The sequence below is a fragment of the Massilia scottii genome (assembly GCF_030846495.1).
Taxonomy (GTDB): Bacteria; Pseudomonadota; Gammaproteobacteria; order Burkholderiales; family Burkholderiaceae_D; genus Telluria_A; species Telluria_A violaceinigra.
In genome coordinates, this window is sequence record NZ_JAVCWM010000036.1 from 1 (window position 1) to 54519 (window position 54519).

59 protein-coding genes (1 of these 59 only partly in view) are annotated in these 54519 nt (G+C 63.4%); 23 read left to right on the forward strand and 36 right to left on the reverse strand.

The genetic code is table 11. The features are described 5' to 3' along the window. Positions 1 to 222 precede the first annotated feature (222 nt). Complete coding sequence (locus RBA41_RS30240) at positions 223 to 510, reverse strand: hypothetical protein (protein ID WP_306628069.1); 288 nt, start codon at positions 508 to 510, stop codon at positions 223 to 225. Between RBA41_RS30240 and RBA41_RS30245 the strand changes: the two genes are divergently transcribed. After that, positions 509 to 985, forward strand: a complete 477-nt coding sequence (locus RBA41_RS30245) for a hypothetical protein (RefSeq protein WP_306628070.1) — start codon at positions 509 to 511, stop codon at positions 983 to 985. The two genes, RBA41_RS30240 and RBA41_RS30245, sit on opposite strands and share 2 nt — an antisense overlap. 382 nt (positions 986 to 1367) lie before the next feature. Here the strand turns inward: RBA41_RS30245 and RBA41_RS30250 are convergent, their stop codons facing one another. The 8 genes from RBA41_RS30250 to RBA41_RS30285 all read right to left on the reverse strand — a co-directional run bounded on the left by RBA41_RS30250 (position 1368) and on the right by RBA41_RS30285 (position 6553). Beyond that, positions 1368 to 1763 (reverse strand): VanZ family protein, encoded by a 396-nt coding sequence (locus RBA41_RS30250; RefSeq protein ID WP_306628071.1) that lies wholly within the window; start codon positions 1761 to 1763, stop codon positions 1368 to 1370. 79 nt (positions 1764 to 1842) lie between these two features. Beyond that, positions 1843 to 2169, reverse strand: coding sequence for a hypothetical protein (locus RBA41_RS30255; protein ID WP_306628072.1), 327 nt, complete (start codon positions 2167 to 2169; stop codon positions 1843 to 1845). Between the two features lie 566 nt (positions 2170 to 2735). After that, complete coding sequence (locus RBA41_RS30260) at positions 2736 to 3158, reverse strand: organic hydroperoxide resistance protein (protein ID WP_306628073.1); 423 nt, start codon at positions 3156 to 3158, stop codon at positions 2736 to 2738. Between the two features lie 132 nt (positions 3159 to 3290). After that, positions 3291 to 3767: a MarR family winged helix-turn-helix transcriptional regulator gene (locus tag RBA41_RS30265; RefSeq protein ID WP_306628074.1), complete on the reverse strand. Its 477-nt coding sequence runs from the start codon at positions 3765 to 3767 to the stop codon at positions 3291 to 3293. Beyond that, a complete protein-coding gene (locus tag RBA41_RS30270; RefSeq protein WP_099874699.1) occupies positions 3764 to 4528 on the reverse strand; it encodes an SDR family NAD(P)-dependent oxidoreductase in 765 nt (254 codons plus the stop codon). Before RBA41_RS30270 ends, RBA41_RS30265 begins: the two co-directional genes overlap by 4 nt. A 75-nt stretch (positions 4529 to 4603) precedes the next feature. Further along, the gene (locus RBA41_RS30275) at positions 4604 to 5131 is read right to left on the reverse strand and encodes a TPM domain-containing protein (protein ID WP_306628075.1); all 528 of its coding nucleotides are present in this window, start codon (positions 5129 to 5131) and stop codon (positions 4604 to 4606) included. Next, on the reverse strand, positions 5131 to 5937 hold the full coding sequence (locus RBA41_RS30280) for a TPM domain-containing protein (protein WP_306628076.1): 807 nt from the start codon (positions 5935 to 5937) through the stop codon (positions 5131 to 5133). The genes RBA41_RS30275 and RBA41_RS30280 overlap by 1 nt, the downstream gene beginning before the upstream one ends. A 4-nt stretch (positions 5938 to 5941) precedes the next feature. Further along, entirely contained in the window at positions 5942 to 6553 is a 612-nt protein-coding gene (locus tag RBA41_RS30285) for a LemA family protein (RefSeq protein WP_306628077.1), read from the reverse strand. A 149-nt stretch (positions 6554 to 6702) separates the two neighbouring features. Between RBA41_RS30285 and pyrF the strand changes: the two genes are divergently transcribed. Beyond that, entirely contained in the window at positions 6703 to 7521 is an 819-nt protein-coding gene (pyrF, locus tag RBA41_RS30290) for an orotidine-5'-phosphate decarboxylase (protein WP_306628078.1), read from the forward strand. Positions 7522 to 7579: 58 nt separating this feature from the next. On the opposite strand, the gene sbcB is transcribed toward pyrF, so the two are convergent. Both sbcB and RBA41_RS30300 read right to left on the reverse strand, forming a co-directional pair. Then, positions 7580 to 9028 carry an exodeoxyribonuclease I gene (gene sbcB / locus RBA41_RS30295; RefSeq protein WP_306628079.1) on the reverse strand — a complete coding sequence of 483 codons (1449 nt, stop codon included), beginning with the start codon at positions 9026 to 9028 and terminating at the stop codon, positions 7580 to 7582. 113 nt (positions 9029 to 9141) lie between these two features. Next, positions 9142 to 10107 (reverse strand): diguanylate cyclase, encoded by a 966-nt coding sequence (locus RBA41_RS30300; RefSeq protein WP_306628080.1) that lies wholly within the window; start codon positions 10105 to 10107, stop codon positions 9142 to 9144. A 96-nt stretch (positions 10108 to 10203) separates the two neighbouring features. Here RBA41_RS30300 and RBA41_RS30305 point away from each other — a divergent pair, with 96 nt between their 5' ends. Then, on the forward strand, positions 10204 to 11010 hold the full coding sequence (locus RBA41_RS30305; protein ID WP_306628081.1) for a helical backbone metal receptor: 807 nt from the start codon (positions 10204 to 10206) through the stop codon (positions 11008 to 11010). Between the two features lie 97 nt (positions 11011 to 11107). On the opposite strand, the gene RBA41_RS30310 is transcribed toward RBA41_RS30305, so the two are convergent. The 3 genes from RBA41_RS30310 to RBA41_RS30320 form a co-directional block, all read right to left on the reverse strand. Further along, positions 11108 to 11473 carry an HPF/RaiA family ribosome-associated protein gene (locus RBA41_RS30310; RefSeq protein ID WP_306628082.1) on the reverse strand — a complete coding sequence of 122 codons (366 nt, stop codon included), beginning with the start codon at positions 11471 to 11473 and terminating at the stop codon, positions 11108 to 11110. A gap of 162 nt (positions 11474 to 11635) precedes the next feature. Next, positions 11636 to 12130, reverse strand: coding sequence for a GNAT family N-acetyltransferase (locus RBA41_RS30315; protein WP_306628083.1), 495 nt, complete (start codon positions 12128 to 12130; stop codon positions 11636 to 11638). After that, entirely contained in the window at positions 12127 to 13398 is a 1272-nt protein-coding gene (locus RBA41_RS30320) for an MFS transporter (protein WP_306628084.1), read from the reverse strand. Before RBA41_RS30320 ends, RBA41_RS30315 begins: the two co-directional genes overlap by 4 nt. Before the next feature lie 121 nt (positions 13399 to 13519). Here RBA41_RS30320 and RBA41_RS30325 point away from each other — a divergent pair, with 121 nt between their 5' ends. Next, a complete protein-coding gene (locus tag RBA41_RS30325) occupies positions 13520 to 14131 on the forward strand; it encodes a lysophospholipid acyltransferase family protein (protein WP_306628085.1) in 612 nt (203 codons plus the stop codon). Between the two features lie 134 nt (positions 14132 to 14265). On the opposite strand, the gene RBA41_RS30330 is transcribed toward RBA41_RS30325, so the two are convergent. The 3 genes from RBA41_RS30330 to RBA41_RS30340 all read right to left on the reverse strand — a co-directional run bounded on the left by RBA41_RS30330 (position 14266) and on the right by RBA41_RS30340 (position 16632). Beyond that, a complete protein-coding gene (locus RBA41_RS30330) occupies positions 14266 to 15045 on the reverse strand; it encodes an alpha/beta fold hydrolase (protein ID WP_306628086.1) in 780 nt (259 codons plus the stop codon). 115 nt (positions 15046 to 15160) lie between these two features. Beyond that, positions 15161 to 15589, reverse strand: a complete 429-nt coding sequence (locus RBA41_RS30335) for a MarR family winged helix-turn-helix transcriptional regulator (protein WP_306628087.1) — start codon at positions 15587 to 15589, stop codon at positions 15161 to 15163. A 20-nt stretch (positions 15590 to 15609) separates the two neighbouring features. After that, on the reverse strand, positions 15610 to 16632 hold the full coding sequence (locus RBA41_RS30340) for a CDP-6-deoxy-delta-3,4-glucoseen reductase (RefSeq protein WP_306628089.1): 1023 nt from the start codon (positions 16630 to 16632) through the stop codon (positions 15610 to 15612). A 204-nt stretch (positions 16633 to 16836) separates the two neighbouring features. Here RBA41_RS30340 and RBA41_RS30345 point away from each other — a divergent pair, with 204 nt between their 5' ends. From RBA41_RS30345 to RBA41_RS30360, 4 genes are all read left to right on the forward strand, one after another. Further along, positions 16837 to 17724 (forward strand): SDR family oxidoreductase, encoded by an 888-nt coding sequence (locus RBA41_RS30345; protein ID WP_306628090.1) that lies wholly within the window; start codon positions 16837 to 16839, stop codon positions 17722 to 17724. A gap of 22 nt (positions 17725 to 17746) precedes the next feature. Then, entirely contained in the window at positions 17747 to 17950 is a 204-nt protein-coding gene (locus tag RBA41_RS30350; protein WP_306628091.1) for a hypothetical protein, read from the forward strand. Positions 17951 to 18073: 123 nt separating this feature from the next. Next, positions 18074 to 18346, forward strand: a complete 273-nt coding sequence (locus tag RBA41_RS30355; RefSeq protein WP_306628092.1) for a hypothetical protein — start codon at positions 18074 to 18076, stop codon at positions 18344 to 18346. 186 nt (positions 18347 to 18532) lie between these two features. After that, on the forward strand, positions 18533 to 18799 hold the full coding sequence (locus RBA41_RS30360) for a hypothetical protein (RefSeq protein ID WP_306628093.1): 267 nt from the start codon (positions 18533 to 18535) through the stop codon (positions 18797 to 18799). Between the two features lie 233 nt (positions 18800 to 19032). Here RBA41_RS30360 and RBA41_RS30365 read toward each other — a convergent pair whose 3' ends face one another. The 3 genes from RBA41_RS30365 to RBA41_RS30375 form a co-directional block, all read right to left on the reverse strand. Continuing rightward, entirely contained in the window at positions 19033 to 20220 is a 1188-nt protein-coding gene (locus RBA41_RS30365; RefSeq protein WP_306628094.1) for a UCP032817 domain-containing protein, read from the reverse strand. Between the two features lie 285 nt (positions 20221 to 20505). Beyond that, complete coding sequence (locus RBA41_RS30370) at positions 20506 to 22317, reverse strand: sensor histidine kinase (RefSeq protein ID WP_306628095.1); 1812 nt, start codon at positions 22315 to 22317, stop codon at positions 20506 to 20508. Positions 22318 to 22548: 231 nt separating this feature from the next. Next, entirely contained in the window at positions 22549 to 24306 is a 1758-nt protein-coding gene (locus tag RBA41_RS30375; protein ID WP_306628096.1) for a glutamine--tRNA ligase/YqeY domain fusion protein, read from the reverse strand. A gap of 210 nt (positions 24307 to 24516) precedes the next feature. Here RBA41_RS30375 and RBA41_RS30380 point away from each other — a divergent pair, with 210 nt between their 5' ends. The 4 genes from RBA41_RS30380 to RBA41_RS30395 all read left to right on the forward strand — a co-directional run bounded on the left by RBA41_RS30380 (position 24517) and on the right by RBA41_RS30395 (position 27061). Further along, the gene (locus RBA41_RS30380; protein WP_099874717.1) at positions 24517 to 24807 is read left to right on the forward strand and encodes a DnaJ domain-containing protein; all 291 of its coding nucleotides are present in this window, start codon (positions 24517 to 24519) and stop codon (positions 24805 to 24807) included. A gap of 78 nt (positions 24808 to 24885) precedes the next feature. Next, complete coding sequence (locus tag RBA41_RS30385) at positions 24886 to 25389, forward strand: hypothetical protein (RefSeq protein ID WP_306628097.1); 504 nt, start codon at positions 24886 to 24888, stop codon at positions 25387 to 25389. 2 nt (positions 25390 to 25391) lie between these two features. Then, positions 25392 to 26171, forward strand: a complete 780-nt coding sequence (locus RBA41_RS30390; RefSeq protein WP_306628098.1) for a hypothetical protein — start codon at positions 25392 to 25394, stop codon at positions 26169 to 26171. A 17-nt stretch (positions 26172 to 26188) separates the two neighbouring features. Further along, positions 26189 to 27061 (forward strand): hypothetical protein, encoded by an 873-nt coding sequence (locus RBA41_RS30395; protein ID WP_306628099.1) that lies wholly within the window; start codon positions 26189 to 26191, stop codon positions 27059 to 27061. An 87-nt stretch (positions 27062 to 27148) separates the two neighbouring features. Here the strand turns inward: RBA41_RS30395 and RBA41_RS30400 are convergent, their stop codons facing one another. Then, a complete protein-coding gene (locus RBA41_RS30400; protein WP_306628100.1) occupies positions 27149 to 28045 on the reverse strand; it encodes a LysR family transcriptional regulator in 897 nt (298 codons plus the stop codon). A gap of 105 nt (positions 28046 to 28150) precedes the next feature. Between RBA41_RS30400 and RBA41_RS30405 the strand changes: the two genes are divergently transcribed. After that, on the forward strand, positions 28151 to 29365 hold the full coding sequence (locus RBA41_RS30405; RefSeq protein WP_306628101.1) for an MFS transporter: 1215 nt from the start codon (positions 28151 to 28153) through the stop codon (positions 29363 to 29365). Between the two features lie 589 nt (positions 29366 to 29954). On the opposite strand, the gene RBA41_RS30410 is transcribed toward RBA41_RS30405, so the two are convergent. The 3 genes from RBA41_RS30410 to RBA41_RS30420 all read right to left on the reverse strand — a co-directional run bounded on the left by RBA41_RS30410 (position 29955) and on the right by RBA41_RS30420 (position 32399). Further along, positions 29955 to 30428, reverse strand: a complete 474-nt coding sequence (locus RBA41_RS30410) for a hypothetical protein (RefSeq protein ID WP_306628102.1) — start codon at positions 30426 to 30428, stop codon at positions 29955 to 29957. Positions 30429 to 30474: 46 nt separating this feature from the next. Continuing rightward, positions 30475 to 30768 carry a hypothetical protein gene (locus RBA41_RS30415; protein WP_306628103.1) on the reverse strand — a complete coding sequence of 98 codons (294 nt, stop codon included), beginning with the start codon at positions 30766 to 30768 and terminating at the stop codon, positions 30475 to 30477. 386 nt (positions 30769 to 31154) lie between these two features. Continuing rightward, positions 31155 to 32399: a CaiB/BaiF CoA transferase family protein gene (locus RBA41_RS30420; RefSeq protein WP_306628104.1), complete on the reverse strand. Its 1245-nt coding sequence runs from the start codon at positions 32397 to 32399 to the stop codon at positions 31155 to 31157. Positions 32400 to 32637: 238 nt separating this feature from the next. Between RBA41_RS30420 and garD the strand changes: the two genes are divergently transcribed. The 3 genes from garD to RBA41_RS30435 are packed head-to-tail and all read left to right on the forward strand — an operon-like array spanning position 32638 to position 35868. Then, positions 32638 to 34188, forward strand: a complete 1551-nt coding sequence (gene garD / locus RBA41_RS30425; protein WP_306628105.1) for a galactarate dehydratase — start codon at positions 32638 to 32640, stop codon at positions 34186 to 34188. Between the two features lie 2 nt (positions 34189 to 34190). Continuing rightward, positions 34191 to 34997: an NAD-dependent epimerase/dehydratase family protein gene (locus RBA41_RS30430; protein WP_306628106.1), complete on the forward strand. Its 807-nt coding sequence runs from the start codon at positions 34191 to 34193 to the stop codon at positions 34995 to 34997. A gap of 16 nt (positions 34998 to 35013) precedes the next feature. After that, on the forward strand, positions 35014 to 35868 hold the full coding sequence (locus RBA41_RS30435; RefSeq protein WP_306628128.1) for an aldose 1-epimerase: 855 nt from the start codon (positions 35014 to 35016) through the stop codon (positions 35866 to 35868). Here RBA41_RS30435 and speD read toward each other — a convergent pair. The 5 genes from speD to RBA41_RS30460 are packed head-to-tail and all read right to left on the reverse strand — an operon-like array spanning position 35865 to position 39350. Beyond that, positions 35865 to 36236, reverse strand: coding sequence for an adenosylmethionine decarboxylase (gene speD / locus RBA41_RS30440; protein ID WP_306628107.1), 372 nt, complete (start codon positions 36234 to 36236; stop codon positions 35865 to 35867). The genes RBA41_RS30435 and speD overlap by 4 nt on opposite strands. 2 nt (positions 36237 to 36238) lie before the next feature. Continuing rightward, the gene (locus tag RBA41_RS30445) at positions 36239 to 36412 is read right to left on the reverse strand and encodes a hypothetical protein (RefSeq protein WP_306628108.1); all 174 of its coding nucleotides are present in this window, start codon (positions 36410 to 36412) and stop codon (positions 36239 to 36241) included. Continuing rightward, complete coding sequence (locus RBA41_RS30450) at positions 36412 to 37869, reverse strand: DUF4178 domain-containing protein (protein WP_306628109.1); 1458 nt, start codon at positions 37867 to 37869, stop codon at positions 36412 to 36414. The genes RBA41_RS30445 and RBA41_RS30450 overlap by 1 nt, the downstream gene beginning before the upstream one ends. A 10-nt stretch (positions 37870 to 37879) precedes the next feature. Then, positions 37880 to 38926: an SPFH domain-containing protein gene (locus tag RBA41_RS30455; RefSeq protein WP_306628110.1), complete on the reverse strand. Its 1047-nt coding sequence runs from the start codon at positions 38924 to 38926 to the stop codon at positions 37880 to 37882. Between the two features lie 37 nt (positions 38927 to 38963). Continuing rightward, a complete protein-coding gene (locus RBA41_RS30460; RefSeq protein ID WP_306628111.1) occupies positions 38964 to 39350 on the reverse strand; it encodes a DUF350 domain-containing protein in 387 nt (128 codons plus the stop codon). A gap of 64 nt (positions 39351 to 39414) precedes the next feature. Between RBA41_RS30460 and RBA41_RS30465 the strand changes: the two genes are divergently transcribed. After that, positions 39415 to 40926, forward strand: coding sequence for a polyamine aminopropyltransferase (locus RBA41_RS30465; protein ID WP_306628112.1), 1512 nt, complete (start codon positions 39415 to 39417; stop codon positions 40924 to 40926). After that, on the forward strand, positions 40926 to 42533 hold the full coding sequence (locus RBA41_RS30470) for an NAD(P)-binding protein (protein ID WP_306628113.1): 1608 nt from the start codon (positions 40926 to 40928) through the stop codon (positions 42531 to 42533). The genes RBA41_RS30465 and RBA41_RS30470 overlap by 1 nt, the downstream gene beginning before the upstream one ends. 1 nt (position 42534) lies before the next feature. Here the strand turns inward: RBA41_RS30470 and RBA41_RS30475 are convergent, their stop codons facing one another. Both RBA41_RS30475 and RBA41_RS30480 read right to left on the reverse strand, forming a co-directional pair. Continuing rightward, complete coding sequence (locus RBA41_RS30475; RefSeq protein WP_306628114.1) at positions 42535 to 43275, reverse strand: substrate-binding periplasmic protein; 741 nt, start codon at positions 43273 to 43275, stop codon at positions 42535 to 42537. A gap of 22 nt (positions 43276 to 43297) precedes the next feature. Beyond that, a complete protein-coding gene (locus RBA41_RS30480; RefSeq protein WP_306628115.1) occupies positions 43298 to 45055 on the reverse strand; it encodes a cation:proton antiporter domain-containing protein in 1758 nt (585 codons plus the stop codon). Positions 45056 to 45408: 353 nt separating this feature from the next. Here RBA41_RS30480 and RBA41_RS30485 point away from each other — a divergent pair, with 353 nt between their 5' ends. Further along, complete coding sequence (locus tag RBA41_RS30485) at positions 45409 to 45891, forward strand: T6SS effector amidase Tae4 family protein (protein WP_306628116.1); 483 nt, start codon at positions 45409 to 45411, stop codon at positions 45889 to 45891. Positions 45892 to 45896: 5 nt separating this feature from the next. Here RBA41_RS30485 and RBA41_RS30490 read toward each other — a convergent pair whose 3' ends face one another. Further along, the gene (locus RBA41_RS30490) at positions 45897 to 48182 is read right to left on the reverse strand and encodes an SDR family oxidoreductase (RefSeq protein WP_306628117.1); all 2286 of its coding nucleotides are present in this window, start codon (positions 48180 to 48182) and stop codon (positions 45897 to 45899) included. Between the two features lie 228 nt (positions 48183 to 48410). On the opposite strand from RBA41_RS30490, the gene RBA41_RS30495 reads away from it, so the two are divergent. Further along, complete coding sequence (locus tag RBA41_RS30495; protein WP_306628118.1) at positions 48411 to 49058, forward strand: DUF642 domain-containing protein; 648 nt, start codon at positions 48411 to 48413, stop codon at positions 49056 to 49058. Positions 49059 to 49202: 144 nt separating this feature from the next. Here RBA41_RS30495 and RBA41_RS30500 read toward each other — a convergent pair whose 3' ends face one another. Next, positions 49203 to 49619: a DUF3597 domain-containing protein gene (locus RBA41_RS30500; RefSeq protein ID WP_306628119.1), complete on the reverse strand. Its 417-nt coding sequence runs from the start codon at positions 49617 to 49619 to the stop codon at positions 49203 to 49205. Between the two features lie 45 nt (positions 49620 to 49664). Further along, positions 49665 to 50183, reverse strand: coding sequence for a hypothetical protein (locus RBA41_RS30505; RefSeq protein ID WP_306628120.1), 519 nt, complete (start codon positions 50181 to 50183; stop codon positions 49665 to 49667). Between the two features lie 212 nt (positions 50184 to 50395). Between RBA41_RS30505 and RBA41_RS30510 the strand changes: the two genes are divergently transcribed. Further along, on the forward strand, positions 50396 to 50746 hold the full coding sequence (locus RBA41_RS30510) for a DUF1294 domain-containing protein (RefSeq protein WP_306628121.1): 351 nt from the start codon (positions 50396 to 50398) through the stop codon (positions 50744 to 50746). 78 nt (positions 50747 to 50824) lie between these two features. Here RBA41_RS30510 and RBA41_RS30515 read toward each other — a convergent pair whose 3' ends face one another. After that, positions 50825 to 51487, reverse strand: coding sequence for a DJ-1/PfpI family protein (locus tag RBA41_RS30515; RefSeq protein WP_306628122.1), 663 nt, complete (start codon positions 51485 to 51487; stop codon positions 50825 to 50827). A 91-nt stretch (positions 51488 to 51578) separates the two neighbouring features. On the opposite strand from RBA41_RS30515, the gene RBA41_RS30520 reads away from it, so the two are divergent. Next, entirely contained in the window at positions 51579 to 52568 is a 990-nt protein-coding gene (locus RBA41_RS30520; protein ID WP_306628123.1) for a GlxA family transcriptional regulator, read from the forward strand. Positions 52569 to 52778: 210 nt separating this feature from the next. Here RBA41_RS30520 and RBA41_RS30525 read toward each other — a convergent pair whose 3' ends face one another. Next, on the reverse strand, positions 52779 to 54071 hold the full coding sequence (locus RBA41_RS30525; RefSeq protein ID WP_306628124.1) for an IS701 family transposase: 1293 nt from the start codon (positions 54069 to 54071) through the stop codon (positions 52779 to 52781). A gap of 446 nt (positions 54072 to 54517) precedes the next feature. Between RBA41_RS30525 and RBA41_RS30530 the strand changes: the two genes are divergently transcribed. After that, positions 54518 to 54519: a 2-nt sliver of an RHS repeat-associated core domain-containing protein gene (locus RBA41_RS30530; protein ID WP_306628125.1), read on the forward strand. 4375 nt of this gene lie beyond the right edge of the window; a 2-nt sliver of its 4377-nt coding sequence is all that appears in the window; its start codon straddles the right edge of the window (only 2 of its three bases are visible, at positions 54518 to 54519); the stop codon falls past the right edge of the window.

Below are 54519 nucleotides of genomic sequence, written 5' to 3' on the forward strand. Positions count from 1 at the left end.
GCAGGTGGGCAACGGCAGGCGGCACTGGCAGGAGACATCGGCAGGTGGCTCACGGCAGGAGGTAACGGTGCGTCGCAATAGTGTGGGGCACCAGCAGGAGACGACGGCATGAGGCACCATTCGGTGGCGACGGCGCCTCTTATTCACGATTCAGTACAAAAGCTAAGCGCGCAACAACGCCAGGCACGATCGCCTGGCCGGTCGCGCGTCGCTTAACAGGCGCTAGCGTTCGATCGCGCCGCCTGACATACGCACGCGGTCGCCGGTCACGAAGGAGGGCGCCCATTCCTGTGTGATGACCTGGGTGGCGCCGTCGTCCATCGTCAGCGTGATCCGGTAGACACGGTCGCCGGTCATGGTGCTGCCGCTGGTGCCCGTGCTGCCAGCGCTGCCAGTGCCGCCAACGGCGCCGCCCGTACTGGCCGCCCCGCTGCCTTGACGCGGCACCACTTCGATTTTGCTCACGGTGCTGTTGGGCGTACCGGTTGGCGCGCTGGCTCCGCTTGCCATGCTGCCACCTGACTGGGCGCCGCTGCTGGTCGCAGCGGAACTTGCCATCCCTGTCGTCGTGCTGCCGGTTCCTGTGCCAGCCATGCTTCCGCTACCCCCGCTGGTACTCGTGCTGCCAGTAGTCTGGCCGCTGCCCGTGCTGCCCGCACCTGTGGCGGCGCCGCTGCTCCCTGTCGTTCTGCCGCCCCCCGTAGAGCCGCTGCTGCTCGTCCCTGCCGTGCCGCTGCTGCCCATGCCGGTGGTGCCGGTACTGGTCCCCGTCGTTCCGCCGCTGTCCGTCGTGCTGCTCCCGCTCGATGGCATGCTGGCGGATGTGTCGCCACTCGTGTCGCTTGTGCCACTGGCTGTGTCGCCGCTCATGCCGGTGGAAGTGCAGGCCGCCAGTCCGAGAGCCAGCAAGCCCGCCAACAGCATGCTTTGTTCGATACGCTTCATGATCAATTCCTTTGGTTGGGTGTTTTCCGTGAGTGCGTGACAATGCCGCGTGCCACTTCGGTAAGAGCAAGGAATCCGCCCGGCGTTCCCATGCATTCTCTGCAATTTGACGCAGATCAAACAATAATTAGATAAGCTTGAATTTTGTGGAGGGGGGAGTCGGCGCAAGACATGCGCATTCAGAGCTTGATACAGCGCAAAAGCCCAACTTCTTGGGCGGGCCATAATTTTCTAATGCAATTTTTTGTGGGCCTGCCATGCCAGCTTCATCACTCTCCAGCCTGATTGTCGACCTTGTCGCTTCGGTGGAAACGACCGTCATCAGCCTGCGTGAGCATCATCTGTCGGGGCAGGCGGTGCATCGCCTCGTGCGCGAGGCGAGTGCCGGGCAATTCGCGGATGCGCCGGCCGGCGCGCCGCGTTTAACGGGATCGTGCCGTTTGAGGCAGGAAGGCCCAGAGCAGGCCGGCCGTGATCAGCGCGGCGTTGCAATCGACCAACCAGTCGCCGACCGCGCCTGAGCGGTACGGCAGGAAACTCTGCACCAGCTCGTCCAGCGCACCCATGACCATCACGGTCAGGACCGACTTGATCGCGCGTTCGCGTGCACTCCCCAAGCTACCTGTGAACAAAAGAAATGTGATGGTGCCGTAGGCCAGCGAGTGCAGGACGATGCCTGACGCCACGGTGCCGATCTCGGCGCGTGCGCCCGGCAAGGAACCCATGATGAGAATGGCAGCGTAGATCGCCAATGCGGTGGCGTAACGCAACTTGCGCAGGCGTTCGTCAAGAACAAGAAGGGAAAGCAGTGCAGGCATGACAGGGTGTGTGGGGAAAACCATCACCTTACCATGCCGGCCGTCGCACATGCACGGCCAGCATGTTGCCTGCGTGACGCTAGATCGTCAACGCCGGCGCACCATTGCTGTAGCGTGCGTCGAAACAGCCCTGGCACTCGGCGCAAAACAGATGGGCAAGGCGCACGGCGCGCTGGCGCAAGACCAGCTTGAGGTGCGTATGACTGCAATTTGGGCAGGTTTCCCTAACCGTGCCGAAGGTGATCAGCTCGACCGGGACATCGTCGGTGTCGAGGTGGTCGACAACAGCGCTGGGATTGAGTTCACTAAGGACGAGCTTGTCGTCGGGACTATGGCGCTGGCGGCGGCTGGCGTGTGCCTGTTGAGAAAGTGGTTCTGATAATGCATCAAGGACATATTCACTCATTCTTATCGCTCCGCTTGGCTGGCCAATGGTTATGAAAAAAGCTCGAGGAACTTCACTATAGATGAATGGGCGGCAGCTTCAAGCTTTTGCGTCATCTTTTTGCCAACCCTGGTCAAAAGAACGGGAAAAAGTGTTGCGCCAAAAAAAAGCCCGCTTGTGGGAGCGGGCTAAACCCAAGATCGGGCCAAGAGATCGTCAATTCGGAGTGGTGTGCCGCCCTCTGGGTCGGCACACCTGGCTGCCAGTCACGCATATCGGGTGCGTGTACAGCAGATGAAACTAGTATAGGCAGGCAATGTGACGCAGCTATGACAATGCGCAACAATTGCGTAGGCGCGATAAATAATGAGAAGAATTCCGAAAGGCAGCACAACCCGGCTGCAAGGGCTCAGGCCATCACGTGTCGTGCACGCAAAAAAAAAGCCCGCTGATGAAAGCGGGCTTCAAACTATTTTCTTGGAGGAAGATAGTGGAGACAGGTGCAATTATGCGGGGTCACGAATTATATGTCTAATTGACATTTTGGATACCGGACATGCGCCTGTCTTATATCTCTATCCTTGCATTCAGACTGCCACGCTCAGGTCGACCTCGATGTTGCCGCGCGTTGCATTCGAGTACGGGCAAACTTCATGCGCCTTGTTCACTGCTGCCTGGGCCGTTGCCTGGTCCATGCCGGGCGTTTTCACGACCAGCTTGACGGTCAGGCCGAAACCGCCCTTGTCGTTCGGGCCCACGCCGACCGATGCGTCGATGCTGGTGTCGGCCGGCACCGGGGTCTTGAGCGCGCCGCTGACCAGTTTCAGGGCCGACAGGAAACATGCCGCATAGCCCGCCGCGAACAGTTGCTCAGGATTGGTACCGTCGCCGCCCGCGCCGCCCAGCGATTTCGGGGTCGACAGTTTAACGTCCAGGACGCTGTCATCGGAAACGGCGCGGCCATCGCGACCACCGGTTGCTGTTGCGTGTGCTGTATAGAGAACTTGCATGGTGACTCCTTGGTTGGGTTGGGGCGGCAACGCTGTGCCGATGGAAGAACTATAGCTAACAATCTAATTGTGTGCAATCTATTTATTCAAATTCTTTTCGAACAAACAGCGGGGCATGCCCCGCCAGCCAACTCAGTCGTGGTCTTCCATGGCCTTGAACAGGTCGTCGCGCACGCTCGACAGTTCGCTGCGCATGCGTCCCAGCGCGGCCAGTTCCTGTCCGCTTGCGCACAGCACCTGTTCCGGAATCGCCTCGGCCTGGGCGCGCAGTGCCTGGCCTTGCTCGGTGAGCACGATGCGCACCTGGCGCTCATCGTGCGGATCGCGGTTGCGCGAGAGCAGGCCATTGCCTTCCAGGCGCTTGAGCAGCGGCGTGAGCGTGCCGGAATCGAGAAACAGGCGCGCGCCGATATCCTTGACCAGGATCGCATCCTGCTCCCACAGCACCAGCATCACCAGGTATTGCGGGTACGTCAGGCCGAGCCGGTCGAGCATCGGCTTGTAGGTCTTGGTCATCGCATGCGAGGCCGAATACAGCGCGAAGCAAAACTGGTTTTCCAGCGCCAGCATGTTGACCGAGGCCGGCAGCGTCTGTTTGGTTTGGCTCATTCCTTCACCGGGACCGTGTAGTTGAGGGCTAGGCGGCCACCGTCGACATACATGGTCTGGCCGGTCATATACGAAGCATCGTCGCTGGCCAGGAACACCACCACGGAGGCGATTTCGTCCGGCTCGCCGCAGCGTCCCAGCGGGGTGCGCGACAGGATCGTCTTGCGCGCTTCCGGGCTGCCCAGCACGGCTTTCTTGGCCAGTTCGGTCAGGATCGTGCCCGGCCCGATGCCGTTGACGCGGATGCCGTAGCCGGCCAAATTGAGCGCCATCACCTTGGTCAGCTGGTTGATGCCGCCCTTGGACACCACATACGGCACCTGGTTGGCGATCGCCACTTCGGAATTAACGCTCGACATATTGATGATGCAGCCGTGCTGCTGGCTCACCATGTGGCGCGCCGCGGCCTGGCCGCACAGGAACATCGACTTCAGATTGATGCGCATGACGCGGTCGAAATCGTCCTCGGTCAGGTCGAGGAAGTCGGCGGCATGCGTCACGCCGGCATTGTTGACCAGCACATCGATGCGGCCGAAGGCGGCCACGGTAGCGGCGATCATGGCATCGACATCGGCTTTCTGGCTGACGTCGGCAGCGAAGAAGCGGGCGTTCTCGCCGAGCGCTTCGGCGGCGGCGGCGCCGTCGGCCTTGATATCGACCAGCATCACGCGCGCGCCTTCTTTCACCAGGCGCTGGGCGCAGGCCAGGCCGATGCCCTGCGTGGCGCCGGTGACGATCGCTACTTTTTGCTCAAGTCTCATGTATTGCTTTCAATGGTGCGGGAATAGCGAATTTTAACCACACAGCGCGCCCGGCGTTGATTTTTTTGCAGTGCATCATAGCACCACGGGGCGGTCCGGCAACTCATTGGCGCGCGCCCCGTTGGCGGGAAAGTGCTGGCTGAGCAAGGTGTTGACTTGCTCCAATGCAGCGAGGGTGGCGGCGTGGAATTCACCGTGCGCAAAGCCCTGCGTCATTGTCGCGCACACCCGGTTCCAGACGATATTGTCGATCTTGCGCCCGACGTTGCGGTCGGTCACGATCTCGACCTTGTGCTCGGCCAGGTTCACGTAGATCAGCACGCCGCAATTGTCTTCGGTATCCCAGATGCCGTATTCCGCGAACAGGGCAATGGCGCGCTCGCGCATGCCCATGCCGGCCCACAAGGCATCGAACGGCAAGCTGTTCTCGACGATCAGGCGCAGCTCGCTGCGGTGGGTTTGCTCGCCGGCCGTGATGGCCTTGCCGATCGCATCCAGCGTTTCCGGTGGAAACGCGCGCCGGCCTTTCGCCGCCGTGCTGCGCCAGTGGCGCCAGATGCGCGCGAGGCGTGCACCCATCGATGGTGTAGGGGAGTGACTCATTACCAATCTCCCGAGGCGCCGCCGCCGTCAAAACTGCCGCCGCCGCCGGAAAACCCGCCGCCGGAAAAACCACCGCCGTCACCGCCGCCGCGCCCGAGGCCGCCGAGTGCGCTGCCGATGATGAAGCCGGTGGCGCCGCTGCTCCAGCCACCCCGCCCAAGACGCGAACGGCGCGGGCGGAAAATGGAGAACAGGAGAAAGGCCCCGAACAGGATCAGCGGGACCGTCATATTGTCTTCGTTCGACGCATTCGACTGTTGCTGCTGCGGCGGCGCAGGGAACTGTTCCGCGTTCAGCAAGGTCGCAATCGCGCCCACGCCGGCCACCAGGCCGTCATAAAACTGCTTCTGCTGGAAATGCGGTGCGATCACGTCTTGCAGGATGCGTTTCGATTGTGCATCGGTCAGCACGCCCTGCACGCCGCGCCCGGCTTCGATGCGCAGGCGCCGCAGGGCGGGCGGATTGTCGGGCGCGACCACCAGCAGCACGCCATCATCGACGCCCTTGCGTCCCAGCTTCCAGGCATCGCTGACGCGGATGCTGTACTGCTCGATCTGTTCCGGCGCCGTGCTCTTGACCAGCAAGACCGCGATCTGGCTGCCGGTCTTGCTTTCGTACTCGGTGAGCACGGTTTCCAGCTTGGCGCGCTGTTCCGCGCTCAGCATGCCGGCCTGGTCGGTGACATGGCTGCCCAGGGTCGGCACCGGCACCAATTGCGCGTGCGCCGCGCCGCCCAGGCCAAGGCCGAGGCCGAGGCCAAGGCCGAGTGCCAGGACCAGCGTCGATAAGAATCGCAGCCAGCGCATCTGCTTACTTGCCAAAATTGACGGTCGGGGCGGTCGAAATCGCTTTTTCGTTCTCGACGGTGAACGATGGCTTGACTTCATAGCCGAACATCATCGCCGTCAGGTTGGTCGGGAACTTGCGGACCTGAACGTTGTATTCCTGCACCGTGACGATGTAACGCTGGCGCGCGACGGTAATGCGGTTCTCGGTGCCTTCCAGCTGCGACTGCAGGTCGCGGAAGCTGGCATCGGCCTTCAGGTCCGGATATTTCTCCGCCACCACCATCAGGCGCGACAAGGCGCCCGACAGCTCGCCCTGCACCTGCTGGAATTTCTTGAACGCTTCCGGATTGTTCAGCACCTCGGGCGTGATCTGGAAACTGGTGGCCGCGGCGCGTGCGCGCGTGACCGACTCCAGCGTTTCCTTTTCGTGGTTGGCATAGCCCTTGACCGTGTTGACCAGATTCGGAATCAGATCGGCGCGGCGCTGGTACTGGTTGACGACTTCGCCCCAGGCGGCCTTGCTGGCCTCGTCCTTGGTCTGGAACTCGTTGTAGCCGCAGCCGGACAGGAGCGTCCCTGTGAGTGTCAGGGTCAGCAGCACCCGTGCGCAGCGTGCGAATGCAGTGTTTGTCATGGTATTTCCGTCCGTAGCAAGTTGTCGAATGGTCAAAAATATACCCTAAATGCCAACACGATGACTTTTCAAACGTGCGTGGTGCCGCGCGGGGAGGGGCATGGGACGCGCTACAATGACGGGTTTGTAATCGACTACGAGGCTGTCCTGTGAACTTTATCAACAAGCTGTCCGCCGCCTGGACCACCAACAATTCCCTGCTGTGCGTGGGCCTCGACCCCGATCTCGCCCGTTTCCCGGCGCAACTGGCCAGCGAGCCCGACGCGATTTTCCTGTTCTGCAAGGAGATCATCGATGCCACGGCGGATCTGGCGTGTTCGTTCAAGCCGCAGATCGCCTACTTTGCCGCGCTCGGCGCCGAAGGCCAGCTCGAACGCATCTGCGCGTACGCGCGCCAGCATTATCCGCACATTCCCCTGATTCTCGACGCCAAGCGCGGCGACATCGGCGCCACCGCGCGCCAGTACGCGCGCGAGGCGTTCGACCGCTACGGGGCTGATGCGGTGACGGTCAACCCGTACATGGGTTTCGATTCGGTCGAGCCGTACATGGAGTGGACCGACCGCGGCGCCATCGTGCTGTGCCGCACCTCGAATCCGGGCGGATCGGATCTGCAGTTCCTGATGGCCGACGGCAAGCCCTTGTATCAGCACGTGGCGCGCATGGTGGCCGACAAGTGGAACAGGAACGGACAGTGCGCGCTGGTGGTGGGTGCGACCTTTCCGGAGGAACTGGCGCAGGTGCGTGCGATCGTGGGCGAGATGCCGCTGCTGGTGCCGGGTGTCGGCGCGCAGGGCGGGGATGTGGAAGCGACCGTGAAGTCCGGCCGCACGGCCAGCGGCGCCGGCATGATGATCAATTCCTCGCGCGCGATTTTGTATGCCACGCCGCAGGGGAGTGAGGATTTCGCCGCAGCGGCGCGCAGGGTGGCGCTGGAGACGCGCGACGCGATTAATTTGTATCGCTAGCTCGTCGTTCCTGGCAATGGCAGGAACGACGAGCTAGTAGCCGGAACCCGGGGGGCGGCTAATACCTGCTCGGCGCAATCGCCTCCGCGTAATCGTACAAGGTCCCCAAAATCTCCTCCGCGCGCTCGTCGGCATCTTCCGACAGCGTATCGATCTCGGCAAACAACTGCTCGATCGTTCTCGCCCCGCCTTGCCCGTCGAACAGCTTGGCGGCGCGGTGCTCTTCCCACTGCTGCGCTTCGGCTTCGCTCAGCAACGCAGGGAAATTGCGCGCGCGGTAGCGGAACACCAGTTCCACCAGCCGCTGATCCTCGAACGACGGCCGGGCCTTGGCCAGCTTCTCGGGCGTCTCGGCACGCAGCGACTCCAGCTTGCGCCGGTCGCCATTGCCGATGAACCCGCCATACAGGTCCTCATCCACATCGACCGCTTCCTGCGCACCCGGACGCTGATACACCTGCGCCCACAAGGCTCCCATGTCCGGCCCGGCCGCCGCCACGGCCGCGAAGGCGCGTCCCTGCTCGATATCGATGCCCCACTTTTCCGCCATCGCCGCGCTCAGGGTCTTGAGATTGCCCACCAGCATCGGCGACTTGTTCAGGTGGATGCTCTTGATCGGCAAGCGCGTCACGCCTTCCGGCAAATCGGCCGAACGCGTGAACATGCGCAGGCGGATCGTTTCCGCATCGAGGCCGAACAGCTCGGCCGGGTCGTGGCTGCAATCCCACACCAGCACTTCATTCTTGTTGGTCGGATGGGTCGCCAGCGGCCACACCAGCCCGATGCAGCCGCGCTCGGTCGGGAACATGCCCGACACGTGCAGGAATGGCTGGCGCTGGGCCGCCGCCAGGTGCATGCCCATTTCCGACGCGACCTTGTCTTTCTTGTGCAGCGCCAGGCAAAAGTCGAACAGCTTGGGCTGCCTGTCGCGGATCAGGCGCGCCAGGGCGATGGTGGCACGCACGTCCGACAGCGCATCGTGCGCCGTCTCGTGCAGCAAACCGTTGGCCTTGGCCAGGTGTTCCAGCTTGAAACTCGGCTTGCCGTCTTCGCGCAGCGGCCATTCGATGCCTTCCGGGCGCAGCGCGTACGTCATGCGCACCACGTCGAGCAAGTCCCAGCGCCCGCAATTGTGCTGCCACTCGCGCGCGTACGGATCGATCAGGTTGCGCCAGAACAGGAAGCGCGTGATTTCGTCGTCGAAGCGAATCGTGTTGTAGCCGACCCCGATCGTGCCCGCCTGGCTGAAGGCTGCCTCGATGGTGGCCGCGAACTGGTGCTCGGGCACGCCCAGTTCAAGGCATTGCTGCGGCGTGATGCCGGTGATCAGGCACGACTGCGGGTCCGGCAGAAAATCCGGCGCCGGCTGGCAGTACAGCATGATTGGCGCGCCGACTTCATTAAGATTGGCATCGGTGCGGATCGCTGCGAACTGCGCAGGACGGTCGCGGCGCGGCTGGGCGCCGAAGGTTTCGTAGTCGTGCCAGAGAAAGGTATGGGTGGTCATGGAACTTCGATCAATAAGTAGCAGCCCGGCGGCGTGCGCTCTCCGGGGCGGACCCATATGGTACACAGATTGGCGCCGCGCCGGGGCCTGGATTGAGCGCGCGGCGCCGTACTTCAGCGCGCGACGCGGTTGCGTCCGCCTTCTTTGGCGCGGTACATGGCCGCGTCTGCCGCGGCGATCAGCGCGCTGTCGTCCATGCCCGCTTCGAGCAAGGCCACCCCGAACGAGGCCGTGATGTGCGGCAGCGGAATGCGCATGTCGCGGAAAATCGGCGCCTCGCGCATGCGCGAGCACAGCCGCTCGGCCACCATCAGCGCCAGCGGTTCCGGCGTTTCGGGCAGGATCACCATCAATTCCTCGCCGCCGTAGCGCAGCGCAAAATCGGACGGGCGCAGCGCCGTCGAAATCACGTCGGCCGCCGCGCGCAGGGCATCGTCGCCGGCCAGGTGGCCGTGGGTATCGTTGAACCGCTTGAAATGATCCAGGTCGAGCATCACCAGCGCCAGCGGCGTGCCGGCACGGTGCGCGGTGGCGATCAGCTTGGGCAGCATGTCGTTCATCCAGGCCCGGTTGTACATGCCGGTCAGGCCATCGTTCATCGATAGCTGGCGGTAGAACTCGCCCAGCTTCTGGCGCCGCCGCAGCAGCGCATTGGCGGCGCGGATGCGGAACGAGAGCAGGCGCAGCAGGTTGCGCGCCAGGCCGTTCGACTGGTCGATCAGCTTCCACACCAGTTCGCCTTCGATGAGCAGCAGTTCCGATTCTTCCAGCGCGCTGATCGAGGCCAGGTTGGCCGCTTCGTCCAGCACCGACTGCTCGCCCACGCTCTCGCCCGGCAGGATCTTGCTGACCGTGCCGTCGGCCATGCCGTTGCGGGTGTCGGCCTCGACCGCCAGCGCGCCGCGCAGCAGGATGTACAGGCGCGCACGGTTGCTATCCTCGACCCTGGCCCCGGGCGCGAGCCGCACCACGGCGCAGTCGGCCAGCGCCTGCGCGATCTGCTCGTCGTCGATGTCGCGGAACAAATGCAAGTCCCGGATGGTGTAACTTGATGCAGCGAAGGTGCCGATCTGTTCCAAAATAGTTTCTCCGGTCAGGTGTGCGCTGCTATAACCATTGGCATTTGCATCATATCAGTGTTCCAATAGCGTCATTCGAATTGAACCATCCACGACATGCACTTCATTGACGCCCTTGGCACCCCGCATCAGCCCGACCCGGCGGCACGCATCGTGTCGCTGGTGCCGTCGATTACCGAACTGCTGTGCGAGCTCGGCCTGGCCGGGCAAGTGGTCGGGCGCACCGGCTTTTGCATCCATCCGGCCGCCCAGGTCGCCGCCATTGCCAAGATTGGCGGCACCAAGGACGTCAACCTGGAAAAAATCCGCAAGCTCGCGCCCACCCATCTGGTGGTCAACATCGACGAGAACGAAAAGCCGACCGTCGAAGCGCTGGCCGAATTCGTGCCGAATATCGTCGTCACCCATCCGGTGGCGCCGCGCGACAACCTGGCGCTGGCACGGCTGATGGGCGGGGTTTTTGGCGCCGACGCCAGGGCCGCGGCCTGGTGCGCCGCCTTCGAGGCAGAATACGCGGCGCTGCAGGCGCTGCCCAAGGGGCGGCCGGCGACAGTGCTGTACTGCATCTGGCAAGACCCGTGGATGAGCGTCTCGGCGGACACCTACATCGCCCGCATGATGGCCGAGATCGGCTGGAGCGTGCCGCAAGTGGGCGACGCCTCGGATAGCGCGGTGCGCTACCCACGCTTCAACTGGTCCGATGAACTGGTGGCGCGCATCGACGGCGTGCTGCTGTCGACCGAACCCTACCGCTTCACGGACGTCCACGCGGACGCGCTGGAAAAACAGATCGGCAAGCCGGTGCATGTGATCGATGGTGAAATGATGTCGTGGTACGGCAGCCGTTCGCTGGCCGGTGTGCGCTACTTGCGCGCGTTGGCACAGTCGGCGTCGATGTTCTGATCGTGCGCCAGCAAGACAGGCTGGCTGCCTTGCTGGAGTTGCCTCAGGCCAGCCTGCCGCGGGGGCAGGGCGCTGGCCCTGGCGTGTTACCTGGCGATTACTCGTTGACTTCGTCCGGCTCGGGCACCAGTTTCGGTGTCGCGTGCAGCTGCTTGTCGTGCAGGCGGCCCAGGGCGCTGTCGATAGCGCGCTTGAGTTTGTCCGCCGCGCCGGTGATGGCCTGGTGCAGGTGCACCGAGTGGTCGCTCACGGCGATCGGCTGGTAGCCGGTCACGCGCGCTTCGAGCAGGCAGCGGTTGCCGCCGTCGGAGGATTTCTGGCTGTTATCGTCGCTGAGGTGGACTTCAACACGGGTAATGTGTTCGCTAAAACGCTGAACGGCGGCGGAGACCACGGATTGCACATGATCGTCGAGGCCCTGATGACGTTCGATCGTTTTATCGGTATTGATGTTGATTTGCATAAGCTCACTCCCGGCTGTTCATAAAGGTACTGGCACAACCCCGGTCTTATTGCGTGTGCGGCCTGCGCGCGTTGCTGCGCAGCGCCTGGGTTGGCACAACGTTAAGCACACGGCTTTATATTACACCTTTGTTTGATATTGCTCAGTGCAAATGAAATCGGGTCATGCCGCCTGCCAGCGCAGGGCGTCGGCGTGGGTGTCGGCGCGCTCGATCGCGAAGCCCAATCCCAGGTACAGGCGGCGTGCCCGCGGGTTGCCGCGGTGGACGGACAAGGTCAGCGGCAGATGACGCTCGGCCGCGAACTGCTGCAGCGCGCGCAGCACGGCGCTGCCGGTACCGCGCCCGCGTGCCTGCGGCAGCAGGGCGATATCGACCAGGCGCAGCGCGTCGCGGCCATGGTCGACCACGATGCGCGCCACCGGCTCGCCGGCCTCCTGCAAAATCAGATGGACGGCATCCGGAAAGCGCGTGCGGTAATCGGCCGCCTGCAGGCGCTGCTGCATCGCGATCAGCGACGCCGCCAGGGTCGGGTCGGCGCGCCCGGTGCCGAGCAAATCCTGGCGCGTGGACGCGTACAGGCGCGCCAGGAAAGGCGCGTCGTCCTCCACCGGGGCCCTCGCACCGAATGCCCGCAGATGGGCCGCCAGCACGCTCACGCGCCGGCCTTGCCGTCGCGCAGCGCCGTCGCTTCCTTCTCGTGATGAGGAAAACGGTCCATGCGCGAGAGCACCGGAAACTTGAAGATCCAGATCGCCGTGACCGCCAGGGTGGCGGCGCCGCCGAACAGGATGGCGCGCGTCAGCCCGAACCAGCCGGCGGTCAGGCCCGACTCGAATTCGCCGAGCTCGTTGGACGCGCCGATGAACACCGCATTGACCGCGCTCACGCGGCCGCGGATGTCATCGGGCGTTTCGAACTGCACCAGCAGATGGCGCACGTACACGCTGACCATGTCGCCGGCGCCGAGCAGGAACAGGGCGCCCAGCGCGACCGGGAAACTGGCGCTCCAGCCCAGCGCCAGGGTGGCCGCGCCGAACACGGCCACGCCGCCGAACATCCACGCGCCGACGCGGCGGCGGATCGGATAAAACGCCAGCGCTACCGAGCACAGCGCGGCGCCGACGCCGGGCGCGGTGCGCAGCAAACCCAGTCCCACCGCATCGACCTGCAGCACATCGTGCGCGTAGGCCGGCAGCAGCGCGGTGGCGCCGCCGAACAGCACCGCGAACAGATCGAGCGAAATGGCGCCCAGCATGATCGGGCGCGACCACACGAAGCGCAAGCCTTCCAGCACCGTGTGCCAGGTGGCCGGCTCCTTGTTGACGATCTGGGGCGCGCTGTGCGTCATCGACATCAGGATCACCGACAGCACCAGCAGCGTGGCGGCCGCCAGATACACCGTCGCCGGCCCCGAGATGTACAGCAAGCCGCCGAGCACCGGACCGGCGATCACGGCCACGTGAAACGCCGACGAACCCAGTGCCACCGCCTGGCTGAAATTTTCATCGGGCACCATATTGCGCAGCACCGCCTGGGTGGCCGGCATCATGAACGCGCGCGCGCTGCCGAACAGCACCAGGATGGCAAACACCGGCCACACCACCGACACCCCGCTTGCCGTAAAGGCCAGCAACATCAGGCCGCACAGCAACTGTGTGAGCAGGCACAGGATAATGATCCGGCGGCGGTCGTAGCGGTCGGCCGTATGGCCGGCGAGCAAAATCAACACCAGGAAAGGCGCGAACTGGGCCAGGCCGATCAGGCCGAGGTCGAACAGGCTGCCCGTCATCTGATACACCTGCCAGCCGATGGCCACGCTCTGCATCTGTACCGCCAGGGTTCCCAGCACGCGCGCGGCGAGGTAAAAAGAGAAATTTCGGTGGCGCAAAACGCTGAAACCGTTGGACGGCGACATCACAGACATAGGAACTTTCGGGACTGGCTACGCGGGTAGGGTAAAATGATTCTTTCCGGAATCAGCATTGTATTGTGCCCGATGTTTCCCGACCCTGCTGGCTGTGCCGCTTCCTTGCCGTTATCGTTTTATGCAGAACACCATATTTGAAACACCTGTCGTCAACACCTTGATGAGAGGATTTTCGCTCCTGACGCTGCGGCTGATGGGGTGGCGTACCGACGGGCTGACACCGGAGCAGATTGCCGGCTATTCCCGGTACGTGCTCATTGCCGCGCCACACACGAGCAACTGGGATTTCCCGATCACGCTGATGGTGTGTTTCGCCTTGCGTTTGCGGGTGTACTGGATGGCCAAGTCGAGCCTGTTTATATGGCCGATCGGGTGGCTGTCGCGCTGGCTGGGCGGCATCCCGATCGACCGCAGCGCGTCGAACAACACGGTGCAGAACACGATCGACGCGTTTGCCAAGCGCGAGCGGCTGGCGGTGATTGTCGCGCCGGAAGGAACGCGCGGCAAGGTCACGCATTGGAAGACCGGTTTTTACCACATTGCGCACGGCGCCAACGTCCCGATCGCGCTTGCCTTCCTCGACTTCAAGCGCAAGACGGGCGGCATTGGCTGCATGTTCCACACCACCGGCGACATCACGGTCGACATGGTTGAAATCCAGCGTTTCTACAGCGGCGTGACCGGCAAAAACAGCGACCAGTTCGACGCTTCCGCAGTCAAGCGTAAATAGTTTCCTAACCGGGGTCAGACCTCCGAATCGAAACATTTTTATTGCTAATCGGAGGTCTGACCCCTGCTAATCGGAGGTCTGACCCCGGTTAGGAAATATTTCTAGTCGGAGGTCTGACCCCGGTTGAGCAACGGTTAGCGTTTGGCGGCGGCGAGGATGACGTCGGCCACTTGCTTCGGCTGCGACAGCATCGGTACGTGGCTCGCTTGCACCGTGGTCGTGACGGCGTTGATTTTCTTGGCCAGCGCTTGCTGCAGACCCGGGTCGATCATGCGGTCTTTGGCGGCAACGATGTAGTAGCTCGGCTTGCTCTTCCATGCCGCCACCGTCACTTTTTCTTCAAACGCCTTGCCGAAAATCGGCCCTTGCGTCGCCGCCATCAGCTTGGTGTCGGCCGCCGGCAAGTCTTGCGCGAAATTCGCCGCGACCGACGCCGCCGGCAAATACAGGTAGCCCGACGCATCAGCCTGGATGCTGGCGATGCCGGCCGGTACCGGGTAGCCCTTGCCCAGCTCGCCCGAGTTCTGGCCTTCCGATGGCGCAAACGCGGCCACGTACACCAGCGCCCTGATCTTGTCGCTCACGCCCGCCTGGGTGATCACCGTGCCGCCCCACGAATGGCCAACCAGCACCACCTTGCCGCTCTGCGCGTCAATCACGCGCTGCGCGGCACCGACATCGTCGCCGAGCGAGGTCAGCGGATTTTGTACGGATACCACTTTCAAGCCCTTCGCCTGCAGCAGCGGAATGACCTTGTTCCAGGCCGAGCCGTCGGCGAAGGCGCCGTGGATCAGCACCACCGTGGTATCGCTGTCCTTGCCCTGGACTTGGGCAGCAGCCTGGACGGGCAGCGCGGCAGCGCCGGCAATCAGGGCGGATGCAATCAGGGCGGCGCGCAGGGGAGTCGTGTTCATGGGTTTTCCTTTCGGTGGATGCGGGTTGTGGGTGGAATTACTTAGCGCGCTAAGTAATGTGCAGCCAATATAGCGCACTAATCGTTAGCGCGCAATCTAATTTTCGAGGAATTTTTCAGCGGCTCAGGCGCTGGTTGAGCTTGTCGATGCCGGCGGCCATCTGTTCCAGCTCCTGGTAGCTGATGGCGCACGCGCTGCCAATGGCCTGATTGACGCGCACCGCCGCTTCGCGCAGCGCGTTGCCGGCCGCGGTCAGGGTCAGCACGCGGTTGCGCTCATCTTTGGGATCGCGCGCGCGCACCAGGTAGCCCTCGGCCTCCAGGCGCTTGACGAGCGGGGTGATCGAGCCGGAATCCTGCTGCAGCCGCTCGGCAAGGTCCTTGATGCCCAACCCTTCCTGTTCCCACAGCACCACCATCACCAGATATTGCGGATAGGTCAGGCGCAGCTCGGCCAGCAACGGCTTGTAGAGCTGCGTCATCTTCAGCGAGGTCGAATACAGCTTGAAGCACAGGTGCTGGTCGAGGACGAGAGGGGCGGTCAAGGCAGTTCTCCCGGTGCCGGCTAGGCCAGGTCGGCTTCGCTGGTGAAGGCGTCGGCGTAGAATTCGTCGGCCGGCAAACGGCATTGCTCGACATACTCGCGCCGCGCAGCCTCGACCACTACCGGGGCGCCGCAGGCATACACCTGATGGCCGGACAGGTCGGGCAGGTCGTGCATCACCGCGGCGTGCACGTAGCCGGTACGCCCGGTCCAGTGGTCTTCCGGGTAGGCGTGCGACACCACCGGCACGTAGCGGAAGTCGGGCAGGGTGGCGGCCCATTGTTCGCACAGCGCGTTCATGTACAGGTCGCCCGGGCGGCGTCCGCCCCAGTACAGGCTGACCGGACGGGTGGAGCCGAGGTGGATCAGGTGCTCGACCAGCGCCTTGACCGGGGCAAACCCGGTGCCCGAGGCCAGCAGCACGATCGGCTTGTCGGCATCTTCGCGCAGGTAAAACGTGCCGAACGGGCCTTCGAAGCGCAGGATGTCGCGTTCCTGCATGGTGTTGAACACATGCTCGGTGAACAGTCCGCCCGCCATGTAGCGGATGTGAAATGTCAGCGGACCGGCCAGGCTGGGCGCGCTGGCCATGCTGTAGCTGCGCCGCTTGCCGTCGCGCAGCATGAATTCGATGTACTGCCCGGCGCGGTAGGCCAGCACTTCATTGGCCGGCAGCTGCAAGGTGATGATGGCCACATCCGGCGCGACTTTGTCGATGCTGGACACGCGCGATGGCATCTTGCGCACCGGATAATCGGTGCTGCCGCCCACTTCGCGTGCTTCGATGACCAGGTCGGCCGAGGTGGTGGCGCAGCAGAACAGCGAGAAGCCGGCCGCTTTTTCTTCTTCGCTCAGGGCGCGCTGCTGGTGCGCCTTGTGCGCGACCGTGCCGGAGACGACCTTGCCCTTGCAGGAACCGCAGGCGCCGTTCTTGCAGCCGTAGGGCAGGCCGATGCCGGCGCGGATCGCCGCCGCCAGCACGGTTTCGTCCGCTTCGCAGGCAAACTGGTGGCCGCTCGGCTGGACAGTAATCTGAAACGTCATAGTGTCATCGTCATCCATTGGAACTACATGATCGGTGTTGATCGCGCCGGTACTGTCGCGAGGAACGGGTTGCTGGTATTTTACATGCTCCGGCGCACTCGCCGGGTGCGGCGGGGCCGCCGCCAACCCCGACGGCGAGCCCTGCCGGCGCCACGGTTATCTTGTATATTGTCCGGCTACGCCATTGACGACAAACAATTTCACATGACCACCACTTCCCCCTTCAAACGGCCGCGCCTGCTCATTCTCGGCTGCGGCGATGTCGGCATGCGCCTGTTGCCGCTGGTGCGCGCGCGCTTTCGCGTGTTCGCCGTCACCAGCAACGCCGAGCGCTGCGCCGAGCTGCGCGCGGCCGGCGCGGTCCCCATCATCGCCGACCTCGACCGGCCAGCGAGCCTGAAACGCCTGGCCGGCCTGGCGGACTGGGTGGTGCACATGGCGCCGCCGCAGACGGAAGGCACGCTCGACCGCCGTACCCGCAAGCTGTGCGCGGTGCTGCCGGCCGGCGCGCGCATGGTCTACATCAGCACCACCGGCGTCTACGGCGACTGCGGCGGCGCCCTGATCGATGAAACGCGCACCGTGGCGCCGCGCAATGCGCGCGCGCTGCGCCGGGTCGACGCGGAACGGGTGCTGCGCGCCTGGGCCAGCCGCAGCGGCGCGCGCCTGGCGATCCTGCGCGTGCCCGGCATCTATGCGCGCGACCGTTTGCCGCTGCGCCGCCTGGAGCAGGGCACCCCCGCGCTGCTGGCGTCCGAGGATGTGTTTACCAATCATATCCACGCCGACGACCTGGCGCGCATCGTGGCGCTGGCCTTGTACAGGACATTGCCCGGCCGTATCTATCACGCGGTCGACGATACGCATATGAAAATGGCCGATTATTTCGATACCGTGGCCGATGCCTTCGGGATGGCGCGTCCGCCTCGCGTTGCGCGATCGCAACTAGTTGCTGAAGTATCGCCTATGTTGCTGTCGTTCATGTCCGAGTCGCGGCGCATGAGCAACGAGCGCATCAAGCGCGAGCTGGGGGTGCGCCTGCGTTATCCGCACGTTGCGCCGGCGGTGGCGGCGATGGCGCTGGTAAAATGACGGTCCTCACTAAGGAAGCACGATGACCTACGAAGAATATCTTGATGAAGTAACCACCCTGATCACGGAAAAGTACAACCTGAGCGATGCCGCCGCGATCAAGCTGGTCGTGAAGGCGCAGGACGCCGATTTTTTCGTCGAACATGACGAGAAGGAAGCCATGCGCACGGTCGACCGCGCGCATCAGGATGCCAAAAGCCTGTATCTGGCAAGCCAGAAGAAATAGGGCAGAAACCGGATTGTCAATGGGCGCAGACTTGCGCTCGTTTGACCGCCATCAAGTTCTGGCGTCTGCGGGGCCGTATCGTGTGCAGTGTCGTCTCTCAACTGCTGACTTGTGCCAACTGCCATGCCACATCGGATCATCCAGCCAACCAAAGAACAGGTGCGCGCCTACATGGCAAGGCGTGAAGGCGCGCGCCGTCCGCCGCCGCCGCCCGAAGAGATCCGCCGCCAGCTTGGCTGGCGCCTCGTCCCCACCGATAGTGAGCGCTTGCTCGTTCAATTCTATCTGATTCCCACCAATTACAGCCATTTGGCCACCCAGGTGGCGCTGGACTGGCTGTTTGCCCCTGTCCGGCGCGCCGCCCGCCGCACCAAATCTCACCAAATATTGCCTTAAGCACAAATTTAATTGAGTCTGAGTTCTACTGGTTGAGCGAATGTCAACACTTAGGTGTATGATGCACGCCTATGCTATGGCAGCCGCATATTCGGTCTGTTTTTGGCATTACCGCTTACTTAATTGACTGTAAAGACAGCGCACTGGCAAATATGCCACGGTGCGAATTTGGAAAGATATAAGAACATGACCAATCGCAGATTTCCGGAAGCTCCCACCTACGATCCGAACAAAGTGCTCGATGCCATCATTGAACGCTTGCAGCTCAAAAACGACGCAGCCCTGTCGCGCGCGCTTGAAGTGGCGCCGCCCGTGATCAGCAAAATCCGCCATCGCACCTTGCCGATTGGCGCGACGATCCTGCTGCGCATGCATGAAATCAGCGATTTCAGCATCCGCGAATTGCGCGCGATGATGGGCGTGCCGGCGGTGAGCATCACTATCAACGCCTGAGGCGGCCCAAAGGAAAAGGGGCACCGTGTGCCCCTTGATTTGAACTCCGGCGCCCCGTTCAGAGGCGCTTGAGCAGCCTGCCCGGCACGCCTTGCCAGTGCGATGCTGCTCCTTGCGGTACTGCGGCACATGCTGTTGCGATCGCATTCGTCGCCGCGCCGCGGGGCGGGGATTGCGGTCCCGCCGGCGCGCGGATGATTGCCCACTGCCGGTCATGCGTCGCGCTGAAGCACTCAGACTGCCTGTCGCGCGCCTTGGGCGATCGCTTGCAGCAGTTCGCGCGTGGCTGCGCTCACCACCAGTGTATCGCTGTCATCCGGTTCGCTCATTTTTGTGCACCATGCCGCCTGGGGCGTGGCGGACGTCACCTTCGTACACCATGCCGCACTGACTGACGTTGCGCTGGTCCTCGTGCACCATGCCGACTTGGCTGCTTCCGTATTGGTCCTCGTGCACCATGCCGACTTGGCGTCGCTGGACACGGTGCGTGTGCACCATGCCGATTTGGCGCTGCCGGCACTGGTCCTCGTGCACCACGCGGCCTTGGTTTCAGCCGACACCGTGCGTGTGCACCAGGCCGACTTGGCTGCCCCCGCACTGGTCCTCGTGCACCACGCCGACTTCGCTTCTTCGGTAGTGGTCCTCGTGCACCATGCCGACTTGGCGTCGGTGGACACGGTGCGCGTGCACCATGCGGATTTGGCGCTGCCGGCACTGGTCCTCGTGCACCACGCGGCCTTGGTTTCAGCCGACACCGTGCGTGTGCACCATGCGGCCCTGGTTTCAGCTGACACCGTGCGTGTGCACCAGGCGGATTTGGCATGGTCCTCCGACACCCGTGTGCACCACGCCGACTTCACTTCTTCTGTGGTGGCGCGTGTGCACCATGCCGACTGCGCAGCGGCTGCTTCCATTGGGGCGGCGGCTTCGGTGGTGCGCGTGCACCATGCCGACTGCGCGGCGGCTTCCACCGGCGCGGCGGCTTCCACCGGCGCGGCCGCTTCAGCGGTGCGGGTGCACCAGGCCGCGGCGCGCTGGCCGTAAGGCTCGTCGAACGTGCTTTCATACAGGTCACGCATTTTGTTGCCGCAATCCTGCAGGTACTGCGTATCTTCCGCTTCGCCGCTCATGCCCACATACGGATAGTGGTGCAGGAAGTAGCCGAACGCGTGCTCGCAATCCTTCGCGTACTTCATCGTGTCCAGAATATGGTAGTGCCAGAAGATGTCGACTTCAATCATCGGTGCGGTTTCGTCTTCCGGGAACATCTTCATCAGATACAGAAAGCGTCGATACTCCACTTCCACCGCATCGGCTTTTTCCTGCGACCAGCCTTCGCCGGAATCGGCATGGGTAAGCTTGAATTTGATTGGATCCAGATCGAGTTCCGAAATTGCGTTGATTGCGTCGTTGTTCATCATGATTAAGCCTCTTTTTTAGAGTGTGATTGGTTTATGACTACATCCCTGTTTGAATCTGCGGATACTGCGGCTGCTGCAAAACAACTGACTCTTTCATTTCTTCCGGTAAATCAATTTCCCTATTGCATTGATTTCCCTTACCGTTTGAGAATGTTGCGCCGGTCCAAACCCAGCTTGTTGACTTATCTCAATGATTATTTGAGGCAATTCCTAGTGCATCGCGGATGCACTGACTGTGCCGCAGGTCATTCAGGAGGATTCTGTTTAGGACAATGCCCGTCGTCATCAGACAAACGCTGCATGCGATTCACTTTTGCCGGCCACTGCCCCGGACGGGCCGCCGCGCGAAGGTTCGTTGTGCAAGGGCACGCTGACGCACACCGTGGTGCCGTCGCCGCCGTTGCTGGAAATGGAGAACGAACCGCCGAGGATGCTGATCCGCTCTTCGATGCCGACCAGGCCGAACGAGCCGACCTTGGCCCGTTCGCTGGCCTGCAGGCCGATGCCGTTGTCGGTCACCGTCATCGACAGGCGATTGCCGTTGAGCTTGAGTTCAACCCGGACCCTGGTCGCTTGCGCATGGCGCACGATATTGCTCAGCGATTCCTGCAGGATGCGGAAAAAGGCCGTGGCGGCGTGGTCGCTGAGCGCCACTTCCTTCGGTTCATCGATCAGTTCGCAGGCGATGCCGGTACGGCGCTTGAATTCGGCGATCTGCCACTCCACCGCCGCCGACAAGCCCAGGTCCAGCACGTTCGGACGCAGGTCGTTGATGATCTGGCGCACGCTCTTGATGGTGGCGTCGATTTGCTGCAGGGTGGAGCGGGCGCGCGCATGCAGGCGCGGATGGCGCTCGCGCGTGCGCGAACTGAGCATGTCCGCTTCGATGCGCAGCGCCAGCAGGTTTTGCCCGAGGTCGTCATGGATTTCGCGCGCGATGCGCTTGCGCTCGCCTTCCTTGATCTGGTCGGCATGGGCCGCCAGGCGGCGCAGGTTCTGGTGCGACAGCTGCAGCTTGGCCTGGCTGTCGCGCAGTTCGCGCGTCATGCCCTTGGCCATCTTGATCGCGCGCCGGCGCGACGAGGTCAGCGCATGGAACAGGGCGTATAGCAGCATCGAGCTGACCGAACCGGCCATCATCGCCAGCCATGGCGCGAATTCCTCGAAGCCCGTGTACAGCTCGGTGGCGGCCACGCTGAAGGTGGCATCCCACTGGCGCCCGTTGAAGTCGATCGGCAAGGTGGCGCTGAAGCGGGCCGGCGCCAGCAGAGACGGCAGCGCGGTCTCGCCGGCGCCGCCGGTGTCGAACAGCACGCGCCCGCGCCGCATGTCGGGCCCCATGGCATTGTCGACCAGCATCATGCGCACATTCCTGATCGGTACGTCGTCGATCACGCCCTGCACCAGTTTCTGCACGCTGAACGCGATGCCGACCGTGCCGATGTAGGCCGCGCGCCGCTGCGCCACCGTGGTGGTCGGCGCCAGCGGACGGTACACCGGCAGGCGCATGCCCAGTCCGGTGCGGTTCGGTCCCGAGATGAAGGCGATCGGCAAGCCGGAGGTGAACAGCCTGCCCGTATCGCGCAGATTGGCCAGCGTGTCGATGATCAGCGGATTGGCGAACATGTCGTAGCCCAGCGTCGCGGCCCAGCGTTCTTCCGGCTCGACGAAGGTGACCACGGTGTAGGAAGGGCGGCGGCCGGGCGGCATGATGGTGAAGTCTTCCAGCAGCGAGCCATCGGCCGCGCGTTCGCTGCGCATGCGCTGCAGATAGGCATCGCGGTCGGCATCGAGCAGCAACTGGGCGAAATTGATGTTCTCGATGGCGGGAAAGTTCTGCGCCAGACCCAGTCCGCGTACGTAGCCGTGGAACTGGCGGCGCGTGAGCGGCTCGCTGATCTGGAATACGCTGACCGTGCCGCGCAGCACGTCGGTATACGATTTGATGCGGGCGCTGATCGTATTGCGGGCATTGTGCGCCAGGCCCGCGAAACGGGTGCGCGAGTCCGCTTCAATAGAATTGGCGGTCGCAAAGTAAAGCACCATGCCGACCGCCAGCGAGAAGGGCAAGCCGACCCACAGGGCGGGACGTGCCATAGAGAATGTTTTTAGAGTTGTCTTCAAAGTAAGCATTGCGCGTTGCATTCCTCTCGGTAGCCGCAAATGGCGATGCATTGTTTGATCTACATTAACCGGAAGTTAGTTGTCAGAATACCTATTGATGCTGATAGGTATGGATATCGGAAAAGTCTGAATATTGCTTAAATCCCGCCGCGGCAGTCACCGGGACGGGATTCGGGGGGCGAAAATGTCGCGTTTAGGCAACGTTTATTTGACCCAGCTATCTTTCAGAGTGGTAACTCTGTTAAATACCGGCTTGCCTGGCGTGGAGTCGATGCGGTCGGCGACGAAGTAGCCATGGCGCTCGAACTGGAAGCGCTGGTCCGCTTCGGCCGCGCTCATGCCCGGCTCCAGGTAGGCGGTGACCACCTCCAGCGCATTGGGATTGAGGAATGGCTTCCAGTCGCGTCCGCCCGCATCCGGCTGCGGCTCGGTGAACAGGCGGTCGTACAGGCGCACTTCGGACGCCAAAGCGGTGGCGGCGCTGACCCAGTGAATGTTACCTTTGACCTTGTATGTGTTCGACCCTTCGGTGCCCGATTTGCTGTCTTCAAAATACTTAACGTGCACGGCGGTAACGTTGCCGTCAGCATCTTTGTCGTAGCCGGTACACTCGGTAACATAGCCGTGGCGCAAGCGCACCCGGCTGCCGGGGGCGTCGCCGATCGGCGGGAAGTACCGGAAGTAACCCTTGCTCGGCACTTCCATGAAGTCATCCTGCTCGATCCACAGTTCGCGCGTGATCGGGAAGGTGCGCAGGCCGCGCTCCGGAAAGTGCGGGTGCACGGGCGAGCTGCATTCGACCGACTCGCCTTCCGGGAAGTTGTCGATGATCAATTTCAGCGGACGCAGCACGGCGGTGGCGCGCGGCGCTTTCGGGTCGAGGTCGTCGCGCAGGCAGCCTTCCAGCGTGCTCATGTCGATCCAGCCGTCGGCCTTCGAGACGCCGATGCGCTCGCAGAACAGCTGGATCGCTTCCGGCGTGTAGCCGCGCCGGCGCAGGCCGACGATGGTCGGCATGCGCGGATCGTCCCAGCCCGTGACGATGCCTTCGTCGACCATCTCGCGCAGCTTGCGCTTGCTGGTGACGACGTAGGTCAGGTTCAGGCGCGCGAATTCGTACTGGCGCGGCACCGGCTGCTTGAAGAAACCGCCTTCGGCCAGGGTCGCCAGCAGCCAGTCGTAGAACGGGCGGTGGTCCTGGAATTCGAGCGTGCAAACCGAATGGGTGATGTTTTCCAGCGCGTCCGAAATCGGGTGCGTGAAGTCGTACATCGGATAGATGCACCAGGCGTCGCCCGTGCGGTGATGGTGCGCATGGCGGATCCGGTAGATGGCCGGGTCGCGGTTGGTCATGTTGGGCGAGGCCATCGAATCGGCGGCCATCTTGATGCGCAGGATGTGCTCGCCGTCCTTGTACTTGCCGGCTTTCATGTCGCGGAACATCGCCAGCGATTCTTCCGGGGTGCGCTCGCGGAACGGCGAATTGACGCCGGGCGTGCCGAAGTTGCCGCGGTTTTTCTTGATGTCGTCGGCGCTCTGGCTGTCGACGTAGGCGTAGCCGGCCGTGATCAGGTATTCGGCCATCAGGTACAGGCGCTCGAAATAGTCGCTCGCGTAGTACAGGTGGCTCTCGCCGTTCTGTTCCCAGCTGAAGCCGAGCCATTTGACGCTGTCGATGATGGTGTCGACGTATTCCTGTTCTTCCTTGGCCGGATTGGTATCGTCGAAGCGCAGGTTGCAGCGGCCCTGGTAGTCGCGCGCCAGGCCGAAGTTTACGCAGATCGACTTGGCGTGGCCGATGTGCAGGTAGCCGTTCGGCTCCGGCGGGAAGCGGGTAATTACTGGCGGCAAGCCCTCGCGCACGTGGGTGCCGGCGGCCAGGTCGTTCTCGACGATGGCGCGCAGGAAGTTCGGCGACGGGGCATTCGCAGCCGGCGCCGCAGTGTTTTTTTCGTTGCTCATGGAGAGATGCTTTGCGAATGATAAGGTTGTGTCATTTTAACGCAATGTGTGTGGACAGATTGCGCCAATGTGCGTGTGCACAATGGCCTAAGGTGTTTGTCCATCTTGTCCGCGCCTGGCCCGCGCCCGCCCGCCGCACCGCCGATCCGCCCGGCCGACGCCGTTCTATAGGATAATCTCGCTTTATAGTTTCGGCAGCAGGAGTTTCCCGTGGACAATTTATACACCATCCTCGGCGTGGCGCCGAATGCGACCGACGACGAGATCAAGAAGGTTTACCGCTCGCTGGCGATGCGATTCCATCCGGACCGCAACGACGCCCCCGGTGCGGAAGTGCGTTTCAAGAGCATCACCAAGGCTTACGAAATCCTGTCCGACCCGGCCAAGCGCGAGGAATACAACCAGAGCGTCAACCACCGCATCATCATCGATGCCGAGGAAGAGGCATTTGCCTTGTGGCGTTCGCTGTTCAGCCTGAACGGCGTGACCTTGCCGGCGTAAGCGCCGCCCCCAACTCCGCGCCAACATCCACGCGCAGTTCACCAGCGCAGTCATACGCACTACCAACAGGATCAGAAAATGAGAAAAGTACATCCCGAATTTGCCTACCAGTCGCGCGAACTCGGCGGCCAGATCGACGGCATTTTGGGCGACCCGCCGAACCGCAAGAACTACGACCTGATGGTCGGCGCGCTCGTGAGCGAATACGCCAGTGGCGGCGGCATCGAAGACGTCAACATGATGAGCTTCGCGCTGGTCGATCACATCACCTTCAGCAATCCCAAGGGTTTGCTGGCGGAAGCGGGCGAGTACGAAGGCGGCAGCCCGGAAAAAGTGTTCGCCATGGCCGCCTGCGAAGGCGACGCCGAAGCCATGTACAGCGCCATGACCGACAAGCACCCGGATCTGGCGCGCCAGGCCATCATCACCGCTTTCCTGTTCAAGCACCCGCGCCTGTGGGACGAGGACGACGAATCGCTCGAACAGCTCTCGCGCGACGATGACGGCGACGACCGTTACGACGACGAAGATGAAGGCGTCACCGACGACTTCGCCCAGATGTTCGACAAGGAAGGAGATTGAGCATGAGCGACAACAGCAATCTGCCCGCGTTATCGAAACAGATCAGTGAACTGGTACTTGCCGGTTCGCTGGCGCATGCCGAGCATGCGTTTTCCGAGGCGGTCGAGCAGCATGGCGACCTGGCCGTGGTCGAGGTGCTCGCCTCGCTCGCCCCTCAGGTGACGGCCTTGCACCTGTCCGGTTTTGACGGTGGCAAGACCTCGCTGGCCACCTTGCTGGTGCCGCCCAAGGCGTGGGCCGACAGCCTGGCGTTTTTCGCCGCCACCTGGTCGGACGACATGATCGAAGACGACCCTGAGCGCGTCGCCGAGACCCTGTTCGCGCACGTGCACGGCATCGTCTTTTCGGCCGACGACCCGGAGCGCCGCCAGGAGTTGCTGGCCGAAGCCTCGGCCACCGACCACGGCGCGACCGTGTTCGCGATCCTGTTCTCGATGGCGCCCAAAGAGATGCTGGAACTGGCCGGCGAAGTGCTGGCCAAGGGCCCGTACATCACCAGCCAGACCTCGTCCGACAGCGACGTGGCGCCCCTGGCGATCGAACTGGCCAAGGCCAGCGAAGATGGCTGGGACCGTGCCTTGTTCGAGCTGTTCCCCGACTTCCGCCACAGCGGCGACATCGCCGACGCCGAGTACAACGACGACCCGGACGAAGAGCAGAAATTCCTGCAGCGTTCGACCAAGGAATTGCTGTACCGCTTGCGCAAGCAGGTGCCATCCTCACGCAGCAACGTGCCCAAGCGCGGCGTGCGCAAGAGCATCGGCACGGGAATCTTCTCGTGATGGAGGCGGCGCAGACTATGCTGCCCGCCATCGTCGTCGAACGCCTGCCGCGGCTGGTGCGCGCGATCCGTTGCCTGGCGGTGCGCGAGATCGGCGACGAGTCGGTGATCCTGGCCGACGAACTGGCCGGCATCACCGCCATGGTGGCCGAAAAGTTCACCAACGACCGCACCGCCGAAGGCATCCAGAAAGCCTTGCTGCTGACGGTGGGCTGCGTGTCGCTGGGGCTGGAGCATGAACTGATGCACGAAGGTGACGAAGCGGCGCTCGATTTCCTCATCGAGCACGGGGCCGAGCACGCGTTCCAGGCGGGTTATCGCATGGTGCGCGACCTGGCCGCCTTGCCCGAGGATTCGCTGGTGGGCGAATACGACCAGGACCCGGTGTACGCGCAGCGGCGCCTGAAGGATTTGTTCGTCGATATCTGCAGCGCCGATCCGCACCAGAACTGGGCCGGGTACGAGAAGTTCGAGGTCCAGTACAAGCAGCGCAAGGCGGTGCAGGCAATCGTGCGCGCGGCCGGCTGGCTGCGGCGCCACCATTACGCGGGGCCGATCAACGACGCCGATCTGAACGCGGAAGGCGTGATTGCGGTAGCGATCATTTTCGCGATCGAAGGCGGAGGACGGATCGTGGCGCGCACGGGGCAGGCCGATTTCGAGCGCCTGGTGAAATCGGTACGCAAGAACAAGCCCGATTATGAAGAGGGCTGGGCGGCGCTGATGAAGCAGGTGCCGGCGCAGCACCAGCCGGTGATCGCGGAGCGGATTGCGTCGTATCGGACCAGCTGCACCGTGATCCAGAAAATCCGCACGCGCACGGCGATGAAGACCTTGTTTGCGGAGTTCGAGAACTATGCGGGGTCGGAGCTGGATGCGGATTACGGTTGACGGCTAATCTTCGCTAGTCTCAATACCGTCGTTTCTGGCAATGCCAGGAAGTCGTTTCTGGCAATGCCAGGAAGGACGGAGTGGAGGTTAACTCAAAAGAGCCGCCTCCGTCGCCAGCGCCAAAAACGCCTGCACCAGCGGCGCATGCTCGCCCTTCCGCTGCGCCAGCAGCAAAGTCGTCGTCGCCGCCGGATCGAGCAGCGGCCGGTAACACACCCCATCCATCCTGATCCTCTCGAACGACCCTGGCAGCACCGACACCCCGCACCCCGCCGCCACCAGCCCGATGATGGTCGACGCTTCCCCCGCCGTCTGCTCCACCCTCGGCACGAAGCCCGCATCCCTGCACAGCCTGAAAATCTGCGGATAAATCCCCGTCCCCGCGCTATGCGGATACATCACGAACGGCAGTTCGGCCATCTCGCTGAGCGCAATCGCCTTTTTGCGCGCCAGGGCCAGGCCGGTCGGCAGCACCGCCACCAGCGGGTCTTCGCGCAGCGCCGTCAGGCCGATGTTCTCGGGGAGGCCGTTCTCGGGCGGGCGCACGAATCCCAAATCGAGCGCGCGCCGTGCCAGCGCATCGAGCTGCGGCACGGTGGCCATTTCGTGCAAGGTCAACGTCACTGCCGGATACTGCTGGCGGTAGCGGTTGATCACGTTCGCAAACAGGGGCGTGAGCGGCGTCGAGAACGTGAACCCGATGCGCAGTTCGCCCGCCTCGCCGCGCTCGGCCCGGCGCGCGGTGGCCGTGGCCTGCTCCGACAAGGCCACGATGCGGCGCGCATCGTCGAGGAACAAGCGGCCGGCTTCGGTCAGCCTGACCCAGCGCTTGGTACGCTCGAACAGCTGCGCGCCGACATCCGCTTCCAGCATCTGGATGGCGTGGCTGAGCGGTGGCTGGCCGATGTGCAGGCGCTCGGCCGCGCGCGTGAAATGCAGTTCCTCGGCCACGGCGATGAAGTAGCGGAGCTGGCGAAATTCCATGTTTGTAATCGATTCAATGTATGAGAGACGACTTAAATATATATTGGACAGTATAAAAGCGCAAACCTAAGATGGCTCCAGTTTATTCACTTCGGGTTGCTCATCATGTCTTCCAGCGTCGTCACCGCCGGTTCTCCCGCCTTCAAACGGATCAACCGCGCCATGCTGTGCGGCGGCTTTTCCGCCTTCGCGCTGCTGTATTCGGTGCAGCCGCTCATGCCCCTGCTGGCGCACCAGTTCGCGCTCACGCCAGCCCAGAGCAGCTGGTCGCTGTCGATCGCCACCTTGGCGCTGGCGGTGTCGCTGGTGATCAGCGGCGCGCTGTCGGACCGCATCGGGCGCAAGAAGCTGATGACCTTCGCGCTGGTGGGCGCCGCCGTTTGCACGGTGCTGACCGCGCTGGCCCAGAACTACGCCCAGTTGCTGGTGCTGCGCGCCTTGCTCGGGTTTTCGCTGGGCGGCATGCCGGCCGTCGCCATGGCTTACCTGAGCGAGGAGATCGAGGGACCGTCGCTCGGCCTGTCGATGGGCCTCTACATCAGCGGCACGGCACTGGGCGGCATGGCGGGGAGGGTGATCGCCTCGGTCGCCAGCGACCACTACTCGTGGCGCCTGGCGCTGGGGCTGATGGGCGCAGCCGGCCTGTATGCGGCATGGGAGTTCGCCCGCAGTTTGCCGGAGTCGCGCAATTTCAGGGGCGGCAAGCCTGGCCTGCGGGGGCTGATGGACGGCGCCCGCACACATCTGCGCGACGATGGCATGCCGTGGCTGTTTGGGCTCGGCTTTCTGGTAATGGGCGTGTTCGTGAGCCTGTATAACTACATCGGCTACCGCATGCTGGCCGCGCCATTCAATATGAGCCAGAGCGCGGTGGGGGCGCTGTCGGTGCTGTATCTGATCGGGATGTTCAGTTCCGTGTGGGCGGGCCGGCTGGCCGACCGCATCGGACGGCGCAATGTGCTGTGGATGGTGATGGTGATCATGCTGGCCGGGCTGGTTCTCACCCTGTCCAGCCATCTGGTGCTGATCCTGGCGGGTATGAGCTTGTTCACGTTCGGGTTTTTCGGCACCCATTCGGTGACCAGCAGCTGGGTGGGACGGCGGGCGAGGGCGCCGCAAGCGCTGGCGTCGGCCATGTACCTGTTCTTCTACTATATCGGGTCGAGCGTGATCGGGTCGGTGTCCGGATTGGTGTGGAGTGCCGCCGGATGGAATGGGGTGGTGGGGCTGCTGGCGCTGGCGCTCGGATTGGCTCTGGCGATTGCATTGCGTTTGCGCGGGCTGGCGCCGATTGAGGCGGTCAACTTGAAGGTCGCGTAAGCGCGTCGTTCCCTGCGCGGGATCGACGGTTGGGGTAATTTTTGTGGTACCTCACACGCAATCCGACACGGGGCATATGGTGATCGACAGCTCCCGCCCCAAAGCGGACCTTTATGCGCGCTCTACTCTGCGCTTTCCAATGGATAAAGTGGAGATATGTCTGCTGGACGGTTTGTTAGCTGAAGGTCACTGAAACCCGTCAATCGATAATTTTCCAACCACACATGTCGGCAAGTATCGCAGCCAACCCAAACAATAATCGAACCATTTTCTGGGGATGACGGCGGTGCTCGATCAAGCTCACCGCTTCCACAAACCGGGCAGGATGCCCCTTTAGCTTCAGCGTAAAGTTCCGAAGCTTTTGCAGTTGCAGGTAAATTCATATCGATCCGGGACGAGCGTTGATTGATAGGTAGCTCTACAGTCGAAAGCTTACCAGATGCCCGCTTTTGGCTGGGTGCTGTCGATTGTACTCGACCGAGGAGGCGTCTAGGAGTCCGGCTGCCGCCGCCCCAAAGCGGCTCTCCAACTTTTCCGGAATCGGACACTCAAAGCCGGGGCTAATGCCTGCCACGGAAGCAGCCGGGGACTACTTGTCCCAAGCATTACCTTCTTCTCCTGTATGGAGATCGATGCGGACGCCAGAATAGTAGCCTTCCGCATATGCGGGCGGTGCGTTAGTGCCGAATCCAGCCTCCTGCCAGCGCTCGTACAGCCACCGCTCCCAGGCAAGCGCCTCAATATCTGCAGCCTCGCGAGTATCCGGAAGAAGCTGCTCCACCTTGACTTGAACCGTCTCAATGTCCGGCAGGCTAAAATCTTCTAGAAGATATTCGAAGCCACCAGGGGCGCCGACGGCGTCCACTTGACAGTTTTCGGCGTCCATGTAATAGACCATGATCGGGAATTCACCCGGGAAGCCAGCCCTCAGCTCGAATGAGATGTGCGACAGCGAGTGGTCGTAAGGCCGCCCTTGAATGTCCCGCAGCCGTTCGATCACGCGCCCGGCGTACGGGGCGAGAACTTCGTCCAACAATTGTCTGAAACGTAAAAAGTCGCTCATTTGCCTTTTCCTAGGGGAAGGCCCCCTCCTGGCCGAGACCGGCGGTTTAAGATTCGCCGTCCGACGAAATTGGCAACGTACGCCGCTCGAGCTCACCGTTCTGGTGCAGGTCTCGAAGGACGGAGTCAATGATCTCTACACTCAGCTCACTTACCACGATCATATGTAATTCTCCCAAATGAACTCTCGCCGTACTTCCATCGACAAGATCGCCCACTCGATTCAGTAGCTCCGGAGTTGCGAAGAACAGCCAACGCTTGCCAGTTGGGAATGCGATGGTGACCTCGACGGAGGTTTGCAACGGGAGTTCCATCAGGTCATCAATGGTGTACTGAAACATAGAATTCTTGAGTTACGTGGAATGACGGCTTCTGGCCGGTCCCTGCCGATTGTACTCGACGGTAGCGGCGCGGCTGTAGATGTGGGCAGGATGCCTTCCCGTTGCGGACGCGCAGACTTCTGCTCAGATGCCCGGTTCGACGAAACCACGTGATAGATGTTTAGTTCGGTGCAAGTGCTCTCGCTACATCCTGGACGAGTTGTAGATATTGGGCCAGATCTTCTCCGGTCGCATCAGGATTCTTAAGCACCATTTCAAGTAACCCAGTTTTCTGGAAATCCCAAATCCGTCGCCAGCAGAATAAGGTCTTTGACCTCCTTCAACCGGCGACGGCACTAACGCATCTGACTGCTTCTGTCAGCTCAAGTCTGAACTACGACAGGTGATTAAATCGCGCCTTTCGCCCTCAGTGCCGCAATCTCTTCCCCGCTACGTCCCAGCAGATCGCGCAGCACTTCATCGGTATGCTGCCCCAGCATCGGCGGCGGCAAATCGGCCTGCGCGGGCGTGAGCGAGAGCTTCATCGGGCTGCGCACCAGCTTCACCTTGCCCGCCGCCGGGTGATCCATCTCGATCGCCACGCCGCGCGCTTTCACCTGCTCGTTCTCGAACACTTCACCGACATCGTTAATCGGCCCGCACGGCACGCCGACCGCTTCGAGCTGCGCAATCCACTCGTCCCGCGTGCGCGTCTTGACCATCTCCGCCAGCAGCGGCACCAGCACGTCGCGGTGCTGCACGCGCAGCGGATTGGTGAGAAAGCGCGGGTCCGCCCCCAAATCGGGCCGTCCGCCCGCTTCCACGAACTTCTGATACTGCCCGTCGTTCCCGGTCGCGACGATGATATGCCCATCGGCGCACGCAAACGTCTGATACGGCACGATGTTGGCATGCGCATTGCCCCAGCGCTTGGGCGCCTTGCCGCTGTTAAGGTAATTGCTGCCCACATTGGCCAGCATGGCCACCTGCGTGTCGAGCAGCGCCATGTCGATGTACTGGCCTTGCCCGGTGCGGTCGCGGTGCGTGAGCGCGGCCAGCACCGCCACCGTGGCGTACATGCCGGTCATCAGATCGGTCAGCGCCACGCCAGCCTTTTGCGGGCCGCCGCCGGGCAGGTCGTCGCGCTCGCCCGTCACCGACATCAGGCCGCCCATGCCCTGGATCAGGAAGTCGTAGCCGGCACGGTGCGCATACGGCCCGTCCTGGCCAAACCCGGTCACCGAGCAGTAGACCAGGTCCGGCTTGATCTCTTTCAGGCTGTCGTAATCGAGGCCGTAGCGTTTCAGCTGGCCGACCTTGTAGTTTTCCAGCACCACGTCGGCCTCGCGCGCGAGGTCGCGGATCAGCGCCTGGCCCTCGGGCGTGGCAATATCGACCGTGACGGAACGCTTGCCGCGGTTCGCGGTCAGGAAGTAGGCCGCCTCGCTGGTGTTGTTGCCGTCGGCGTCGCGCGCGTACGGCGGGCCCCAGGCGCGGGTGTCGTCGCCCACGCCGGGACGTTCGATCTTGATTACATCGGCGCCGAGATCGGCCAGGTTCTGGGAGCACCAGGGACCGGCCAGCACGCGCGACAAATCGAGTACGCGGATGTGGCCGAGCGCCTTGGGCATGCCGGAAAATGCTTGAGTCATTGTGTCTGCCTTGTTGCAAATCAGGCAGCAATTATATCGGCTCAAGCCCCTCTGCGGCCAAGCGTGGAACGCGGCCGGACCGCCCTGGCCATTTTTGGCGGAAAAGTTAAATTGGTCAGACCAATAACTCGAATTGGACTAGCCGATTTTAAAGTTTGCTGGCATACTTACCAAAACCGACCGCAAGACGCCCGCATTTCCCGGGCTCATGCGGGTGCGGGCAGACAAGGCTACCAAAATGACGACACCGGAAAAAACACCGCTCCATATCCGCATGCACGCGGGCGACAATGTCGCCATCGTGGTCAATGACGGCGGCTTGCCGGCGGGGACGGTGTTTCCCGACGGGCTGGTGCTGGTCGACGCCGTGCCGCAGGGTCATAAAGTGGCCCTGACCGACTTCGCCGAAGGCGATGCGGTCATCCGCTACAACGTCACCATCGGTTTCGCCGCGCGCGCGCTGCCGAAAGGAAGCTGGATATCGGAAGCGGTGCTGCGCATGCCGGCCGCGCGCGAACTCGAAGGGCTGCCGATCGCCACCCGTGCCGCACCGGTCATGGCGCCGCTCGAAGGCTATACCTTCCAGGGCTTCAGGAACGCCGACGGCTCGGTCGGCACGCGCAATATCCTGGCCATCACCACCACCGTGCAATGCGTCTCCGGCGTGGTCGAACATGCGGTCAAGCGCATCAAGAGCGAACTGCTGCCGCGCTACCCGAACGTGGACGACGTGGTCGGCCTCGAACATACCTACGGCTGCGGCGTGGCGATCGATGCGCCGGGCGCCGAGATCCCGATCCGCACGCTGCGCAACATCACCCAGAACCCGAACTTCGGCGGCCAGGCGATGGTGGTCAGCCTGGGTTGCGAAAAGCTGCAGCCGGCGCGCCTGTTCCCGAAAGGCTCGATCCCGATCCTCGCCGGCGCCGATCCGGCGCACGTGTGCCTGCAGGACGAGGGCCACGTGGGCTTCCAGTCGATGATCGACTCGATCATGCGCACCGCCGAGGTCCAGCTGACAGTACTTAATCTGCGCCAGCGCGAAACCTGCCCCGCGTCGGACCTGGTGGTGGGCGTGCAGTGCGGCGGCAGCGATGCGTTTTCGGGCGTGACGGCCAATCCGGCGGTGGGCTACGCGACCGACCTGCTGGTGCGCGCCGGCGCCACCGTGATGTTCTCGGAAGTGACGGAAGTGCGCGACGGGATCGACCAGCTGACTTCGCGCGCCGCCAATGCCGACGTGGCCGACGCCATGATCCGCGAAATGGCCTGGTACGACGCATACCTGACGCGCGGCGGCGTCGACCGCAGCGCCAACACCACGCCGGGCAACAAGAAGGGCGGGCTGTCGAACATCGTCGAAAAGGCGATGGGATCGATCGTCAAGTCGGGATCGTCCGCGATCACCGGCGTGCTCTCGCCCGGCGAGAAACTCAAACAGAAAGGGCTGATCTACGCAGCCACCCCCGCCAGTGACTTCATCTGCGGTACATTGCAGCTGGCCGCGGGGATGAATATCCACGTGTTCACCACGGGCCGTGGCACGCCGTACGGCCTGGCCGAATGCCCGGTGATCAAGGTCGCCACGCGCAACGACCTGGCGCGCCGCTGGCACGACCTGATGGACGTGAACGCGGGCCGCATCGCCAGTGGCGAAGCGAGCATCGAAGACGTCGGCTGGGAGTTGTTCAAGCTGATGCTCGATGTCGCCAGCGGCAGCAAGACCTGGGCCGAACACTGGAAGCTGCACAATGCCCTGACCCTTTTCAATCCTGCACCGGTGACCTGATTATGAGCAAACCATTCAAACGTATTCTGCTGACCGGCGCCGCCGGCGGCCTCGGACGCCTGCTGCGCGATCGCATCAAGCCATGGGCTGACATCGTCCGCCTGTCCGACCTGGCCGATGTCGGCCCGGCCGGCGAAGGCGAAGAAGTGGTCCAGTGCGACCTGGCCGACAAAGCCGCCGTGCTGGCGCTGATGGACGGCGTGGACGCGGTACTGCACTTCGGCGGCATGTCGACCGAAGCGCCGTTCGACGCGATCATGCAAGCCAATATTCTCGGCATGGCCAATCTGTACGAAGCGATCCACAAGTGCGGCGTCAAGCGCGTGGTGTTCGCCAGCTCGAACCACACGATGGGCTTCTACAAGACCACCGACCTGGTCGACGCCGACATGCCGCCGCGCCCTGATGGCATGTACGGCGTCAGCAAGGTGTTCGGCGAATCGCTGTCGCGCTACTACTACGACCGCTTCGGCATCGAAACCGTATGCCTGCGCATCGGCTCCTGCTTCCCCGAGCCGGCCGACCCGCGCATGATGATCACCTACCTGAGCGCCGACGACCTGGTCGAAGCGCTGCGCTGTTCGCTGTTTGCCGCGCGCGTGGGCCACACCATCGCCTTCGGCGTGTCGGACAACAAGGCCAAATGGTGGGACGACCGCAAATCGCGCCACCTCGGATTCGTGGCCAAGGACAGCTCGACCCGGTTCGAGCACAAGTTCCCGGACAACGGCAACTACGCGCCGGCCGACGACATCACCATCACCTTCCAGGGTGGCGGGTTTCTTTTGACCGGGCCGCAATATAACTAGCCTGCCGTCGCTGGTTCTGCGTAACGCGCAGCTCTCCGCCGAAATCCTTCCGGGTTTCGGCGGCGCTTTGTCGCGCCTGGACTGGATAGGTGGCGGCACGCCGGTTCCGGTGCTGCGGCCTTACGCCGGCGGCGATGCGGCGCCCCGTCCTAATCAATTGGCGTGCTTTCCGCTGGTGCCGTGGTCGAACCGGATGGCGGGTGGCTTTTCATGCGGCGGCCAGCGTTACGACATCGCGCCGAACCGCGAAGGCGACCCGTTTCCGATTCATGGCGAGGGCTGGCAGCGGCCGTGGACGGTGGCGTTCCAGTCGGCCAGCCAGGTGCTGCTGATGCTGGAGCGCCGCGATGGCGTGCCATTCTCGTATCGTGCCTCGCTCGAATACGCCTTGCGCGGCAATGCGCTGGTGGTGACCTTGGAGGTGACCAATACCGGTGCGCTGGCGCTGCCGTTCGGTCTGGGTTTGCATCCGTGGATGCCGCGCAGTCCTGGCACGACCTTGCAGGCGGCGGCGCGCAGCGTGTGGATGGCCGGTGCGGACAAGCTGCCTTCGCATGCGGAAGCGATTCCGCAGGCGTGGTCGTTCGACCGTGCGCGCGCGCTACCCGTCGGGGTGATCGACAATGTGTTCGAGGGCTGGGACGGGCAGGCGCGCATTCACTGGCCCGAGAGTGGCTTGAACCTGACGATCGCCGCTGACAGCGGGTATTACATCGTGTATGCGCCGGCTGGTGGGGATTTTTTCTGCTTCGAGCCGGTGGACCACCTGATCAACGCGCATAACATGGCCGGTGGGCCGGCGAGGCATGGCTTGACGATGCTGGCACCGGGGCAAAGGCTGCGGCGGATGTTCAGTTTTGCGGTGACTTAACCCGCCGCGATTTGCGCAACACCGCGCTCGATGGTTTGCACCACGCGCGACGTCGGCTTCAACGCCAGCTCGATTACCTGCAACGCCAGCTGCGGCTGCGCCTCTCCGCACATAAAGATATCGGCCGCCGCGAACCCGTACTCCGGCCACGTATGAATCGACATATGCGACTCGGCCAGCAGCAACACGCCGGTCACCCCCATCGCTTCGCCGAAACTATGAAAATGGCTATGCAAGATGCGCGCACCTGCCGCCTCGGCACCGGCGCGCAGCAGCGCGTCGATCTCCGCGCTCACCGTCAGCAGGCGCGCATCGACCCCATAAAAATCGGCCAGCAGATGCACCCCGGCCGGACGATGCGCGCCCATGCTCACTTATGACCTCCGCCCGAGCTGCCGCCATAGCTGCCGCTGCCGGAACTCCAGCTGCTGCCGCCGCTGCTTCGGCCGCCCCAGTTGGAGGAGGAATCGAACATATTGCCCCAGCTGACGAAGGTCGCAAAAAGCGTCACGCAGATTGCGCCGATAAATTTTTTGGTATTCATTATTTGTCGCCGTCGTCGAACGTCATGCCGCAGATGAAGATCATGGCGACAAACAGGGTGAACGCGGTCTCCCCGAAGTTAAATATCAGCGGAATAAAATTCAATCCCAGCAGCCACCAGAAGAATTTTTGCAGAGTGCCCGATACCTTCGGCGCAATCTCGGAATCGGTCAACCCCTCGACCGTCTTCGGCGCCACCCCGAACCAGGTCTTGATCTGGTCGGATGCGAGCCGGGTCGAGCGCGACCAGGTCATTTCTTCGCGCGTCGTTTCAGCCGCCAGCGTTCCGGAGGTGTTTTCGTACTCGGTGACGAACACCTGGTCGCCCACGCTCACGCGCCAGTTGAACGCACCCGCCGCCGCCACCACCGTCGCCAGGTAGCTGTCGCTCTTTCCATAATCCAGATTGTCGGCCCGGGCCACGTCGCCGGCAGCCGGATTCCACACCGGCCAGCGGTGCATCACCTGGGCCTGGAACCAGCCGGCGTTGGTTTCGACGAGCCAGAAAAATCCGCGGCGCGCGGAAAACAGCAGGTATTCGGTCCATTTGCTGGCCCCAGCGCCGCTGGTCGTGCGCACCATGGCGCCGATGACGGTGTGCTGGCTGCCCCGGATGTTGGCGGTGGCGCCCAGTTCGATGGTGGTGTGCATGGCCGCCATCTTGGTGCCCGCCGCCAGCACGCTCGCCTGCGGGCCGGAGGCGTCCAGCTGCGCCTTGCAGGAAGGGCAGATCAGGGTCGCGGTAATGCCGGGCAGGTACTTGATCGCGCTGCCGCACGACGGGCAGTCGAGCGCATCGACCTTGCCGCGAAAGCGGCCCGCGCCGGCCTTGACCTGGTCGTCGTCGCGCAGCAGCTGGCAGCGCATCTCGTCGAGCGTGACGGCCACGCCGGAGTACATCAGCGGCACTTCGCCGTCGGTGTAGTCGAGCGTCACGAAGGCCGCGTCATTGCGCAAATCCGCGACGCGGATGCGCCAGCCTTCGCCTACGCGGAACGGCAACTCGCCCTGGCCGGCGATGCACTCGGCGGTGCGAATCTCGGCCGGCAGAAAGTTCTCGCCGTTGATGCGCACCGGCTGCGCGATCCTGAGAGTCTCAAAAGCGGGCAGCGCCTCCTGGACCTTGCGCTCGCCGGTCATGGTGAACTGGCCGGACGAGTCGCCCAGCCAGCCGTTGCCGCCGTCGCCGTACAGCACATACCATTCGTTCCACATGCCCTGCGCGTAGCGCAGCTGGATGCGCCCGACTACCGTGAAATTGCGTCCACCGAGCATGCCGCAGGTGCCGATCTGGATCGGTGAATAATCTTCCAGCACCGACGACATGGTGCCCAGGTTCTTGACCGATTCGGCATCCTTGAGCAGCGTGGCGCGACAAAACTCGCACACCGCCATGACGGCGGCGTGCGATCTGAAACGGACTTCGGCGCCGCAGCTTGGGCAGGAGACAATGTGCATGTGCCGCGGCTTAGCCGATCAGTTTTTTGAGCAGCTCCGTCTTGGTGCTGTTGTAATCGTCTTCCGAAATCAAGCCCTTGTCGAGCAATCCCTTGAGTTTGAGCAGGCGCTCCTCGATCGGATCGAGTTCCGGCACGGCCGGCTGCAAGGGCGCGGTCGGCGCCGGCGGCACCTGCGGGATCATCGAGCCGCTCATGCCCTGTGCCATGGCGTGGCCCAGCATCGCGCCGGCCCCCAGGCCCGCGCCGATGCCGGCCAGGCCGCCTTCGTTCTGGGCCGCCAGCGGGATGCTGCTGGCAACCTGGAACTGGGTGAAGCCGCTCATCTTCTCACCCGACAGGCCGCCCTTCATGCCGGCCGAAATGCGCTCGTCGAGCGCGGCCTGCAGTTCTTCCGGCAGGCTGACGCTGGCGACGTTGAATTCATCGAGCCCCACGCCGTAGCGTGCAAAGGCGGCGTACAGGTCGCCCTTGACCTGCTGCGCCATCAGCGCCTGGTTGGCGGCCATGTCGAGAAAAGCGACTTTGGCGGTGCCGAGCGAGGTGGCCATGGTGGCCAGCAGGATGCCGCGCAGCTGGTCTTCGACGTCGTCGCGGGTGTAGACGTCGCGCGTGCCGCTGATTTCGGTGAAGAAGAGGCGCGGGTCGGCAACGCGGTACGAGTACATGCCGAAGGCGCGCACGCGGATCATGTCGAAGTCGGCGTCGCGGATCGTGATCGGCTGCGGCGTGCCCCATTTGCGGCCGGTCTGCACGCGCGTGCTGAAGAAGTACACGTCCGACTTGAACGGCGAATCGAAGAACTTGTCCCAGTTTTTCAGGTTGGTCAGCACCGGCAGGGTGTTGGTGGTGAGCTTGTGGGTGCCGGGACCGAAGACGTCGGCGATCTTGCCTTCGTTGACGAACAGCGCCATCTGCGACTCGCGCACATTGAGAATGGCGCCGTTCTGGATTTCGAAGTCCTGCATCGGAAAGCGCCACGCCAGCACGCCGTCGTTCTCTTCGTTCCATTGCAGGACGTCGATAAACTGCTTCTTGATGAATGAGCCAAGGGACATGTCGTTCTCCGGTAGGAATGCGTTCAATGAGGGCGGGTCAGGACAGGGCGCCGGCGTTGACCAGGCCGATCGACACCGAAATGGCGCCCAGCAGGCCGCCGAAGGCGGAGTTGTCGGCCTCGATCTGGTCCTTCGACATTTTCAGCAGGCGCGTGGCGATGTTAAACGCCAATACCTGGACCAGCATCGCGCCAGCCGCCCATTCGAGGAACTGGTAGTAGTCGCGGGTATGCAGCAGGGCCGAGGTGATCGTCAGCGCAAAGCCGATCAGCGCGCCGCCCAGCGATAATGCAGCCGCGTGGTTGCCGCCGCGGATCAGCGCCACTTCATTGAAAGGGGTCAGGCGCGTATAAATGACAAAAAACGCCATTACCATGGCAACCGCTGTTGCAAGGTGGAGCAGATAGTTTAGGATGGCGGGCACGAGATTTCCCCATGAAGATGGTCAGGATGGCGGCGAACGACGATCTTAGAACAAAAGATACTACATGACCAAACGAATTTTGATACTTTCCGTCTTCGTGGTGGCCTCCTGCGGGCTGGCCTACGAACTCATTGCCGGCGCTTTGTCCAGCTATCTGCTGGGCGATTCGATCCTCCAGTTCTCCACCATCATCGGCTGCTACCTGTTCGCCATGGGGGTCGGCGCGCACTTCTCGAAGTACGTCGCCGAAGAGGATGTGCTGTCGCGTTTCATCGACATCGAGCTGGCCGTGGGCCTGATCGGCGGGGTCTCGGCGGCGCTGCTGTTCATGACGTTTTCGTGGATGACGGCGCCGTTTCGCACCCTGTTGTACGTGCTGGTGTTCATGATCGGCGCGCTGGTGGGCATGGAAGTGCCGCTCGTGATGCGCGCGCTGAACGCGCGCGACACCGCTTTCAATGATTTGGTGAGCCGCGTGCTGACCTTCGATTATCTTGGCGCGCTGGCCGTGTCGCTGCTGTTCCCGCTGGTGCTGGCACCTTACGTGGGGCTGGTGCGCACCGGCTTTTTGTTCGGGATGCTCAACGTCGGCGTGGGTTTCTGGACCATCTATGTGTTCCGCGCCGAACTGACCAACATCGGCGGGCGCGTGCTGCGCGCCACGCTCGTCATGGTCGCGCTGGTGACGGGTTTCTCCCTGTCGGACCGCATGGTGCAGTGGGGCGAACATGGCCTGTTCGGCGACGAAATCGTGTACTCCACCACCACCCCGTACCAGCGCCTGGTGATCACGCGCTGGAAGGACGACCTGCGCCTGTACATCAACGGCAACCTGCAGTTTTCCTCGCGCGACGAGTACCGCTACCACGAAGCGCTGGTGCATCCGGCGCTGCAAGCCTTGCCGTGGGCGCGCAGCGTGCTGGTACTGGGCGGCGGCGACGGCCTGGCGCTGCGCGAAGTGCTGCGTTACCCGAACATCAAACAGGTTACCGTGGTCGACCTGGACCCTGCCATGACGCAGGCGTTCACCACCCGTCCGGAGCTGGTCAAGCTCAATGGCGGGTCGTTCTCGGACCCGCGCGTGAAAGTGGTCAACGCCGACGCCGCGATCTGGCTGCAGAACACGCGCGAGATGTTCGACGCGGCCATCATCGACTTTCCCGATCCGTCCAGCTTCGCGCTCGGCAAACTGTACTCGGTACCGTTTTACGGCATGGTGAAAAAGCACGTGGCGGCCAAGGGGCTGGTGGTGGTGCAATCGACGTCGCCATTCTTTGCTCCGCACGCCTACTGGACCATCGAGGCGACCTTGCGCGAGGTCGGCATGCGTACCTATCCCTTCCATGCGTACGTGCCGTCGTTCGGCGAGTGGGGCTTCATCATGGCGTCGCCCGAGCAGGAGTATGTGCCGCCCACCAGCTACCGGCTGCCGATGCGCTACCTGAACGAAGCGACTACGCGCGAAATGTTCGCCTTCCCGCCCGACATGCAGCGCCTGGAGATGCCGCCGAACCGGCTCAATACGCAGTCGCTGGTGCACGAGTTCGAGCAGGACTGGCGCAGGGTGATCCGCTGATGGACCGGCGCTCGTTCCTGGCATTGGCCGGCGGGGTGGGGGCGGCGGCGGTGAGCGCGGCCGGCTTCCAGCGCTGGCTCGAGATCACGCCCACCGTGCATTATCCGGGCCGCACCGAGGGCCACTTTTTGCGCGAGCGCGGCAAGCTGCCGGCGCCGGGCGAAGTGATCGACACCGACATCATGATCCTCGGCTCCGGCATCGCCGGCCTCACGGCGGCGTGGAAGCTGGAGCGTGAAGGACAGCGCAATGTGCTGATGATCGACGGTCCGCAGCCGTTCGGGAACGCCGCCGGCGGCCATTTCGGCGAGCTGGCCTATCCGACCGGCGGCCACTATCTGCCGCTGCCGTCGCCGGAGTCGGTGCATGTGCGCGAAATCCTGTTCGACCTTGGCATCATCGAGCGCGATCCGTACGGTGAAAAACCCTACTACGACGAGCGTTACGTCCTGCACGGCCCCGAAGAGCGGCTGCTGTTCAACGGCCAATGGCAGGAAGGCTTCATTCCGACCGACGGCGTATCGGCGCAGGAGCTGGCCGAGCATAAGCGCTTTTTCGCGGAGGTCGAACGCCTGCGCAAGCTGCGCGGGGCCGACGGGAAGCGTGCGTTCGTCTTCCCTACCGTGACCTCGTCGCTCGACCCGGTGTTCGATGCGCTCGACCGCATCACGCTCAAGGACTGGCTGGACCAGCAGGGCTACCGCTCGTCCACCCTGCACTGGTATCTGAACTACTGCTGCCGCGACGATTACGGCACCCGCTACGACAAGGTCTCGGCCTGGGCCGGGCTGCATTACTACTGCAGCCGCTGGGGACAGGCGGCCAACGCCGGCAACGGCGCCTGGCTGACCTGGCCGGGCGGGATGCAGGTGGTGGCCGATAAACTGGCCGCGGCGTCAGGCGTGCGGCGCCGGGCCGGCACCGCGGTCTCGCTCAAGCGCACGGAGTCCGGCGTGGAAGCGCTGTGCTTTACATTGGAGGGCGGCGTGGCGCGCAGTTACCTGGTGCGCTCGCGCAAGGCGGTGTGCGCGATGCCGCTGTACGTGGCCGCCCGCGTGGTCGAGGATATGGCCGCCTACGGCTTCGATGCGAAGCGCCACACGCCGTCATACGCGCCGTGGATGGTGGCCAATTTCCTCATGAAGGACTTCCCGCGCGAGCTGCCGCACGCGCCGCTGGCGTGGGATAACGTGGTGTACCAGGAGCCGGGGCTGGGCTATGTGGTCTCGACCCACCAGGATATCCGCGTGGCGCCGCCGGCCAAGACCGTGTTCAGCGCCTACGTGGCGCTGTCGGACCGCACGCCCGACGCGGCGCGCAAGTGGATGATGACGGCCAGCGGCGACGAGCTGGTGGCGCTGGCCAGCGCCGACCTGAAAAGCGCCTACGGCTGGAAGTTCGCGGCCTGCGTGGAGCGGGTCGACATTACCCTGCGCGGCCACGCGATGGCGGTGCCGCTGCCGGGCTTTCGCAGCAATGCGGGCCTGAAGGCCTTGCGCGAAGCCGACGGGCCGATCGTGTTCGCGCACGCCGACCTGTCGGGCTTTTCGGTGTTCGAGGAAGCGGCGTGGTGGGGCGTGCAGGCCGCGCTCAAGGTGCTCAGGTAATTTACTGGTAGGTGGCGACGATGCGCTGCCAGGCCGGATCGTCCTTGAGTTTTTTGAGCACCGGCGCGATTTTGCGGAAGGCGGCGGCGTGGCTGTGCGGCGCCAGCATGCGCCGCTCGGTGGGCGGGCTGGCCAGGGTGGCCAGATGCAGTTTGGACGCCATGCCGTGCGCGCGCATGAAGTAGCGCGCCATCGATTCGGCCACGATCACGCAATCGAGGCGCCCCAGCAGCACCTTTTCCAGGTTTTTCTCGTCGCTCGGGCCTTCGCTGCGCAGCATGCGCGCGCTGGCCAGCCAGGCGTCGATACCGGGATAGACGTAGCCGAGGGTGACGCCGACCGAGGCGCCGACCAGGCCCGCCGGTGCGTCCGGGCTGACCGGTTTTACCGCCAGCGACACCAGCGCGTAACGGTCGGAGGCGAACGGCGCCGACCACAGATACTTTTTCTGCTCCACGTCGTCGAACCATTCGGGCATCATGCCGATGACCATGCCGTCGATGCTGCCGTCTTCGAGCTTGACCTGGAGGCGCTTGCGCGGCATGAACTGCAGCTTGAAAGTGAGCTTGCCCAGCTTGCGCTGGTTCAGGTAGCCGATCAGGTCCGGGTACATGCCGCGCCCGTCACCGAGCATCAGCGGCGCGAAATTGGCGCTGGTGTAGACGGTGACCACTTCGGCAGCGGCGGGTTGTGCTGCCAGCAGCGCGCACAGGACCGACAGGCGCAGGACCAGGTTTTTCATGAAGTGATTATCGCATCCCGTTTCATTGATGAGTACGGATTTCGGCGTCGAGCGTTGCCAGGAACAGGTCGCGTTCACTGTCGACGATGCGGTCGACCCGTTCTTCGTCCATGCCGAGCGTTTCGAGCACGAAGGCGGACAGCTGCAGGCTGGCCTCCAGCGTTTCGGGCACCACGATGGTGGCGCCGGCGCGTTTCAGGGCGCGCGCATGCTGTTCGTCGCGCGAGCGCACCAGCAGCGGCACGTGGGGAAATTCGCGCCGGATGCCGCGCACCGCGTGCAGGGCCGACGCGGGATGGTCCATCGTCAGCACGATCGCCGGCGCCTCGCCCGCATTCACGTGGCGCAGCAGCTCGGCGCGCGCGGCATTGCCGAAGTAGACCGGCAAGCCTTCGCCATGCATTTTGGTGGCCAGGCGCGCGTCGTTCTCGAAGGCGATGTAGGCGATGCCTTCGGCCGTGAGCAGCTTGGCCAGTTGCTGGCCCACGCGCCCGAAGCCGGCGATGATGATGTGGCCGCGCGCGGCGCTCAGCGCGGCCTGGTCGGGCGTGGCGGTCTGGCCGTCGTCGCGCGGCTCCCAGCGCGTGCCGATCTCGCGCCCCAGGCGCGCCAGCATGGGTGTGATGAACAGGGACAGGCCCACGGCCAGCATCACGCGCGCGCCGAGGTCGGCGTCGACCAGTTTGCTGGCGGTGGCGTAGCCGATCACGATGAAGGCGAATTCGCCGCCCTGGCCGAGCAGCAGGCCGCCTTCGACCGCGCGCCCCCAGCTGAGCCCACCGATGCGGAACAGCACGGCGATGACGAAGGCCTTGATGGCGATCAGCCCCAATACGGCGCCGGCCAGCCACAGCGGCGCGTCGATGATCTGGCGCGCGTCCATGCCCATGCCGACCGTCATGAAGAACAAGCCCATCAGCAAGCCCTTGAAGGGCTCGACCATGAGTTCGACCTCATGCTTGAATTCGGTTTCGGCCAGCAGCAGGCCGGCGATCAGGGCGCCGAGCGCCATCGACAGGCCCGCCGCCGCGCTCAGGCCGGCGATGCCCAGGGTCGTGAGCAGCACCAGCGCCATGAACACGTCGGGCTGGCGGTGGCGCGTGAAGATGCGAAACAGGGGATGGACGAGGCGCCCGCCGACCAGGTAGATCAGCGCGATGGCGGCCGCCGCCTTGACCATGGTGATGGCCACCAGCGAGACGATGCCGTCGCTTTCGCCCTTGGCCATGACGCCGATCAGGATCAGCAGCGGCACCACCGCCAGGTCCTGCAGCATGAGGATGGAAAAACCGGCCTGGCCGAGCGGGGTGTCGGTGCTGTGCTGTTCGTTCATCAGCTGGATGACCACGGCGGTGGACGAGAGCGAGAGCACGATGCCGAGGATGACGGCGCTTTCCGCGCGGTAGCCCAGCAGGTAGATGACGGCGCCGAGGAGGGCCGCGCTGATGCAGACCTGGGCCGTGCCGGCGCCGAACACCCAGCGCCGCAGCGCCCACAGGCGGGCGGCCGACAGTTCCAGTCCGATCATGAACATCAGGAACATGACGCCCAGTTCGGCCAGCGCGACCACGCCTTCGGCGCGCGGGAAGGTGAGATAGGCCAGCCACGGATGGGTGTCCGCGAACAGGCCCAGGCCGAACGGGCCGAGCAGGGCGCCCACGGCCAGGAAACCGAGCACCTGGTTGATGCGCAGGCGCTGCAGGGTCGGAATCAGGATGCCCGCAAGCGAGAGGAACAGGAGGATTTCCCTCAGGAAGGGGAAGGCGTGTTGCTCTTGCACGGGGTGGGGCCTGTCGGGTTGTTGATCGCTCTTGCCATTCTATAACAGTGGGGTGGGGTGGCGGGGACTGGTGGTGCTGCTGGACAGTATGTTTGATGTTAATGACTGAGCTGGAAACCTGGGCACCCGCCTGCGCGGGTGCGACGGGGCTGGGGGCTGGCGGGGCTGACGACGCTAGCGGGGCTGGCGGGGCTGATAAGGCTGGCGGGGTTGGGGCGGATTGAAACAGCGAGCTGAGCGGCATTGAGACCGTGAGGGTCTGGCTGGCGATGCGCTTCGCTTGCGGCGGCGCAAACGGCATGCTGTATCCGTGGGGCAATATGACTGACCTGCCGCCTCATCGGAGTTCCAGCATGAAGCCCTCGTTTTTCAGCGTGCGCGAGAACTATCCCACCCGCGCGAGCGTCGACCGCACTGCCCTGTACAAGGCGATCGGCTGGGATGCCCTGGTCGGCGTGACTGCCTATCAGAATACCTGCGCCACCCGGGTCAGCCTGGCCCTGGTGCGCTCCGGCATGCGCATTCCCGGCCGGCTGGCCATCCTCAAAGGGGAGCACAAGGGCAGCCTCATCGAGCCCGGCCACGCCCGCCTGTCGATCCTGTTGCAACGCCGCAATCTGCTCGGCCTGCCGGAAGTTCACCGCGGCGGGCAGGCGCGCCAGGCCATCGGCAGGCGCAGCGGCATCGTGTCGTTCTGGCGCATCCAGGATGGCAGCGGGCCCGACGAAGGACATATCGATATCGTCTTCCCCGACCCGCACACGGCCGACGGCCCGGCCTGCGGAAGCCAGTGCTACTGGCAAGCGGGCGAAGTGTGGTTCTGGCCGCTCATTTAAGATGGTCAGCTGGCTTGCTGGCGCCTCCCGGCGTTGGCTTGCTGGCGCGTGTCGGTGCAATGGATCGCCTGTTCCAGCTCCACGCTCTCGCCGCGCATCTGCAAAAAGCGTCCGATCGCATTGTCCAGGCCCGGCAGCAGGATGCCGCGCTCGGTGTGCAGCGCGCTGTAGGCCGGGCGCGCGGCGATGTAGCGGCAGTCGGCGCTCGATTGTGCTTCGAGCCGGCTGGCGTCCACCCCGGCCTGTCCCGCCGCCATGCTCGCCAGTTCCACCCAGGTAAGCGGATGGCCGTTGGTCAGGTGCCATACCCCGCGTTCCTTGTCGATGGCAAGATCGAGGCAGGTGTTGACCAGGTCGGGCACGTAGGTTGGCGTGACCGTGATGTCGCTGGCGGCGGCGAACGGCGCGCCGCTTTCGAGGCTGGCCAGCGCCTGGGTGACGAAGTTGTAGCTGTCCCAGGGGCCGAAGAAGGAACTGGTGCGCACCACCAGCGCACCCGGGTGCCGGTCGAGCACGGTGAGCTCGGCGGCCGCCTTGCTTTTGCCGTAGATGTTGATCGGGGCCACGGGGTCGCTTTCCACATAGGGACACTGCCGCCTCCCGTCGAATACCAGGTCGCTGGAGAAGGTGGTCAGGTGCACCTGGTGGCGCGCGCAGGCGGCGGCCAGGACCGCTGGACCGGCGACGTTTTCGCGAAAGCAGCGTTCCACATCGTTTTCGGCCTCGTCCACCCGCACGTAGCCGCTGGCGTTGATGACGGCCCAGGGCTGGTAGCGCTGCATGGCTTGCTCCACCGAAACAGGGTCGGCAATGTCCATGTCCTGGCGGCTGAGCAGGCGATAGGCCAGGTTGCGGTGCTCGCAGATGCGGGCGAAGGCGCGCCCCAGCGTGCCGGTGGCGCCGGTGATCAGGATGGGCGCCGAGGCCGTGCCGACCAGGCTGTGGCCGTCGGCCGTGATGGAAGTGAGCGCTTCGGGCGTGGAGATTGGCGGGCACAGGCAGCGCCCGGCGCGGCGCCACCAGCCCTGGCCGCGCAGCACGGGGTGCGAGGGCGCGCGGCCGCTGCCCAGTTCGCGCATCATGGCCGCCAGCGCGGTGGGGCGCGGAAGCGGCGAGCGCACGTCGAACGGACCCGGCTCGTAGTAGCCGCGGCATTGCGTGACCAGGCTGTTCCAGTCGAACGAGCCGAGCAGCGCCCAGACAGTGACGGCGCGCAGGTCGATGCCGTTGCGCCGGGCTTGCTGCCCCGCTTCCCACACTTCGAGCAGCCAGCGCAACTGGTCTTCGCGGTTGGCGTCGATATGCGCTTCGGTGACCGCCAGCGGGATGCGGTAGCGGTCCCAGATTTCTTGCAGCAACGGCCCGATGCCGGGCGTGGGCGTGGCCAGGGCGCGCGCGGTTTCGATATCGGCGCAGGGCACGCCGTTGGCATGGCCGCGAAAGTGCGCCGGGTAGCGCTCGGCCCGGTGGTCGAGCCAGCGTTCGCTGGTCACGTAGTAATTGACGCCGATGAGGTCGGGCGGACAGGGATTGTCGCGGAACCAGAGCAGTTCGGCCGGCTGGGCCCCGTGGCCCGTCATGTAGCCCCACAGCGGATGCTCCGGCCCGACTTTGCCGCAAAGTAAGTCCCAGGCCAGCCAGCGCCGTTCGTTGTAGAACGCGGCGCAGCGGGCCATGTCGGGCGTGCCGTAGGTTTTGCCAAGGTCGTCCGTCTGGACCAGGCGCGCGCGCGGATTGACGCGCCGGATGGCGCGCATGGCCAGCACGGTTGCGCGGCACTGGATCAGCAGCGCCTGCAGGAAGGTGCGGTCGTCGCGCCCATGCGGATACCAGAGGCCGTACAAGCCGCTGAAGCGCGCGGTGGTCAGCGGCTCGTTGACGGGCGTGTAGGCGTCGATCCAGGGGTAGCGCGCGGCCACGGCGCCGGCGTATTCCGCCAGCCGCGTGGCGAAAGCGGGGTCGGTCAGGCAGGTGTCGCGCGGGCCGCTGCCGTGGTGTACCAGCCCGGCAATGGGACTGATGCCGGCTTCGCGCAAGGCGCTCAGGCGTTCGTCGGCCCAGGACCAGTCGGCGCTGGCCAGGCCGCCCGGTGCCACGCGCTCCCACAGCAGCGGGTAGCGGATGGTGCTGATTCCCAGGGAACTGAAGCGTGCGACATCGTCGGCGCGGCCGTGATGGCCATTTCTTTCTATCTGGCTGAAGTAATTGTCTCCCACGCGATTGACCGTACATTCGAGCCCGCCCCACAGGGCAAGCGGCTGGTGTGCTGCGTCGCTGTCGATTGATGGCATAAGTTCACTCGTAATATTTAAGCAATTTTAGAAATTAGATACCGGGCAGCGCCGAAAAGTTCAGTTTGTCTTTCGGTTTGCGCAAGTCGATGGCAAAAAACAACGAGAAATTGCTAGCAAAGAGGAAATTTTTGTTAGCTGAGTACAAAGATGATATGGATCAATGATATGATCCGCTATCAATTACGTAACAATACTTTCGTTTTAGTAATCACTATTAGGATTTAAATGAAATCATCAGTACTCCTGAGCGGCTTGTTTGCCGCCGCCCTGTTCGCCAGTGGCGCAGCACGCGCCGACCTCGTGGTCAACGGCAGCTTTGAAGTCAACAAAACCGCAAGTTCGTGGCAGCATTTCAATGCCGTGACCGGCTGGAATTCCAGCAACGGCATTTTTGAAATTCAAAAGGGCGCCAAGCAGGGCGGCGCCGCCGGTTTCAATCCGTACGCAGCCAGTGGCCGCCAGTACCTGGAACTGAACAGCACCGGCCTGAGCTCGGTATGGCAGATGATCGACACCTCGGTTGCCGGCACCTACTCGGTCTCGTTCGCGTACTCGGGCCGTCCGGACACCGCCGGTCACGCCAACAGCGCGATGAATGTGTACTGGGGCGACACCAAGCTGAACGATTCGCTGCTGATGGGCGGCACCAGCGGCCAGTGGAGCCTGTTCAGCATCACCGACCTGGTCGCCACCAGCCCGCTGACCAAGCTGCGTTTTGAATCGGTCGGCCCGACGTCGTCGCCAACCTACGGTTCCTACCTCGATGCCGTGTCGGTCGACGTGACCCCGGTTCCGGAGCCGGAAACCTACGCCCTGTTCCTGCTGGGCCTGGCAGTCGTCGGCGCTACCGTTCGCCGCAACAAAAAAGCCTGAGTTCCCTCGCTGCGCCGGTCCTGCATCGGCGTTGTCGTTGTTGGTGCTGTATGATGGACGCCAATGAAAAAAACGCCACCGGGTTAATTGCCCGGCGGCGTTTTTTTTCGTCTGGCGGCGCGACCGCGGTCCCGCCGGCGCGGATCAGTCCTTCAGGTCGGCCGGCACTTTGCCGCCGTTGGCCGCCAGCTTGTTCATGACCTGGCGGTGCAGCCAGATATTCATCGACGCCGAATCGCTGGTGTCGCCCGTGTAATCGAGCTCGTTCGCCAGTTCCTTGCGCGACTGCAGGCTGCTGTCCAGGTTCAGCAGCTTGAGCAGGTCGACGATCGAGGTGCGCCAGTTCAGGGTCTGGCTTTGCGGCATGCCGCTGAGGATGGCTTCGACGTCAACCTGCTCCATCGGCGCTGCCGGCGGCGGGGCCGATGCCTGGGTTGGCGCGCCCGGCGCTGCGCCGGTCGACTGCATCGATGCCGGTGGCGCGGCCGCAGGCGAGGTCGGCTGCACGGCTGGGTGCGACGAAGGGAAGATTTTGCGGAAGATATTGGTGAGAATGCCCATGAGTGACCTTTTGGTTGTTGGTGAATGGTTGAATACGAAAATTGCTTAGTGGCGCATGCCTTCAGCCACGCGGCCGAGCACGATGGCCAGCGCCGCCCCGCCGATGGTCTTGACCAGGGTCGGGTGCTCGGCGTAAAAGTCGCCCATGCGGTCGACGATGCCCGGATTGTTGCGTTCGGCGTCTTCCGCGATTTGCTGGACTTGCTCCGGCGTGAGCTGGGCAGCCTGTTCAGGCGTAATCGCGGCCGGCGTATCTCCGCCGCGGAACAGGTTGCCGAGAGTGCCGCCCGCGATCGAGCTGAGCAGGCCGGGGCCCACGTTGCTGATCAGCTGGTTGAGCATGCCGGCACGCTGGTTGGCGTCGCTATGGCCGAACAGCTGGCCGATCATCTGCGGGAATGGCGGGGTCTGGTCGGATCGCAATGCTTCCGACACGCCCTGGGCCACCGTGCCACGCGGCGCGTTCTGCGCCACCTGGTCGAAGTCCTCGAATGCGCGCGCGCCGTTGCTGTTGGCTGCGCCACCCAGGTATTGCTGTAGTAGATTGCCTAAATCGAAAGCCATACACCCTCCACTTGGATTGGAAAAGCATCGCTGCGCTGGTTTGCGCGAGGCCGATGCCGGAGCTTAGGCTGCTGCGGGCGCGCCATCTGTACGGCAGCGCACCGTGATGCGCTTTAAGCTGCCAATCGAGCAATATTCCTCGATTCACTGGAAATGGTTGCGCGGCAATCCGGCGCGCTCTAAGCTGGCGGCTTTTACTGACGGCCATCCTGATGCCTTACCTGTCGATTCTGATGTTTGCCGCCGTGTTCGCGGGCGCCGTGCTCGCCTGGGATATGCCGCTGGCGGTGGGTGTGTTGTACCTGGCGGCAAGCTGCGCCTGCTTTGCTCTCTACGCTATTGACAAGGCGGCGGCGCGCGCCGGCGGCTACCGCACGCCCGAACGCACCTTGCTGTTGCTCGGCCTGGGCTGCGGCTGGCCGGGCGCCGTGCTGGCGCAGCAGTGGCTGCGGCACAAGTCGTCGAAGGGGTCGTTTCAACTTGCCTTCTGGGTCACCGTGGCCTGCAATCTCGCTGCCTTCGTGTATCTCAGTTCGCCGCTGTCGTTCCTGCGCACGCCATAACCAGCGCAGCATGGTGTCGATCAGGCTCCGGTGCAGGCCCGCCGGCGTGCGAAGTCGCGTCGTCCGCCTGACGCGGCTTCAGAACGGGATGACGCGCGCCGCCAAGCGTTGCGTACCATGCTGCTCGACGTGGCGAATCAGGTCTTTGGCGGCCTGCGGCTGCGCGTCCGGCGTGCCGCTGCCGAATGGGGGAGCAGGGTAGTATTCGATGCCGAGCTGAATGGTGCGGGCCAGTGTCTCGCCGCCCAGCAGTGATGCGAGGAACAGGCCGGCATCGATACTGGCCGACACGCCCGCGCCGGTGATCAGCTTGCCATCGCGCTGATAGCGTTCGGTGCCGACCAGCGCGCCGTAAGCGGCGACGCGCTCGCGCGCGAACCAGTTGGTCGTGACTTTCTTGCCCTTGAGCAGACCGGCGGCGCCCAGGATTTCGGCCCCGTTGCAGATGCTGACCGTCCACGCCGTTGTCGCATGCAGACGGCGCACGCACGCCATCAGCGCGGCGTTGCCGAGCGCGCCAGCGACGCCGGGGCCGCCCGGCACGTACAGGATATCGGTCGTGTCGAGTTGATCGAAGGTCCTGTAGGCGGCCATGCCGAGGCGGCCGGTATCGCTGGCGACCAGTCCCACGCGGCCGGAGACGAACTCGACCTCCATGCCGGGAATATTCGCCAGCACTTCATAGCCGCCTACGACATCCAGCGCGGTAAAGCCATCGAACAACACAATCGACAATCGCATGATTTTCTCTCTGAAGTGATGCGCCATTGTCGGCGTGCCCACGGCGCCGGTGAAGAGGCGATATCGCCCTTTTTAATGGCATACTCGCCATATGAAGACGAAACGCATCGCCATCCTGGCGTACTCCGGCTGCATGGGCATGGAAGTGTTCGGCCTGTGCGATACCTTGCTGCTGGCAAATCGGGTCGCCGTGGCGATCGACGGCGCCGGCCCGCCCTTGTTCGAGGTAACCGTCACCAGTCTCGGCGGGGGCAATGTGACGGCGGCTGGCGGCATTCCGATTGGCACGCGCAAACCGGGCGCGCGGCCGGATTTGCTGGTTGTGCCGGGCATGGCACTGTCCGACCGTCATGCCTGCACAGCGCCGATGAGCGCGCTCGCGCCCGAGGTCGCGTATCTGGCCAAGGCGTTCGCCCAGGGCACGCCGGTGGCCGCCGTGTGTGTCGGCGCATTCCTGCTGGGCGATGCCGGCTTGCTGGACGGGCGCCGTGCCACCACCTCGTGGCTGTTCGCGCCCGACCTCGCGCGGCGTTTTCCCGCGGCCATGGTCGATCCGGCGGCCATGCTGGTCGAAGATGGCGGGGTGGCCACCACCGGCTCGTTCAGTGCCGCCTTCGACCTGGCGATGCATCTGGTCAGGCAGGGCGCGAGCGCCAAGGTGCAGCGGGCGGTGGCGCGCATGGGCTTGCTGGACGAGCGGCGGACCAGCCAGGCGCCGTTCATCGATACGCGCATGCTGGCGCGGCCGGATGGCGCGTTCGCTGCCAGCGTGCATGCCTGGCTCGGTCAACGGTTGGCCGAGCCGTACAATCTTAGGCGGGTCGCGGCGGCGTTCCATGTCAGCGACCGCACCTTGCTCAGGAGGGTGAAGGAAGAGACGGGACAAACGCCGCTGGCGTATTTGCAGCAGGCGCGCGTCGGCAAGGCCAAGGTGCTGCTCGAATCGACCGCGCTGAGCGTGGCGCAGGTGACAGAGCGCGTGGGGTATGCGGACGTGGCCACCTTCGGCGCCCTGTTCAAGCGCAATGTCGGGCAGTCGCCAGCCGAGTACCGGCGCAGGTTTAGAATATCAGCCAGGTAGACGTGAAAAAGCGGCCCGCGTGATTGCATCCTTGGACCAGACGCCGGGCAAGCTAAACGCGGTCAGGCGAATCCACGCATGGCAAATGGTGGAATCCATCGTCTAGTCTTACTGTGTCACAAATTTCGTCCAACCGCATTGCAACATGGGCAACGCTGAAATCGCATCATGATTGCACGTGTGATTGCTGCGCGGAGCGACGTTATCGAATCAGGCACGTGGCGCTGCGTTCGCCCGGCTGCCGCGAGCGAGGTAATTATCGGGTAAGGGAGCGATTTTTGGTTGAGCGGAGTTTTTTTTTGCGCCTCGATCGTTGAGGCGTTGACTGATTAAGAATCCATAAACGGCGATGCACAACGTGGCGTGGTGGTGAAAGCCTTGCCAGCCTCGGCCCTCATAGTGTCCGAGGCCGAATTCCTGCTTCAGGTCTTGATAGTCGCGCTCGATTCGCCAGCGCATTTTCGTCACGAACACGATCTGCTCAAGCGTGGCACCGCTTGGTGCTGTTGAGAGAAAGTATTTCAACGGCTCGGCGTCACCTTCGGGCCATTCGATCAATAACCACTCCTCTGCGCGCTGCGCGCTGCGCCAGATATCGCGATGGGCCGGCCGCACGCGCAGTGCGGCGAATCGCGACGACAAGGTCGAATTACTCCCCTCCCGCCAGTTCACCTGCTGATACGGATCTGTTGGTAGTCCCATCGCTACTTCCTTGACCGACGCAGGTTCGTGGCCCGGTCCGCGACGCAGCAGGCTTGATGGGCGTCCCCGGCCTTTTTGCGGTATCGGCGGCAGCGGTGACACGCCCAGCGGCCATACCGTCGTTCCGGGGCGGATGCCGACGGCATAGAGCAAGCCCATTTCTGTAATACCGTCACGAAAGGCCGTTTCATCACCATAACCGGCATCCGCCAACACAACACCGGGCGGCACCTTTGCCACGATAGCGGCACGCAATTGTTCCAGCGCTATCTCTGGTTTGGTTGCAAATGCCTGATCTTCAGGCACGCCCGCCTTGCGGCGACGCTCCGCATCACTGGCCCAGTCCTTGGGAAGGTAAAGTTGGTATGCGATGGGAATACTTCCCAATTCGGTGGCAAGCGATACGCTCACTGCTACCTGACAATTGTCTTGCTTGCCAAGCTGGCCGCAATACTGACGCGCCACACCAACGGAGTGCTTGCCCTTCTTGGGAAAGCCAGTGTCATCAACTATCCAATAGTGTCCGGTCTCGCAGGCCAGCGCGGGCTGCACCCAGTTCCGGACCGATTCCAGAATTGCGGAATCGGACCACGTAGATTTGGCGACGAAATGATGTAGCGACTGGTGCTTGGCACACACGTGCATTGGGTCCGTATGCGCAGCCAAAGGCTCGATGCTCTTGCGTGCAATCGGCAGCATCAACCCTTGGCAATAGTCTCGCAAGCTGACTCTACGGTCAGCATGGCCCAGTGCAGCGCAGAGATGTTCGAGGTACTCGTCCAGTTCCGCCAAATCGCTCATCTTCGCCTCCCACCATCATGGAAGGTTTAAGTATACACAAGAATTAATTTTTATGACACAGTAAGACTAATGCTGAATGGCCGCCCGGCTCTGTTACTAACTTTCTAGAATGTAGAGCTATGGTTCCATAGGAAACTGCGAATGGGCCATTTTCCCGCCGGTCCTTAACTGCGACCTTTTCAGATAGGCAATACTTTCTCCCTATTTCCTGTAAAACTAGATTTTTTCACCGATTGATGGAACTTCACAAGTGAACATACGTCAATACACCGTCGCAACGTATACCGCATGATTGCCGCGCGATGGAACCATGTGATCCTCCAAACGATGACAACGTTGCTTCTCGCATTTATTGTTGAGTTTGCTTACCTTGTAATCAGTCCCATCATTTGGAGCTGGGCTAGGGCGCCCCCGTGGTTATTTTCTAATCTAACTCGGGACAAATCGT

What these genes read in the sequence shown, in the direction of transcription:
- RBA41_RS30245 (WP_306628070.1), top strand. Translation starts at nt 509, where the DNA reads ATGCTGCCACCTGACTGGGCGCCGCTGCTGGTCGCAGCGGAACTTGCC.
- RBA41_RS30240 (WP_306628069.1), bottom strand. Translation starts at nt 510, where the DNA reads ATGGCAAGCGGAGCCAGCGCGCCAACCGGTACGCCCAACAGCACCGTG.
- RBA41_RS30250 (WP_306628071.1), bottom strand. Translation starts at nt 1,763, where the DNA reads ATGCCTGCACTGCTTTCCCTTCTTGTTCTTGACGAACGCCTGCGCAAG.
- RBA41_RS30255 (WP_306628072.1), bottom strand. Translation starts at nt 2,169, where the DNA reads ATGAGTGAATATGTCCTTGATGCATTATCAGAACCACTTTCTCAACAG.
- RBA41_RS30260 (WP_306628073.1), bottom strand. Translation starts at nt 3,158, where the DNA reads ATGCAAGTTCTCTATACAGCACACGCAACAGCAACCGGTGGTCGCGAT.
- RBA41_RS30265 (WP_306628074.1), bottom strand. Translation starts at nt 3,767, where the DNA reads ATGAGCCAAACCAAACAGACGCTGCCGGCCTCGGTCAACATGCTGGCG.
- RBA41_RS30270 (WP_099874699.1), bottom strand. Translation starts at nt 4,528, where the DNA reads ATGAGACTTGAGCAAAAAGTAGCGATCGTCACCGGCGCCACGCAGGGC.
- RBA41_RS30275 (WP_306628075.1), bottom strand. Translation starts at nt 5,131, where the DNA reads ATGAGTCACTCCCCTACACCATCGATGGGTGCACGCCTCGCGCGCATC.
- RBA41_RS30280 (WP_306628076.1), bottom strand. Translation starts at nt 5,937, where the DNA reads ATGCGCTGGCTGCGATTCTTATCGACGCTGGTCCTGGCACTCGGCCTT.
- RBA41_RS30285 (WP_306628077.1), bottom strand. Translation starts at nt 6,553, where the DNA reads ATGACAAACACTGCATTCGCACGCTGCGCACGGGTGCTGCTGACCCTG.
- sbcB (WP_306628079.1), bottom strand. Translation starts at nt 9,028, where the DNA reads ATGACCACCCATACCTTTCTCTGGCACGACTACGAAACCTTCGGCGCC.
- RBA41_RS30305 (WP_306628081.1), top strand. Translation starts at nt 10,204, where the DNA reads ATGCACTTCATTGACGCCCTTGGCACCCCGCATCAGCCCGACCCGGCG.
- RBA41_RS30310 (WP_306628082.1), bottom strand. Translation starts at nt 11,473, where the DNA reads ATGCAAATCAACATCAATACCGATAAAACGATCGAACGTCATCAGGGC.
- RBA41_RS30320 (WP_306628084.1), bottom strand. Translation starts at nt 13,398, where the DNA reads ATGTCTGTGATGTCGCCGTCCAACGGTTTCAGCGTTTTGCGCCACCGA.
- RBA41_RS30325 (WP_306628085.1), top strand. Translation starts at nt 13,520, where the DNA reads ATGCAGAACACCATATTTGAAACACCTGTCGTCAACACCTTGATGAGA.
- RBA41_RS30330 (WP_306628086.1), bottom strand. Translation starts at nt 15,045, where the DNA reads ATGAACACGACTCCCCTGCGCGCCGCCCTGATTGCATCCGCCCTGATT.
- RBA41_RS30340 (WP_306628089.1), bottom strand. Translation starts at nt 16,632, where the DNA reads ATGACGTTTCAGATTACTGTCCAGCCGAGCGGCCACCAGTTTGCCTGC.
- RBA41_RS30345 (WP_306628090.1), top strand. Translation starts at nt 16,837, where the DNA reads ATGACCACCACTTCCCCCTTCAAACGGCCGCGCCTGCTCATTCTCGGC.
- RBA41_RS30350 (WP_306628091.1), top strand. Translation starts at nt 17,747, where the DNA reads ATGACCTACGAAGAATATCTTGATGAAGTAACCACCCTGATCACGGAA.
- RBA41_RS30355 (WP_306628092.1), top strand. Translation starts at nt 18,074, where the DNA reads ATGCCACATCGGATCATCCAGCCAACCAAAGAACAGGTGCGCGCCTAC.
- RBA41_RS30360 (WP_306628093.1), top strand. Translation starts at nt 18,533, where the DNA reads ATGACCAATCGCAGATTTCCGGAAGCTCCCACCTACGATCCGAACAAA.
- RBA41_RS30365 (WP_306628094.1), bottom strand. Translation starts at nt 20,220, where the DNA reads ATGATGAACAACGACGCAATCAACGCAATTTCGGAACTCGATCTGGAT.
- RBA41_RS30370 (WP_306628095.1), bottom strand. Translation starts at nt 22,317, where the DNA reads ATGGCACGTCCCGCCCTGTGGGTCGGCTTGCCCTTCTCGCTGGCGGTC.
- RBA41_RS30375 (WP_306628096.1), bottom strand. Translation starts at nt 24,306, where the DNA reads ATGAGCAACGAAAAAAACACTGCGGCGCCGGCTGCGAATGCCCCGTCG.
- RBA41_RS30385 (WP_306628097.1), top strand. Translation starts at nt 24,886, where the DNA reads ATGAGAAAAGTACATCCCGAATTTGCCTACCAGTCGCGCGAACTCGGC.
- RBA41_RS30390 (WP_306628098.1), top strand. Translation starts at nt 25,392, where the DNA reads ATGAGCGACAACAGCAATCTGCCCGCGTTATCGAAACAGATCAGTGAA.
- RBA41_RS30395 (WP_306628099.1), top strand. Translation starts at nt 26,189, where the DNA reads ATGCTGCCCGCCATCGTCGTCGAACGCCTGCCGCGGCTGGTGCGCGCG.
- RBA41_RS30400 (WP_306628100.1), bottom strand. Translation starts at nt 28,045, where the DNA reads ATGGAATTTCGCCAGCTCCGCTACTTCATCGCCGTGGCCGAGGAACTG.
- RBA41_RS30405 (WP_306628101.1), top strand. Translation starts at nt 28,151, where the DNA reads ATGTCTTCCAGCGTCGTCACCGCCGGTTCTCCCGCCTTCAAACGGATC.
- RBA41_RS30410 (WP_306628102.1), bottom strand. Translation starts at nt 30,428, where the DNA reads ATGAGCGACTTTTTACGTTTCAGACAATTGTTGGACGAAGTTCTCGCC.
- RBA41_RS30415 (WP_306628103.1), bottom strand. Translation starts at nt 30,768, where the DNA reads ATGTTTCAGTACACCATTGATGACCTGATGGAACTCCCGTTGCAAACC.
- RBA41_RS30420 (WP_306628104.1), bottom strand. Translation starts at nt 32,399, where the DNA reads ATGACTCAAGCATTTTCCGGCATGCCCAAGGCGCTCGGCCACATCCGC.
- garD (WP_306628105.1), top strand. Translation starts at nt 32,638, where the DNA reads ATGACGACACCGGAAAAAACACCGCTCCATATCCGCATGCACGCGGGC.
- RBA41_RS30430 (WP_306628106.1), top strand. Translation starts at nt 34,191, where the DNA reads ATGAGCAAACCATTCAAACGTATTCTGCTGACCGGCGCCGCCGGCGGC.
- speD (WP_306628107.1), bottom strand. Translation starts at nt 36,236, where the DNA reads ATGGGCGCGCATCGTCCGGCCGGGGTGCATCTGCTGGCCGATTTTTAT.
- RBA41_RS30445 (WP_306628108.1), bottom strand. Translation starts at nt 36,412, where the DNA reads ATGAATACCAAAAAATTTATCGGCGCAATCTGCGTGACGCTTTTTGCG.
- RBA41_RS30450 (WP_306628109.1), bottom strand. Translation starts at nt 37,869, where the DNA reads ATGCACATTGTCTCCTGCCCAAGCTGCGGCGCCGAAGTCCGTTTCAGA.
- RBA41_RS30455 (WP_306628110.1), bottom strand. Translation starts at nt 38,926, where the DNA reads ATGTCCCTTGGCTCATTCATCAAGAAGCAGTTTATCGACGTCCTGCAA.
- RBA41_RS30465 (WP_306628112.1), top strand. Translation starts at nt 39,415, where the DNA reads ATGACCAAACGAATTTTGATACTTTCCGTCTTCGTGGTGGCCTCCTGC.
- RBA41_RS30470 (WP_306628113.1), top strand. Translation starts at nt 40,926, where the DNA reads ATGGACCGGCGCTCGTTCCTGGCATTGGCCGGCGGGGTGGGGGCGGCG.
- RBA41_RS30475 (WP_306628114.1), bottom strand. Translation starts at nt 43,275, where the DNA reads ATGAAAAACCTGGTCCTGCGCCTGTCGGTCCTGTGCGCGCTGCTGGCA.
- RBA41_RS30485 (WP_306628116.1), top strand. Translation starts at nt 45,409, where the DNA reads ATGAAGCCCTCGTTTTTCAGCGTGCGCGAGAACTATCCCACCCGCGCG.
- RBA41_RS30490 (WP_306628117.1), bottom strand. Translation starts at nt 48,182, where the DNA reads ATGCCATCAATCGACAGCGACGCAGCACACCAGCCGCTTGCCCTGTGG.
- RBA41_RS30495 (WP_306628118.1), top strand. Translation starts at nt 48,411, where the DNA reads ATGAAATCATCAGTACTCCTGAGCGGCTTGTTTGCCGCCGCCCTGTTC.
- RBA41_RS30500 (WP_306628119.1), bottom strand. Translation starts at nt 49,619, where the DNA reads ATGGGCATTCTCACCAATATCTTCCGCAAAATCTTCCCTTCGTCGCAC.
- RBA41_RS30505 (WP_306628120.1), bottom strand. Translation starts at nt 50,183, where the DNA reads ATGGCTTTCGATTTAGGCAATCTACTACAGCAATACCTGGGTGGCGCA.
- RBA41_RS30510 (WP_306628121.1), top strand. Translation starts at nt 50,396, where the DNA reads ATGCCTTACCTGTCGATTCTGATGTTTGCCGCCGTGTTCGCGGGCGCC.
- RBA41_RS30515 (WP_306628122.1), bottom strand. Translation starts at nt 51,487, where the DNA reads ATGCGATTGTCGATTGTGTTGTTCGATGGCTTTACCGCGCTGGATGTC.
- RBA41_RS30520 (WP_306628123.1), top strand. Translation starts at nt 51,579, where the DNA reads ATGAAGACGAAACGCATCGCCATCCTGGCGTACTCCGGCTGCATGGGC.
- RBA41_RS30525 (WP_306628124.1), bottom strand. Translation starts at nt 54,071, where the DNA reads ATGAGCGATTTGGCGGAACTGGACGAGTACCTCGAACATCTCTGCGCT.